We start from the raw sequence: 57,051 nt of genomic DNA, 5'->3' as shown, positions 1-57,051 counted from the left end.
GTGTGGGTGGCGGGGCGGTTCATGGGCGTGGGGCGGCGGCGGCGGCGGCGGCGGCGGGGGCAGCGGCAGTGGCAGGCACCGCCACCGGCTCGGCGGCCTCGGCCAGCGCCTGCGACAGCCCGCGGCAGGCGGCGGCAAATTCGGGCGTGTGGCGCCAGTCGGCCGGGCGCGGGTACGGTGCGTTGATCACCACCTCGGCCAGCACGCGGCCGGGGCGTGCGGCCATCACCAGCACGCGCTGGCTTAGGTACACCGCCTCGGCCACGCTGTGGGTGACGAACAGCGCCGCCAGCCGCTGCGCCTGCCACCACTGCAGCAGGTCGGCGTTCAGGCGCTGGCGGGTGATGTCGTCGAGCGCGGCAAAGGGCTCGTCCATCAGCAGCACGCGTGGCGCGGTGACCAGCGCGCGGGCGATGGAGGCCCGCATCTTCATGCCGCCCGACAGCTGGGCCGGGTAGGCGCCGGCAAAGTCGGCCAGGCCCACGCGGGCCAGCACCTCGGCCACGCGCGGCGTGGTCTGGCTGCGCCGCTGCCCCTGCAACTTCAGCGGCAGGGCCACGTTGTCGGCCACCGTGGCCCAGGGCATCAGCGTGGGCTCCTGGAACACGAAGGCCGTGGCCGCGTCGGCGCCGTGCTGGCGCGCCGGCGCGGCCACCGTGCCGGCATCGGCATCGTCCAGCCCGGCCACCAGGCGCAGCACCGTGCTCTTGCCGCAGCCCGAGGGCCCCAGCAGCGACACGAACTCGCCCGCGCGCACCGCCAGGCTCACCCCGGCCAGGGCCTGGGTGCCCTCGGTACGACCGCCGGCAAAGCGCTTGTGCACCTGGTGCAGGGCGATCAGCGGAGCGGGGTCGGGCGGCGCGGCGGCGGGAGAAGCATTCAGCACGGCGCGAGTTTGCCCGGTTTGCCGGCGGCGCCCGCGGCATGCGGTTTCAGTCGCTCGTCCGTCCTGCCGCGCGCCGGGCACGGGCGGGTGGTGTACGCGCAGAATGCGCGCATGTCCGAGCTGATCATTCGCCCCGTCGCCCCCACCGATTTCGCCGCCTGGAAGCCGCTGTGGGACGGCTACAACGCCTTCTATGGCCGCGAGGGCGCCACCGCCCTGCCCGACGAGGTGACGCAAGCCACCTGGGGTCATTTCTTCAACCCCGACGAGCCGGTGTTCGGCTGGGTGGCCGAGGTCGATGGTGAGCTGGTGGGTCTGTGCCACTGCCTGTATCACCGAAGCACCACGCGCCTGGCCCTCACCTGCTACCTGCAGGACCTGTTCACCGCGCCCACGCGGCGCCAGCAGGGCATTGGTCGCGCGCTGATCGAGGCGGTGTACGGCCAGGCCCGCGAGGCCGGCATCCAGCGCGTGTACTGGCAGACCCACGTGACCAACACCACCGGCCGGCGCCTGTATGACCAGGTGGCGCAGCACCACGGCTTCATCATCTACGCCCATGACGTCCGCTGACGCCACCGCCGCCGGCATCCTGCACTTCTGGTTCACCGACACCGCGCCCGCCCAGTGGTGGCGCGCCGATGCCGGCTTTGACGCACTGATCACCCAGCGCTACGGCGCCCTGCACCAGGCCGCCGCGGCCGGCGAGCTGGCCGCCTGGCGCGCCACGCCGCAAGGCCGGCTGGCCGAGGTGATCGTGCTCGACCAGTTCTCGCGCAACATCCACCGCGGCACGCCGCGCGCCTTTGCGCACGACGGCATGGCCCTGGTGCTGGCCCAGCATGCGCTGGCCGCCGCGGCCGATGCGGTGCTGGCGCCGGTGCAGCGTGCCTTCCTGTACCTGCCCTTCATGCACAGCGAGTCGCGCGCCATGCAGGCCGAGAGCGAGCGCCTGTACCGCGCGCTGGGCCTGGCGGGCAACCTCGATGCCGCGCTGCGCCACCGGGCCATCGTTGACCGCTTTGGCCGCTACCCGCACCGCAACGCCGCGCTGGGCCGCGAGTCCAGCGCCGACGAGCTGGCCTTTCTGCAGCAGCCCGGCTCGAGCTTCTGAACCCGCCGCCGGCCCCCATGCAAGCCCACATCGACTTCATCCTCGAGCTCGACCGCCTGAAGGGCGTGACGCGCAAGACCAAGCCCGCCGGGCTGGACCGCTACGAGAACTCGGCCGAGCACAGCTGGCAGATCGCGCTGATGGCGCAAGCGCTGGCCCACCTGGCCGCCGAGCCGGTGAACCTGGCCCGCGTGGTGGAGCTGCTGCTGGTGCACGACGTGGGCGAGATCGACACCGGCGACACGCTGGTCTACGTGCAAGACGGCTGGGCCGAACGCAAGGCCGCCGAGCGCGCCGCGGTGCAGCGCATCTTCGGCCTGCTGCCCGATGGCCAGGGCCAGCGCTTTCTCGACGCCTGGCAAGAATTCGAGGACGAGGCCACGCCCGAGGCGCGTTATGCCCATGCGGTCGACCGCGCCATGCCCGCGCTGCTGAACCTGGCCAACCGCGGCCAGAGCTGGCGCGAGAACGGCGTCAGCCATGCCCGGGTGGTGGCGCGCATCGGCCCGCCGATTGCGGCCGGCTGCCCGGCGCTGTGGGCCTACCTGCGCGAGCGGCTGGATGCCGCGCTGGCCGAGGGCTGGTTCGGCGCGGCCTGAGCGCGCCGGGCCCGGCGCCGGCTCAACCGCGCGCGTTGCGCTGGCGCTCGCGCAGCATGAACAGGTACAGGCTCTCGACCTTTTCGCGCGCCCACGGCGTGCGGCGCAGGAACTTCAGGCTCGACTTGACGCTGGGCTCGAAGGCAAAGCAGCGCAGCGGGATGCGTTCATCGAGCCCGCGCCAGCCGTACTCGGCGCGCAGCGCCTCGACGATGGCCTCCAGCGTCAACCCGTGCAGCGGGTTGCGGGGCTGGGCAGGCGGTGGCGCGGCGGGGTCGGTCATCGGGGCCGATTGTCGCTGCGCCGGCCTGGCGCCCGCGGCCGGCGTGTTGGCCGGGCCGCGGCAGCCGGTGGTGCCCCCACTGCCGGTGCTGGCCCGGCCGCGGGGTGGGGTGCGACAGCGGACAATCGGGCGGCCATGGAACCCAGCCAGAACCTCGAGCTCAGTGAGCGCCAGATCGAACGCATCGCGCGTGCGCTTGCCGAGCCACGCAGGGTTCGGCTGCTTCAGGAGATCGGCAGCGCGGCGGGGGCCTGCCCGTGCAGCGCGCTGCAGCAAAGCCATGACGTGAGCGCGGCGACGATCTCGCACCACCTGAAAGAACTCGAGACCGCCGGGCTGATCCTGATGGAGCGCGACGGCAAGTTCATGAATCTGGTGCTGCAGCGCGACGTGCTGCAGGCCTATCTCGCGCGACTCGCACAAATCTGATCCGGCAAGGATGACCCCAGCGCACCCAAGGGCTCCTCGATAGTTAGACACTTATCTAACTGTCGATTTGACAGCGCACTTCCCAGGAGAAGGTTCATGAGCGGTTCGTTGCAAGGAAAGGTGGCCGTCGTCACCGGTGCATCCAAGGGCATTGGCGCCAGCATCGCCAAGGCGTTTGCCGCGCAAGGCGCGTCGGTGGTCGTCAACTACGCGTCCAGCCGGGCGGGCGCCGAGACCGTGGTGGCCGAGATCGGGCGGGCGGGTGGCCGGGCCATTGCGGTGCAGGGCAGCGTGGCCAAGGAGGCCGACGTCAAGCGCCTGTTTGCCGAGGCCCACGAGGCCTTCGGCCGACTCGACATCCTGGTCAACAACGCCGGCATCTACCAGTTCGGTGCGCTGGAGGAAGTGACCGAGGCCGAGTTCCACCGGCAGTTCGACACCAATGTGCTCGGCCCCATCCTCGCCACGCGCGAAGCCGTGAAGCGGTTTCCGGCCGAAGGTGGCAGCGTCATCAACATCAGCTCGATCGCCAGCGAGAAGGGCCTGCCGGGGGCCACGATCTACGGCGCGACCAAGGGTGCGCTCGACCAGGTGACCCGCACCCACGCGGTCGAGCTGGCGCCAAGAAAGGTGCGCGTGAACACCATTGCGCCGGGCGGCGTCGAGACGGAGGGCACGCACACGGCCGGCATCATCGGCAGCGCGATGGAGCAGCAGATGATTGCCGGCACGCCGCTTGGCCGCATGGGTCAGCCGGACGACGTGGCCGATGTCGCCGTGTTCCTCGCCTCCGACGCCTCGCGCTGGATCACCGGTGACCGCATCCGGGTGGCCGGCGGCTTTCGCTGAGCCGCAGCGCCGGGCCCGCACCGCGCGCCGCCCAAGCCCTCAGGACAGGCGCGTCACCCCATCCAGCCGGCAGGCATACACCGCGTTGCGCAGTGCCGCGATGGCCTCGTAGCGCGGGAAGCTGCGGCGCCAGGCCAGCACCACGCGGCGGGTGGGCGCCGGGGCCTCGAAGGCGATGTAGCGCACATGCTCGGAGGGCGCTTTCGGCACGCTGAGCACGGGCACCACGGTGATGCCCATGCCCGAGGCCACCATGTGCTTGATGGTCTCGAGCGAGCTGCCCTCGAAGCTCTTGCGGATGCCCTCGGTCTGGCTGGAAAAGCGCGCGAACTCGGGGCACACCTCGAGCACCTGGTCGCGAAAGCAGTGGCCGGTGCCCAGCAGCAGCATGGTCTCCTGCTTCAGCTCTTCGGCGCTGATGGCGCTGCGCTGGGCCAGCGGGTGGGCCGCCGGCACGGCCACCACGAAGGGTTCGTCGTACAGCGGCGCGATGGCCAGGCCGGTGTCTGGGAAGGGCTCGGCCATGATGGCGCAGTCGAGCTCGCCGGTGCGCAGCATCTCCAGCAGCTTGACGGTGAAGTGCTCCTGCAGGATCAGCGGCATCTGCGGCGTGTGCGCGATGACATGCTTGACCAGCTCGGGCAGCAGGTAGGGGCCGATGGTGTAGATGATGCCCAGGCGCAGCGGACCGGCCAGCGGGTTCTTGCCGCGCTTGGCGATCTCCTTGATGGCCTGGGCCTGCTCCAGCACCTGCTGCGCCTGGCGCACGATCTCGTCGCCCAGCGGCGTCACGCTGACCTCGGCGCCACCGCGCTCGAACAGCTTGATGTCCAGCTCTTCCTCGAGCTTCTTGATGGCCACGCTGAGCGTGGGCTGGCTGACGAAGCAGGCCTCGGCGGCGCGGCCGAAATGCTTCTCGCGGGCAACGGCGACGATGTAGCGCAGCTCGGTGAGGGTCATGCACCCATTATGGGAGCGGCGCCTCGCGCGCAAGGCCTTGGGCAAAGGCCTCGGCCGGCAGCGGCCTGGCGTATAGGTAGCCCTGGTGCACCAGGCAGCCGTGGCGGCGCAGGAAGGCGGCCTGCTCGGCCGTCTCCACGCCTTCGGCCACCACGCGCAGGCCCAGGTCGCGGCCCAGGCCGATGATGGCCTTGGCCAGCGCGCTGTCGCGCCCGCCGCGGGCGGCATCGACGACGAAGCTGCGGTCGATCTTCAGCTCGTCGAGCGGAAAGCGCTTGAGGTAGCTGAGCGAGGAGTAGCCGGTGCCGAAGTCGTCCAGCGACAGCGCGAAGCCGCGCGCGCGCAGCGCCGCCATGCGCCCGGCGGTGGCCTCGGGCTCGCGCATCAGCAGGCTTTCGGTCACCTCCAGCACCAGGCTGGCCGGCGGCAGGCCATGGCGCTGCAGCAGCGCGCTCAGGCGGTCGGCCAGCGTGGCGTCGGCAAAGCTGGTGGCGGCCAGGTTCACGGCCAGCGGCACCAGGGCCAGGCCGGCAGCGCGCCAGGCCGCCAGCTGGCGGCAGGCATGGTCGAGCACCCAGTCGGTGAGCGGGCCGATCAGGCCGGCCTCCTCGGCCACGGCAATGAACTCGCCCGGCGGCACCAGGCCGCGCTCGGGGTGCTGCCAGCGCACCAGCGCCTCGGCACCGGCCAGGCGGCCGACCGGCAGCGGGCCGTGGCCGCCATCGTCGTCGAACACCAGCTTGGGCTGGTAGTGCAGGCGCAGCTCGCCGTGCTCGATGGCGTGGCGCAGCTCGGTTTCCACGCGCAGGCGGCGCGTGGCCTGGGCGTCGATGGTCTCGTCAAAAAAGCGCAGCTGGCCGCGCCCGCGCGCCTTGGCGGCGTAGGCGGCCTGCTCGGCGCAGCGGGTCAGGCCGGCGGGGTCGGGGGCGTCGCCGGGGTACAGCGCAATGCCGATGCCGGCGCTCAGCACCAGCGGCGGCTGCGCCTCGGGCCCGGGCAGGGTGATCGGCTGGTGCACCGCGCCCAGCAGGCGCTGGGCCACCGCGGCGGCCGAACCCTGGCCGGCCAGGTCGGCGATCAGCAGCGTGAAGGCATTGCCGCCCACGCGCGCCACCACGCCGGCGCTGCCGCTGGCGCCGCTGTCGTCGTCGGCATCACTGGCGGCGGGCACCAGGGACGGCACGCCGGCCAGATCGGTGCCGCGGATCCAGCCACGCAGGCGCTCGGCCACCACCTGCAGCACATGGTCGCCGCCACCCCGGCCATAGGCGTCGTTGACGGCCTTGAACTCGTCGAGGTCCACATGCAGCACCGCGCAGTGCAGGCCCTGGCGGCGCGCGCGGTCGAGCGCCGGCGCGGCCAGTTCGCCAAAGAACTGGCGGTTGGGCAGGCCGGTCACGGCGTCGTAGTGCGCCAGCTGGCGGATGCGCTGCGCGGCCTGCACGCGCTCGGTGATGTCTTGCGTGATGCCTTCGATGGCCACGCGGCGGCCGCTGTCGTCGAGCAGCGGCATGGCCTGCTCGTGCAGGGTGCGCAGCTGGCCGTCCAGGCGCTCGATGCGGAACTCGATCTGGTAGGCGCAGCCCTCGTCGCGCAGGCGCCGGCGGGCCAGCGCCACGGCGTCGCGGTCGGTGGGCAGCACGCGTTGCAGCAGGTGGCCGGCGGTGGTGATCCACGGGCGCTCGTCGGACACGGCGGCGCCGTACAGCCGCGCCAGCTCGGGCGAGCATTCCAGCCCGCCGGCCGCGGTGAAGGCCCAGCTGCCCATGCCGGCCAGGCGCTGCGCCCGCGCCAGGCGTTCGCGGCCCAGGCGCAGGGTGTCGGCCGAGTCGGCCGCGCGCAGGGCGTAGCGCACGCGGTGCGACAGCAGCGTCCAGTTGATCGGCTTGGTGATGAAGTCGGTGGCGCCCTGGCTGTAGGCCTGGTCGATGGAGCCGGTGTCGTTCAGGCCGGTGAGCATCAGCACCGGCACGCGCGCGCCGCGCGGCAGCACCCGCAGGCGCTGGCAGACCTCGAAACCGTCCAGCCCCGGCAGCATCACGTCCAGCAGCACCAGGTCGAAATCCTGCGCGGCAAAGGCCGCCAGGCCGGCCTCGCCGTCGGGCGCGTCCACCACCTCGAAGCCGGCGTGGCGCAGCGTGCGGGCGGCCATGTGGCGCAGCATGCTGTCATCGTCCACCAGCAGCAGGCGCGGCACGGGGTTCGGGGCCGCCGCGGTGGCGCGGTGGCGTGCCAGCTCGGGCTGCAGCTGCTGCCACGCGGCGCCCAGCTGCGCCGGCAGATCGGCCGCCACCGGCGTGCCGCGGCGCAGCGCCTCCTCGGCCTCGCCGGCCAGCACCGCCAGCGCCAGGGCGCCGACGCTGGCGCCGCTGGACTTGAGCGTGTGCACCAGGCGCTGCAGGCGCGGCGCATCGGCCGCCGCGCTGGCCTGGGCAATGTGCTGCAGGGCCTGCGTGGTGGCGGTCTCGAACATGGCCAGCAGCTCCAGCGCGTAGCCGGGGTCAGAGCCGTCGGCCACCATCGGCAGGGCGGCCAGCACGGCAGGGTCGAAGATCGGCGCCGACGCTGGCGCCGCTGGACTTGAGCGTGTGCACCAGGCGCTGCAGGCGCGGCGCATCGGCCGCCGCGCTGGCCTGGGCAATGTGCTGCAGGGCCTGCGTGGTGGCGGTCTCGAACATGGCCAGCAGCTCCAGCGCGTAGCCGGGGTCAGAGCCGTCGGCCACCATCGGCAGGGCGGCCAGCACGGCAGGGTCGAAGATCGGCGCCGGCGCGACCGGCGTGGGGGCCGGGGCGAGGGCCGGGGCGAGGGCCGGGGCACTGGCCGGCCCCGGGCCTGCCGCGTCGGCCGGCCCGCCCGGCGCCCGGGCGGGGGCCCAGCGCGCCACGGCGGCCAGCAGGCTGGCGGCCAGCACCGGCTTGCTGAGAAAGTCGTTCATGCCGGCGGCCAGGCAGGCCTGGCGGTCTTCGGCAAAGGCATTGGCGGTCAGTGCCACGATCGGCACCCGCCGGCCGGCCGGCCCGGCGGCGCCGGCACGCAGGCGGCGCGTGGCCTCCAGGCCGTCCATGCCGGGCATCTGCCAGTCCATCAGCACCAGGTCGATGCGGCCGGCCTCGGCCAGCCGGGCCATGGCCTGCAAGGCATCGGCGGCCTCGGTCACGCGGCAGCCGGCGTGCTGCAGCAGGCCGCTGACGATGGCGCGGTTGAGCGGGTCGTCCTCCACCACCAGCACATGGCTCAGGCGCTCGAACTCGCCCTGGCTCAACAGGGCCAGCGGGGCGGCGGGCCGCACCGGCGCGCCGAGCGGGCATGGCGCGCTGGACGCGCTGGACACGCGGGGCCCGGCGTGCGCGCCGATGCGGCTGACCAGCGCCGCGCGGGTGACCGGCTTGATGACCTCGCGCGCCAGGTGCAGGCGGTCGCGGGCCAGGTTCGACTCGAGGCAGAAGTCGGCCGTCATCGCGATCACGCGCTCGGGCGCCACCGCGTCGACGGCGGCTTCCAGCAGCTCGTCGGCCGCGGGTGCATCGGCGGCCAGCAGCAGCCAGGGCGCGGGCGCGCTGTCCGGCGCACTGCGCAGCCAGGCACCCAGCTCGGCAGCGCTGCGGCAATGCAGGGCCTGGCAACCCAGGCGCTGCAGCATGGCCTGCAGGCCTTCGGCAGCGGCCGCGTGCGGCTCGACATAGGCCACCCGGTGGCCCAGTGCCGCCGGCTCGGGTGGCGCCTGCTGCGCGGGCGGCAAGGGCAGCTCGAAGCTGAAGCAGCTGCCCTGGCCGGCCTGGCTGTGCACCTGGATCTGCCCGTGCATGGCCTGCACCAGCTGGCGCACGATGGCCAGACCCAGGCCGCTGCCGCCAAAGCGGCGGTCGGCCCCTTCGTCGCCCTGGCGGAAGGGCTCGAACACATGCGCCAGCGAATCGTCGGCAATGCCCACGCCGGTGTCGGACACGCTCAACCGCACCGTGTGGGCCGCGCTGCCCGGCGCCACGCGCAGCACCACCTCGCCGCGCAGCGTGAACTTGACCGCGTTGCCCAGCAGGTTGAGCAGCACCTGGCGCAGCCGCGCCTCGTCGCCATGGCGCCAGGCCGGCAGCGCGGGGTCGACCACGCAGGCCAGGGCCAGGCCCTTGGCGCGCGCCGACAGCGCCGCCGTGGACAGCGCCGCCTCCACGCACTCGACCAGATGGAAGTCGGCCGCATGCAGCGGCAGCTGGCCGGCCTCGATGCGCGACAGGTCGAGGATGTTCTCGATCAGGTCGAGCAGGTTGCGCCCGCCCTGCTGGATGGCATCGACCAGCTGCGCCTGGGCCTCGCGGGCCAGCGACTCGGCACGCAACAGCTGGGCGGCGCCGATCACGGCATTGAGCGGCGTGCGCAGCTCGTGGCTCATGTTGGCCAGGAAGCGGGTCTTGGCCAGCGAGGCGTTCTCGGCCTGCTTGCGCATGGCCTCGGCCTGGGCTGCGATCAGGCGCAGCTGGGCCTGCGACTGGTACAGCTCGGCCATGCCCCTGCTCACGCGCCGTGCCGACAGCATCAGCACCGTCAGGCCGAACAGCAGCAGCAGCGCCAGCACCGACGCGCCAACGCCGCCCTGGCCGGCGCCGGCGGCCACGGAGGGCGGCAGCAGCATGCCCAGCAGAAACAGCTGCAGCGCCAGCGGCTGGGCGGCCATGGCCGGCAGCGCGGCCGCGCACACGATCAGCAAGGTGGCCACCATCAGCGTGCTGCCCGGCGCCCAGGGCTGGGCCAGCACCAGCGCGGGCCCGTACGACCAGCACAGCGCCGACACCAGCGAGCCCAGCTCGAACAGCCAGCGCCAGCGCCGCGGCGCCAGCGTGTCGGCCGGCCAGCTGCGGTGGCGGAAGGCCAGCCAGCTGCCACCGCGCAGCAGCATGGCCAGCAGCATCAGCCCGGCCCAGTGGCCGTGGCCGATGGGCCCGAGATGCGGGCGCAGCGGGCCCATGAAGGCCAGCAGCGCCAGCAGCGACATGCCCAGGCTGAGCGGCAGGCGCTCGTAGGCGCGCCGCAGCAGCGCGTCGTCGGCGGGCGTGGGTGCGGTGGCGGTCTGCGGGTTCATGACACCAGGGGCAGGTCCGCGCCAAGCCGGCCGGCCGCCGGCGAGGCCAGGTAGGCCTCGATGGCCTGCAGGGTGTGCGCATGGGTCTGGCCCACGCGCTCGCGCCAGTCGGCGCCCGGCAGCTGGCCGCCGCGCAGGCGCAGCTCGCCCTCGGCAGCCAGCGCCGACAGCGCCAGTGCGCCCACCTGGGCGCAGGTCGACTTCAGCGTGTGGATGCCGCGCAGGGCGGTCTTGTGGTCACCGCCGTCGAGCGCCGCGCTCCAGTGCGCCAGGGTCTGGCGGCTGTCGATCAGGAACGAGGACAGCACATGGGCCATGAAGGCGGGATCGGAGCCATCGGCCACCATCGGCAGCGCGGCCAGCACCTGGGGGTCGAACAGCGGCGGCTGCGTGGCCTGCGGCGGCGCGGGCGGTAGGGTTGATGGTGGCTGGGCCGGCGCGGCCGGGGCGGACAGCGCGGCCACGGTGGCGGCCACGGCCGGCTGCGGCTGCGGCTGCGGCTGCGGCTGGGGCTGCGGCTGGGGCTGCGCGGGCGGTTGCAGGTGGCGCGCCAGCATCTCGGCCAGGCGGGCCGCGGTGATCGGCTTGGCCAGGTAGTCGTCCATGCCGGCGGCCAGACAGGCCTCGCGGTCGCCCGACAGCGCATTGGCGGTCAGCGCCACGATGTCCAGCGGCGCCGCGGTGCTGCCGGCGGCGCGCTCGGCGGCCTCGCGACTGCGGATGGCGCGGGCGGCCTCGTAGCCGTCCATCTCGGGCATCTGGCAGTCCATCAGCACCAGGTCGAAACGGCTGTCGCCGGCCAGCCGGGCCAGCGCCTGCAGGCCGTTGTCGGCGGTGGTGACGCGGCAGCCCAGGCCTTGCAGCAGCGCGGTGGCGATCTCGCGGTTGAGCGGGGCGTCCTCGACCAGCAGCACCCGGGCGTCAAAGCGCGGCGGCACCGCCGCGGCCGGCTGGGTGCCGCTGCGGCGCGGCCGGCGCGGCGCGAACAGGCGCTCGAGCAGCGCCGCCAGCGCGCTGCGCGTGACCGGGCGCAGCAGCACGCCGTCGGCCTCGCGCTCGTCGAGCGCCACGTCGCCGCCGGTGTGCATGGGCACCAGCGTGACCAGGCGGGTGGCCGTGCCGCAGCGCTGGCGCAGCGCGCGCAGGCGTTCGTCGGTGCCGGCGGCGGGCAGGCGGCTGTCGATGACCACCAGGCCGAAGGCATCGGGCGCGGCGATCAGCGCGGCGTCCAGCGCCACCTCGCCCGGCGCCTCGAGCACCTGGGCACCGGCGGCCGCCAGCAGCTCGGCCAGCGCGGCGCGGGTGGCGTCGTGGCGCACGCCCAGCAGCACGCGGGTGCCGGCCGGCACCCGGCCGCGCGGCGGGGCCACCTGGCCAGGCGGCGGCGCGCACTCGCGCTCGGCCAGCTCGACCCAGAAGCTGCTGCCCTGGCCGGCCGCGCTGGCCAGGCCCACCTGGCCGCCCATGCGGTCGGCCAGCTCGCGGCAGATCACCAGGCCCAGGCCGGTGCCGCCGTACAGGCGGGTGGTGGTGTTGTCGGCCTGCATGAAGCGCTGGAACAGCCGCGCCTGGGCGGCCGGCGCCACGCCAATGCCCGAATCGGTGACCGACAGGCGCAGGCGCCGCCCCGCAGGATCGGCGCTGGCCCAGGGGCCGGCGTCGGGCTCGGCCACCAGCGATTCAAGCGCGATGACGATCTGGCCGCTGTCGGTGAACTTGAGCGCGTTGTTCAGGAAGTTGGTGAGGATCTGGCGCACGCGGTGGCCGTCGCCACGCACGAAGTCGGGCACGCCCGGCCCCAGCCGGCACACCAGGGCCAGGCCCTTTTGCGCCGCCTGCGGCGCGAACAGCAGCGTGGCCTGCTCGAGCAGCTGGGCCGGGCTGTAGGGCTCGTCGACCAGCTCGAGCTTGTCGGCCTCGATCTTGGACAGGTCGAGCACATCGTTGAGCAGCGCCAGCAGCGACTCGGCCGACTGGCGCAGCGAATCAGCGTATCGGCGCTGGGTCTCGGTCAGCGAGGTGGCCTGCAGCAGATCGGCCATGCCGATCACGCCGTTCATCGGCGTGCGGATCTCGTGGCTCATGTTGGCCAGGAAGCGGCTCTTGGCCACGTTGGCGGCCTCGGCCTGCTCCTTGGCGGTGCGCAGCTGGGTGGTGCGCTGCTCGACCTGCTGCTCGAGGCGGTCGCGGTGCTGCTCGAGCTCGTTCTCGCGCGCCTCCAGCTCGCCCAGCATGGCGTTGAAGCGCGCGGCCAGCTCGCCCACCTCGTCGCGCTGGTCGAGCTGCACGCGGCGGCCGTGGTCGCCGTCGGCGGCCACCGCGTCGGCGGTCTGTGCCAGTTGCAGCAGCGGCTGCGAGATCGAGCGCTGCATGCGCACCGCCAGCGCCATGGCCACGGCAAAGGCCAGCAGCGAGCTCAGCGAGGCCATGCCCAGGCTGGCCAGCGTGTCGCGGCGGGCGCCGGCCAGATCGGCCACCAGCAGCACCTCGCCGATCACCTCGCCGTCCTGGCGCACCGGGTGGCGCAGATGCAGATGGTGGCCATCGTCGTCGGCATGCTGCGGCGCTGTGGTGATCGGTGCTGCCGAGGCGCCGCGCGCGGCCCGCGGCGCACGGCGCGGATGCAGCGCGAACACGCGGCCATCGGGCAGCGTGATGCGCGCCTCCAGGATCTCGGGCCGCGCGCTCAGCCCGGCCAGCGTGGCCTGGGCGGCCTCGGCGTCGTCAAAGCGGATCGGCGCGGCGCTGGTCTCGGCCACGATGGCGGCAATGCTGGCCAGCTGCGACTCCACCGCCGCGCGCCGCGAGCGCAGATCGGCGGCGGTGAACAGCAGCAGGTTCAGCACCAGGCCGATGGCCGCGGCCAGGCCGATGCACACCAGCAGCTTGGTGCGGATCGGCAGGTCCTTGAAGCGCATGCTCATCACGGCCTCACGGGCGCACATTGCGCGCCAGGCGCAGCAGGTTGGCGCTGGCGCGCAACTGCGCGGCGTCGAGCGCCGGGCGGCTGATGTCGAAGCGGATGCGGCCGTCCTCCAGCGTCACGCCGATGGCGCCACCGGCCTCGGTGAAGCCGGCGCCGTCGCCCACCGCCAGCACCGGCTCGCCGGCCACGGCGCGCAGCATCGGCGCCTGGCGGCGTTCTTCGGCCTCGGCGATGAACAGCACATGGCAGCCGCGCAGCTCTTCCACGCCCAGCACGCGGCGCAGCTGGGTGGGCCGGCCGTGCAGGCTGCGGCCGTCCAGCGTGGCCACCGCGGCGGCCAGGCTCTCGCGCCCGGCCAGGCAGAACACGAAGGGCGCCTCGCGGCTGGCGAACGCGCGCTCGGGCCACTCGACATAGCGCGCAAAGTTCACCAGTGCGGCAGCCTTGGCCTGGGCCTCGCCCAGCGCCGGCTGGGCCCGCGCACCGGCAAGGGCCAGCAGCAGCGCTGCCATCAGCAACGCCGGCGGCAGCGAACGCCACGCCATCGGTGCCATGTCCGGGCTGCGCTGCGGCTCAGAACTGCCAGAGCGCCTTCACATGGCCGCTGCGCGGCACCTGCAGCGTGGGCGAGGGCAGCAGCTCGGGCGCGCCCTCCACATGGCGGCGCTGCAGCAGGTTCTCGCCCATCAGCGACAGCGTGAGCCCCGGCCGGGCACGCCAGGCCAGGCGCAGGTCCAGCGTGGTGTAGGCCGGCACCGGCTTGACGCCGGTGGCGCTGATGGCCGAGGCATGGCGCAGCCGGGCGTCCACATCCACCTGGCTGCCCAGGGCCAGCGTGCTGCGCAACGAGGACAGGCGCTCGGGCGTGCCGCCGGCCTGGCTGAGCGCCGAGCCGATGGTGACCGGGTCGCTGCTGTTGCTGCCGACATGGGTGTTGACCAGCGAGACCATGGCCTGCACCCGCCAGCCGCGCAGCACGCGCCAGTCGAGCACCAGCTCGCCGCCACGGGTGCGGCCGTGCAGGTGGTTGCCCGGCGTGAGGTACTGCACCACATGCGGCACCGGCGTGAACTCGAAGCTCTGCGCCCCGGTGGCGCCGCCGGTGAGCTGGGTGTAGCGGTTGCTGAACAGCGCCAGGTCCAGCGCCAGGCTGGGGCCGAACTGCTGGCGAAAGCCCAGCTCGCAGGCCACCACGCGCTCGGCATCGAGCGCCTGGTCGGGATGGGTGGTGCTGCGCAGCAGCACCGGCGGCACCGGCGGGCTGGCCGGCGTGACGCGCAGGTCGACCTGGATGTCGCGCTCGGCGCGCGAGGGCGTGCGCACCGCACGCGAGGCGGCGCCCCACAGCGTCTGCGTGGGGTTGGGCGTCCAGGCCAGGCGCAGGTGCGGCTGCGGCTCCCAGCCGGTGAAGCTGTTGTGCTCGATGCGCGCGCCCACGGTGGCGCGCAGGGTCTGCGGCAGCAGCGTGATCTCGTCGTTGACGAACACGCTGGCCACGGTGAAGTTGCGCTTCGGGTTGCGGAAGCTGAACAGCCCCGGCCCTGAACCCACGCGGTCGCGCGACGTGCGCCAGGTGGCGCCCAGCACCAGATCGTGCGCGCCCAGCGGCCGCGGGCGGTGCTGCACGTCCACATCGACGGTGGCGCGGTGCTGGTCGAAGAACTGGCCACCGCTGATCCGGTCGGTGGCCAGATAGCTCTGCACCACGGTCTCGCTGCCATCGCTGCCCAGCAGATTGGCGCGCGCCAGCAGGTGGGCGGTGTTGGTGCGCTGCACGATGTGGTTGACATCGCTGCCGGTGGCCGACACCAGGTTGGCGGTGTACCAGCGGTCGCCGGCGCTGTTGTCCGACAGGCTGCCCGACAGGCTCAGCGCGGTGCCGCCGGCCAGCGTGAGATCGGCCCGGAAGCCGGCCCGCGTGGTGTGCCAGTCGTCATTGGCCGGCGCGCCGCTCAGGTCGTCGAAGTGGGTGGCGTCCTGGTGGCTGAACCAGGCGCGCCAGTGGCCGCTGGCGCCGGCCAGGCCGCTGCCGCCCGCGCCACCCAGCGTGCCGCCATGGCGCAGGGCCAGCGAGGATCGCTCCAGCGTGCCGGTGCCGGCCGCCAGCAGCGTGCCCTGGGTGTTGCGCGCGGGCCGGGTGAGGATGTTGATCACGCCGTTGACCGCATTGGCACCCCACAGCGCCGCGCCGGGGCCGCGGATGACCTCGATGCGCTCGATGTCCTCGATCAGCGTGCCCTCCATCTCCCACAGCACGCCCGAGAACAGCGGCGAGTAGATGCTGCGCCCGTCCATCAGCACCAGCAGCTTGTTGGCAAAGCGGCCCGAGAAGCCGCGCGTGCCCACCGCCCAGCGGCCGCTGGACAGGCGCTGCACCTCGACCCCCGGCGCCAGGGCCAGCGCGGCCGGCAGGCTGCTGGCGCCCGAGCGCTCGATGTCCTCGCGCGAGATCACGTACACCGCCGCGGCCACGTCCTGCACCGCCTGCGCCTTGCGCGACGCGGTCACCACATCGGCCTTGAGCAGGTCTTCCAGGCTCAGCTCGGCCGGCGCGGCCTCGGCGGCGGGTGGTGGCGCCGCCTGGGCACAGGCGGCCAGCACGGCGGCCATCAGGGCGGCCAGACGGGGGGTCAGGGATGGGCAGGCAGGCATGGGCGTCGCACCGGCAGGTGGTCGGAGTACGACGGGTCTTCGGCCGCGGCGCCCGCGAATTGAGCGCCCGGCCGATCTGGTCCGCTGCCGGTGGCCGGGCCGTGCCGGATCTGACAGTTCAGCCGGCCACGGCGACGCTGGCGGTGCGCGCGGTACCGGCGCTGCGCGCGGCGCGGGCCGGCCGCCTGGCCGCGGGTCCGCGCATCAAGCCATCCGGACAACCGGCCCGCTCAGCCCATGCAGAAGAAGTTGAGCTTGTTGCCGTCGGGATCGCGCAGGTAGCCGGCAAAAAAGCCGCTTTCGCCGCGCGGGCCGGGCGCGCCTTCATCGGTGGCGCCCAGGCCCAGCGCGCGGGCGTGGGCGGCCACCACCTTGTCGCGGCTGTCGAGGGCCAGCGCCACCATGGTGCCGTTGCCCCAGGTGGCCGGCAGCTTGTTGAAGGGCTTCATGATGCCCAGCGCCGGCTTGTCCATGCCGGAGCCCCAGGCGTAGCCGTTGCCGTCGAACTCCATGATCCGGTCGATGCCCAGCGGCTCGAGCAGGGCGTCGTAGAAGGCCTTGGCGCGCGGCAGGTCGTTGGTGCCGAGGGTGACGTAGCCGATCATCTGCAATCTCCAGGGGTTGGGGGAGCCGCCTTGTAGCGCGGCCGCCCCGGCCGGCGCCATCCCGATGATGGGGCCCCGGTGCGGCGCGGGCTCAGCGCCCCTCGAACCTGAACACCGCCACGCTGGCCATCAGGTTGGGCTGGCGGCGCACCACGCGGCCGGCGTGCAGGCCGAAGCTGTCGCGGATCTGCAGGCCGTTGCGCCGCGCCAGCACCTCGAAATCGGCAAAGGTGCCGACGCGGATGTTGGGTGTGTCGTACCACTCGTAGGGCAGCGCGCGTGTCACCGGCATGCGCCCGCGCAGCACGCTCATGCGGTTGGGCCAGTGCGCAAAGTTGGGAAAGCTCACCACGCCGCTGCGGCCCACGCGGGCGGTCTCGCGCAGCATCTTCTCGGTGTTGCGCAGGTGCTGCAGGGTCTGCAGCTGCAGCACCACGTCGAAGCTGCGGTCGTCAAACAGCGCCAGCCCTTCCTCGAGGTTGAGCTGGATGACCTCGACGCCGCGGCGCGCGCAGCCCAGCACGTTCTCGTCGTCGAGCTCCACGCCGTAGCCGGTGCAGCCCTTGGCGGCCTTCAGGTGGGCCAGCAGCGCGCCGTCGCCGCAGCCCAGATCGAGCACGCGGGCGCCCTGGGGCACCAGGTCGGCAATCACCTCCAGCTCGTGGTGCAGGCTGCTCATCGGGCGATCCCCCGTGCAATGCGCTCGAAGGTGGCGCGCAGCACGCCGTGGTAGCGCGGGTCTTCGAGCAGAAAGGCGTCGTGGCCGTGCGGTGCGTCGATCTCGCTGTAGCTCAGCGCGATGCGGTTGTCGACCAGGGCCTTGACGATCTCGCGGCTGCGCGCCGGCGAGAAGCGCCAGTCGGTGGTGAAGCTCACGATGGTGAAGCGGATGTCGCGCGCCGGCGCAAAGGCCGCGGCCAGGCTGCCGCCGTGCGCACGCGCGGGGTCGAAATAGTCGAGTGCGCGGGTGATCAGCAGGTAGGTGTTGGCGTCGAAGTACTCGCTGAACTTGTCGCCCTGGTAGCGCAGGTAGCTCTCGATCTGGAACTCGATGTCCTGCGTGCTGTAGGCCAGCTCGGCCTCGCGCAGGCTGCGGCCGAACTTGGCCTCCATCGAGTCGTCGCTGAGGTAGGTGATGTGGCCGATCATGCGCGCCACGCGCAGGCCGCGCTTGGGCACCACGCCGTGGGCGTAGAAGTGGCCGCCGTGGAAATCGGGGTCGGTGATGATGGCGCGGCGCGCCACCTCGTTGAAGGCGATGTTCTGGGCGCTCAGGTTGGGCGCGGTGGCCACGGCCACGCACTCGCCCACGCGCCCGGGGTGGCGCAGCGTCCAGCTCAGCGCCTGCATGCCGCCCAGGCTGCCGCCCAGCACCGCGGCCAGGCGCTCAATGCCCAGGCGGTCGAGCACGCGGGCCTGGGCGTCGACCCAGTCTTCCACAGTCATCACCGGAAAGTCGGCGCCCCAGGGCCTGCCGGTGGCGGGGTTGGCGTGCATCGGCCCGGTCGAGCCGAAACACGAGCCGGGGTTGTTGATGCCGATGACGAAGAAGCGGTTCGTGTCCAGCGGCTTGCCCGGGCCCACCAGGTTGTCCCACCAGCCCTCGCTCTTGTCCTTGCCGGCGTGCGTGCCGGCCACATGGTGGCTGGCATTGAGCGCGTGGCACACCAGCACCGCATTGCTGCGCGCGGCATTGAGGGTGCCGTAGGTCTCGATGACCACGTCGTAGGCCGGCAGCGTGGCACCGCTGCGCAGCGGCAGCGGCGTGTCGAAGTGCAGGGTCTGCGGTGTGACGTGCCCGACGGAGGCCATGTGTGCGTGTGTGCCCGAAAAGACAAAACCCGGCACCGCAAAGCGGACACCGGGCTGGGCGTCCCTCTTTAGCGGCATTTGATTAAGCGCCCGCAATCCGGAACAAATCGGCGCTGTGGGCGCGGAGTATAGCCAGCGGGGCCTGGCGCCGCCGGCTGCCGGCGCGGCAGCACAGCGCTCAGGCGCTCAGCCGAACTCGTCGCCCAGCTCGGCGGCGCGGCGCTGCGCGGCCTGCACCGCGCGGGCGATGGCCTCGGCCACGGCGTCGCCGCGCATCGATTCGAGCGCCGCGTAGGTGGTGCCGCCCTTGCTGGTGACACGCTCGCGCAGCAGCGCGGGCGGCTCGTCGCTGGCCGCGGCCAGGGCGGTGGCGCCGTCAAAGGTGGCCAGCGCCAGCTGCTGGCCCTGCTCGGGCGTCAGGCCCATCGCCTGGGCCGCGGCCACCATGGCCTCGACGAAGTAGAAGACATAGGCCGGGCCCGAGCCCGACAGCGCGGTCACGGCATCGAGATCGGCCTCGCGCGCCACCCACAGCACCTGGCCGGTGGGCGCCAGCACCTGCTCGACCTGCGCCCGCTCGGCGGCGGTGACGCCCGGCGTGGCATACAGCCCGGCGATGCCGCGGCCGATCAGCGCCGGCGTGTTGGGCATGCTGCGCACGATGCGCCGGGCACCGGTGGCGCGCGCGATCGCATCGCTGCGGATGCCGGCCATCACGCTGAGGTGCAGCGCCCCTTGCACCTGGGCGGCGCAGGGCGCGGCAGCATCCTTGAACAGCTGCGGCTTCACCGCCCACACCACCAGCGCGGCGCTGGCCAGCGTGGCATCGGCCGCGGCCAGCGTGCGCACGCCGAACCCGGCCTGCAGCCTGGCCCGCTGCGCCTCGCCGGGATCCACCACCAGGATGCTGGCCGGCGCGCGGCCGCTGTTCACCAGCCCGCCGATCAGCGCGCTGGCCATGTTGCCGCCGCCGATGAAGGCGATGCAGTCGGGGTCTGGCGAAGAAGTCATGGGCGGCAGTCTACCCAGCGGCATACCTCATCGCTTTGGCGCCGCGGCGGCCGCGCGGCATGTTGCGCCGCGTCATACCCGCACCGTCCGCAGGCAATGCATTCGGCGCATAACCTCCCCCAGGCCACGGTGCGGCGCCTACATTGCGCGCCCAGCGCCCCAGCGGCCGGCCCACAAGGCCACGCCCCTGCCGCGCCCAGGACTCCCAGTACCAACCGGACAAGAAGACCATGACCCTTTCCTACGTGCATCCCACCTCCGACAGCCCCTGGGGCACCTACCTGGCCCAGGTTGACCGCGTGCTGCCCTACCTGGGCCCGCTGGCCCACTGGGGCGAGACGCTCAAGCGGCCCAAGCGCTCGCTGATCGTGGACGTGCCGATCGAGCTCGACAACGGCACCGTGGCGCACTTCGAGGGCTACCGCGTGCAGCACAGCCTGACCCGCGGCCCCGGCAAGGGCGGCGTGCGCTACCACCCCGACGTGACGCTGGAAGAGGTGATGGCGCTGTCGGCCTGGATGAGCATCAAGAACGCCGCGGTCAACCTGCCCTATGGCGGCGCCAAGGGCGGCATCCGCGTCGACCCCAGGCAGCTCAGCCAGAAAGAGCTGGAGAAGCTGACCCGCCGCTACACCAGCGAGATCGGCCTGATCATCGGCCCGCACCAGGACATCCCGGCGCCCGATGTCAACACCAACGCCCAGATCATGGCCTGGATGATGGACACCTACTCGATGAACACCGGCGCCACCGCCACCGGCGTGGTCACCGGCAAGCCCATCCACCTGGGCGGCAGCCTGGGCCGGGTGAAGGCCACCGGCCGCGGCGTGTTCGTCACCGGCCGCGAGGCGGCCCGCCGCATCGGCCTGAACCTGGAAGGCGTGCGCGTGGCGGTGCAGGGCTTCGGCAACGTGGGCTCGTCGGCGGCCGAGCTGTTTGGCCAGGCCGGCGCCAAGATCGTGGCCGTGCAGGACCACACCGGCACCATCGCCAACGCCCAGGGCCTGGACCTGGCCACGCTGGTGCCGCATGCCCGCCACAGCGGCGGCGTGGCCGGCTTTGCCGAGGCCGAGAAGATCGACGACGAGGCCTTCTGGGACGTGGCCTGCGACATCGTGATCCCGGCCGCGCTGGAAAACCAGATCACCGCCACGCGCGCGGCGCGCCTGAAGGCCCGCCTGGTGCTGGAAGGCGCCAACGGCCCCACCGGCCAGGCCGCCGACGACGTGCTGGCCGACCGCGGCATCCTGGTGGTGCCCGACGTGATCTGCAATGCCGGCGGCGTGACGGTGAGCTACTTCGAGTGGGTGCAGGACTTCAGCAGCTTCTTCTGGACCGAGGACGAGATCAACGTCAAGCTCGACAAGATCATGGTCGGCGCGCTGAAGAACATCTGGGACACCGCCGACCGCCACCGCATCAGCCTGCGCACCGCCACCTTTGCGGTGGCCTGCGAGCGCATCCTGATGGCGCGCCAGGAGCGCGGGCTGTACCCCTGAGCCCAGGCCGCCGGCGGGCCGGGCCGGCGGCGGCGCCACAATCGTGGCTTCGCCGCTTTCGCCCCTGCCCTGCCATGCGCCGTCGTCCCCTGCTGCTTGCCCTGGCCTGCGCCCTGCCGCTGGCCGCCACCGCCCAGACCGCCGCCCCCGCCTGGCCCACGCAGCCGGTGAAGATCGTGGTGCCGGCGCCGGCCGGCTCCAGCCTCGACATCGTGGCGCGGCTGCTGGCCGACAAGCTCAAGGACAAGTGGGGCCAGCCGGTGCTGGTGGAACCCAGGCCCGGCGCCGGCGGCATGCTGGGCGTGGACATGGCGGCCAAGGCCACGCCCGACGGCCACACGCTGGCGCTGGGCTTCAACGGCCCGGTGGCCTTTGCGCCCTTTCTGTACAAGAAGATGCCCTACGACCCGGCGCGCGACCTGGCGCCGGTGGTCATGACCACCAGCCAGCCCAATGTGCTGGCGGTGAGCGCCGCGGTGCCGGCTAAGACGGTGAAGGAGTTCGTCGACTGGGCCAAGGCCCGTGCCGGCAAGGTGAACTACTCGTCGCTGGGCAATGGCAGCTCGGCGCACCTGACCATGGCGCTGTTCATGACCGAGGCCGGCTTCCAGGCCACCCACATCCCGTTCAACGGCTCGCCGCCGGCGGCCTTTGCGCTGGCCCAGGGCGAGGCCGATGCCAGCTTCATGACCGCGCCGGCCCTGCTGGCGCATGTGAAGTCGGGCAAGGTGCGCATGCTGGCGGTCAGCGCCGCGCAGCGCCCCGACAGCCTGCGCGACGTGCCCACGCTGGCCGAGGCCGGCTTCCCGCAGGTGGAATCGCTGGCCTGGAACGGCCTGTTCACCGCCGCCGCCACGCCGCCGGCCGTGATCGCGAAGATCAATGCCGATGTCAACGCCGTGCTGCGTGATCCGGCCGTGAAGCTGCAGTTCGACCTGCAGGGCCTGACGCCGGTGGGCGGCACGCCCGAGTCCTTCAAGCGCACGCTCGAGAGCGACGCCAGGCGCTGGGGCGCCATCATCCGCGCCACCGGCGTGACGCTGGATTGAACCGCCGCCGCAGCGGCAGCCCGGCGCCGAACCACCCCCAGCCCGAACCGCCCATGGCGACCGCCGACGACGACAGCGCCCCCGAGCGCCACCTCGACAAGATCGACCTGCGCATCCTGCGCCAGCTGCAGACCGATGGCCGCATCAGCAACCTCAAGCTGGCCGAGGCGGTGCACCTGTCGCCCACCGCGGTGCTCGAGCGGGTCAAGCGCCTCACGCGCGAGGGCTACATCCTGGGCTACGAGGCGCGGTTGAACCCGGCCAAGCTGGGCGCCGGGCTGCTGGTGTTCGTGGAGGTGCTGCTCGACCGCACGGTGCACGACGTGATGGACAACTTCCGCGCCGCGGTGCAGGTGCGCCCCGAGATCCTGGAATGCCACCTGGTGGCCGGTGGCTTCGACTACCTGCTCAAGACCCGCGTGGCCGACATGGCGCATTACCGCGAGTTCATCGGCACGGTGATCTGGACCCTGCCCGGCGTGCGCGAGACCCGCACCTATGCGGTGATGGAAGAGGTCAAGCACACCACGCTGCTGCCGATCTAGCCGCCGCCGCCGGCGGCGGCGCTGCCCGGCGGCGCGCCCCGCGCAGAGCCCGGCTATTGCAGGGTCGGGCGCGCGCCGGCGGCCTGTCCGCGCAGCCAGGCGGTGGTGGCCTCGGCGCCCAGCGGCCGCGCCAGGTGGAAGCCCTGGCCCAGGCCGCAGCCCAGCTGGCGCAGCTGCTCGGCCTGGTCCGGGGTCTCGATGCCCTCGGCCACCACGGTCTTGCGCAGCGCACTGCCCAGCTGCACCACGGCCGCCACCACCGCCGCCTCGTTGCTGCCCCGGGCCATGTCGCGCACGAAGGCGCGGTCGATCTTGAGGCTGTCGATCGGCAGCTGGGCCAGGCGGCTGAGCGAGGAGTAGCCGGTGCCGAAGTCGTCCACCGACAACTGCACGCCCAGCGCGCGCAGGGCCTGCAGGTTGGCCTGGGCGGCGTCCAGGTGGGCCATCACGGCGTCTTCGGTCAGCTCCAGCGTCAGCCGGCGCGGGTCGAGGCCGGTGTCGTCCAGCACCTGCTGCACCCGTGCCAGCAGGCTGCGGCTGACCACGTCCAGGCCCGACACGTTGACGCTGATGCCCAGCCCGGCGCAATCGGGCTGCTGGCGCTGCCACTGCACCAGCTGGCCGCAGGCCCGGCGCAGCACAAAGTCGGTGAGCGGCGCGATCAGGCCCGACTCCTCGGCCACCGGAATGAACTGCGCCGGGCCGATCGCACCGTCGACCGGGTGCTGCCAGCGCAGCAGCGCCTCGAAGCCGATGAGCGCCCCGCTGGCCAGGTTGAACTGCGGCTGGTAGACCAGCTGCAGCGCGCCGGCATCGAGCGCCTGGCGCAGCTCGAGCTCCATGCGCAGGCGCTGCGACACGCGCGCATGCTGGCCGTCGTTGAACAGCGCCCAGCGCCCGCGGCCGGCGGCCTTGGCGGCGTACATCGCGGTGTCGGCATCGCGCAGCGCCTGCTCGGCCGTGTCATAGCCCTGGCTGCTGAAGGTGATGCCGATGCTGGCGCCGGCGGCCAGGCGGTGGCCGGCCACCTCGAAGGGGCGGCGCAGCGCGTCGAGCAGGCGCTCGGCCAGCGGCAGCGCGTCATGCTCGGCCACTGCCGCATCGGCCGCATGCGGCAGTGGCAGCAGCAGCGCAAACTCGTCGCCGCCCAGGCGCGCCACCACGTCCGACGGCCGCAGATGGCCCTGGATGCGGCGCGCCAGCTGCACCAGCAGCTCGTCACCCGCGGTGTGGCCCAGGCTGTCGTTGACCAGCTTGAAGCGGTCGAAGTCGACGAACATCAGCGCAAAGCCGGCCCCCGCGTCGCGCCGCGCACGCGCCACCGCGGCGTCCAGCACCTCCAGAAACTGGCGCCGGTTGGGCAGGCCGGTCAGGCTGTCGTGAAAGGCCAGGCGCTGCAGGCCGGCCTCGGCCTGGCGGCGCGCGCTGACATCCTGCAGCTGCACGATCAGCCGCGGCGCGGCGGCGTCCGGCCCGGGCGCCGCCAAGCCGTTGACGCCGCCCGCGCCCTGGGCCGGCGGTTCGTCGTCCCCCCCGTCCGACCGGGCGCTGCTTTCGGCAAACGGTGCGCCGTGCACCAGCACCCACAGCGTGCGGCCATCGCGGTGGCGGCAGCGCAGCTCGACCTGGAAGCTGGGGCCCGCGCCGGCTGTGTCCGGTGCCACGGGCGTGCCAGGCGCGGCCGGGGTGGTGGCCTCCACCGGCTCGGCGGGCCCCGGCGCCGCGGTGGCCGCCAGGTGCCGCGCCAGGCGCTCGGCATCTTCGGGATGGGCCAGCTGCTGCAGGGTTTCGGGCAGTGGCTCCTGCTCGCCCAGGCCGAACAGGCTGCGCAAGGCCGGGTTGACCTGCTGCAGCCGGCCCTGGCCGTCCAGCAGCGCCATGCCGATGGCCGCCTGCGTGAAGGCGCTGTGAAAGCGCCGCTCGCTGGCGCGCAGTGCGCGCAGGTGGCCGGCGGCGTCGGCCGCGGCCCGCTCGGCCACGCCGCGCATGGCCTCGGCGGCCTCCTGCTGCAGAAAGTAGTAATGCAGCGCCAGCAGCAGCAGGCCCAGCACCGGCACGACGGCCATCAGCACGCCGATGCCCGACTGCCGGTAGGTGAGCAGCAGCAGCGCCGACACCGCCGCACTGCCGGCATAGGCCACGCCCACCCAGCGGAAGGCGGCCAGGTGGCTGCGCCACTGCAGCATGGGCTCGCCGCGCTTGAGCCGCGGCACCGCGGCCACCAGCTGCGTGCCCAGCACGAAGTAGGCGGCGGCCACGCCCAGCATCAGCAGCACCAGAGCGGCCGCACCGGGGCGCGGCCAGCGGGCCAGCGCCAGCTGCAGCAGCGTGCCGCTGGCGCTCATGGCCAGCATGCCGGCGGCGGGGCTGAGGATGCGGCTGGTCCAGCGCCGCGAGGTGCGCCACGAGCCCACCAGGGCCTCGGCGCCCGCCGCCAGCGCCGCCGCGGCCGGGCCCAGCGCCAGCAGCAGCAGGAACAGGCAGACCTCGCTGGCCACGAAGCTTTGCCGGGTGCCCGGGATGCGCACCGGAAACAGCCCCGCCAGCACCGCGCAGGCGGCGCCCAGGCCGATGGCCAGCCAGCTCAGCGCCGGCAGCGCCGCCAGCGCCACCAGGTTGAACACCAGCACGCCCGCGCCCGCCAGCACCACCGCCCACCAGTACGCCGTGGCGGCGCGGTTGTAGTCGGGCATCAGCGCCGCATGCAGGCGCGCCCAGGCGCTGGCCTGCGCCGGCCGGCCGCTCATGCGCGGCGACCGGGCGGCAACAGGATCCGGGGGCTCTGGATCGGCATCACGGGCATCAGGGCAAACGGCATGGGATCGGCGCGGCATCGGGCGGCCGGGGCCCGGCGGGCGTGCGCGGCCACACCGGGACTGTCCGCGTCGCGGCGAAGTTACCTTTGTTCACACCCGAGCGACTGTGACTTTGTGCGCTGCCTGCGCCGCAAATGCAGCGGGCGTGGGCTGGCAGCGACGCTTCGCCGTCCCCCGCCAGGGCCACCGGGGCAGCCCGCAGCGAAACGGATGCCAGCCACTCAGGCGCCGGCGCCGCCCCATTTGCAGGGCGAAGGCTCGCCACGCGGCGGTGCGCTGCGGCCGCCGAAGATGGCCGTGCCCACGCGCACCAGGGTGGCGCCCTCGGCAATCGCGGCCTCGAGGTCGGCGCTCATGCCCATGCTCAGCGTGTCGAGCCGGCTGGCGCGGCCGGCCTGCTGCAGCTGCGCATTCACCGCGGCCATCAGCTCGCGCAGCGCGCGGTGCGGCGCGCGCTGCGCCGCCGCATCGCCCGCCGGCTCGGGAATGGCCATCAGGCCGCGCAGCTGCACCCGTTCGGCCGGCAGCGCCGTCACGGCCAGCGCCAGGGCCGCGGCCTCGGCCGGCAACACGCCGCTCTTGCTGGCCTCGCCGCTGATGTTGACCTGCAGGCACAGCTGCAGCGGCCCCAGCGGCGGCGGGCGCTGCTCGGCCAGGCGCTGGGCGATCTTCAGGCGATCGACCGAATGCACCCAGTCGAAGGCCTCGGCCACCGGCCGCGTCTTGTTGCTCTGCAGCGGGCCGATCAGGTGCCACTGCAGCTGGCGGCGCAGATCGGCCAGCGTGGCGATCTTGTCGAGCGCCTCCTGCACGTAGTTTTCGCCGAAGCTGCGCGCGCCGGCGGCAAAGGCCTCGCTCACCGCCTCGGCCGGGAAGGTCTTGCTCACCGCCAGCAGTGTGACCTCGTCCACCGGACGGCCGGCCGCTGCGCAGGCCGCGGCGATTCGTTGTTGAACTTGCTGCAGGTTGCCGATAACGCTGGTCATAATCAATCAGAGGGGGCGGCGCGCGCTCCCGGGCAACCCATCCCGATCCAATCGACAGGGGCCGCGGGCGCGACGAAATCACCGCGAGCCTACCCCAGGCAACACCATGGACATCACCCAGCTGCTGGCCTTCTCGGTCAAGAACAAGGCCTCCGATCTTCACCTGTCGGCCGGGCTGCCGCCGATGATCCGCGTCAACGGCGATGTGCGGCGCATCAACGTGGAGCCGCTGGACCACAAGCAGGTCCACGCGATGGTTTACGACATCATGAACGACGCCCAGCGCAAGGCGTACGAAGACACGCTCGAGTGCGACTTCTCGTTCGAGATCCAGGGCCTGGCGCGGTTTCGCGTCAACGCCTTCAACCAGAACCGCGGCGCGGGTGCGGTGTTCCGCACCATTCCCAGCAAGATCCTCACGCTGGAGCAGCTGGGCGCGCCCAAGATCTTTGCCGACCTGGCGCTGCGCCCGCGCGGCCTGGTGCTGGTGACCGGCCCCACCGGCTCGGGCAAGAGCACCACGCTGGCGGCGATGGTCAACCACCTCAACGAGAACGAGTACGGCCATGTGCTGACGGTGGAAGACCCGATCGAGTTCGTGCACGAGAGCAAGAAGTGCCTGGTCAACCAGCGCGAGGTGGGGCCGCACACGATGAGCTTCAGCAACGCGCTGCGCAGCGCGCTGCGCGAAGACCCGGACGCCATCCTGGTGGGCGAAATGCGCGACCTCGAGACCATCCGCCTGGCGCTCACCGCGTCGGAGACCGGCCACCTGGTGTTCGGCACCCTGCACACCAGCAGCGCGGCCAAGACCATCGACCGCGTGGTCGACGTGTTTCCGGCCGCCGAGAAGGAGATGGTGCGCGCGATGCTGTCCGAATCGCTGATCGCGGTGATCTCGCAGACCCTGTGCAAGCTCAAGGACGGCACGGGCCGCGTGGCGGCGCACGAGATCATGATCGGCACGCCGGCCATCCGCAACCTGATCCGCGAGAACAAGATCGCGCAGATGTACTCGTCGATCCAGACCGGCCAGAACCTGGGCATGCAGACCCTGGACCAGAACCTGGCCGACCTGGTGCGCCGCAACATCATCAGCCCGGCAGAGGCCCGTGCCAAGGCCAAGATCCCTGAGAACTTCCCTGGGTGAATCTCGGCCATTCCCCGACAATCGCCCGAATTGAGCAGCCAGGGAGTCCGGCGCCGTGGAACGCGAACAAGCCTCGAAATTCGTCAACGACCTGCTGCGCCTGATGAGCACGCGCGGCGGTTCGGATCTGTTTCTCACCGCCGACTTTCCGCCCGCCATCAAGGTGGACGGCAAGGTCACCCGCGTGTCGCCGCAGCCGCTCACCGGCCAGCACACCCTGGTGCTGGCGCGCGCCGTGATGAACGAGCGCCAGGCCACCGAGTTCGAGCGCACCAAGGAGTGCAACTTCGCCATCGCGCCGCATGGCATCGGGCGCTTTCGCGTCAATGCCTTCATGCAGCAGGGCCATGTGGGCATGGTGATGCGCACCATCCCGCAGGTGCTGCCCACCATCGACAGCCTGAACCTGCCGCCGGTGCTCAAGGAGGTGGCCACCAGCAAGCGCGGCCTGGTGATCATGGTGGGGGCCACCGGCTCGGGCAAGAGCACCTCGCTGGCGGCCATGATCGACTGGCGCAACGAGAACAGCTACGGCCACATCATCACCGTGGAAGACCCGGTGGAGTTCGTGCATGCGCACAAGAACTGCATCGTCACCCAGCGCGAGGTGGGCATCGACACCGACGGCTGGGAGCAGGCGCTGAAGAACACGCTGCGCCAGGCGCCCGACGTGATCATGATGGGCGAGATCCGCGACCGCGAGACCATGGAGCATGCGGTGGCCTTTGCCGAGACCGGCCACCTGTGCCTGGCCACGCTGCACGCCAACTCGTCGAACCAGGCGCTCGACCGCATCATCAACTTCTTTCCCGAAGAGCGGCGCCAGCAGCTGCTGATGGATCTGTCGCTGAACCTCAAGGCCCTGGTGTCGCAACGCCTGCTGCCGCGCGAGGAAGGCAAGGGCCGCATCGCGGCGGTGGAGATCCTGCTGAACACGCCGCTGATCGGCGACCTGATCTTCAAGGGCGAGGTGGCCGAGATCAAGGATCTGATGAAGCGCAGCCGCGAACTGGGCATGCAGACCTTCGACCAGGCGCTGTTCGATCTGTACGAGGCCGGTGAGGTGAGCTACGAAGACGCGCTGCGCAACGCCGACTCGGTGAACGACCTGCGCCTGCAGGTCAAGCTGCACAGCAACCGGGCGCGCAGCCGCGACCTCTCGGCGGGCACGGAGCATTTCACGATCGTTTGAGCCCCCCGGCGCCTGGCGCCGGCCCCCCGAGGGGGCTACCGGACGAGGCCGGGCAACCCGTCCTCGCCCGGCCCTTCCGACACCGGCGCGCTCCCCTGGCTGCCTTTGGCAGCCTGTCCCCTCCGGGGGGAATGCGCCGGCACCGCACCATGCGTTCCCCTGGCTGCCTTTGGCAGCCTGTCCCCTCCGGGGGCAAGCGCCACACCGCGTCATGCGTTTGCCTGGCTGCCTTTGGCAGCCTGTCCCGCCGGGGACGGGTCGTGGCCTGCGTTGGTCTGCGTGCTTTGGCGGGCCGATGGCGTTTGTGCAGGCTGGTGAGGGGCGGGCCGGCGTGACAATGCGCCGCGTTGCCAACTCGCTCGCTGATCGCCATGACCAAGACCTACGAACCGATTGCTTCGCGCCGGGTGGCGTTTCTGGGCCTGGGCGTGATGGGCGGGCCGATGGCCGGGCACCTGGCGCGCGCCGGGCATCAGGTCACGGTCTACAACCGCACCGCCGCCAAGGCCCGGGCCTGGGTGGCCGAACACGGTGGCGCCTGCGCCGCCACGCCGCGCGAGGCGGTGGCCGGCGCCGACTTCGTGTTCGCCTGCGTCGGCAACGACGACGACCTGCGCTCGGTGCTGCTGGGGCCGGACGGCGCCCTGGCCGGCATGGCGCCGGCTGCGGTGTTCGTCGACCACACCACCGCCTCGGCCGAGGTGGCGCGCGAGCTGGCCGCCGCCGCGCTGGCGGCCGGGCTGCAGTTCATCGACGCACCGGTGTCGGGCGGCCAGGCCGGCGCGGTGAACGGCCTGCTCACCGTGATGTGCGGCGGCGATGCCACGGCCTTTGCGGCCATGCAGCCGGTGGCCATGGCGTTTTCGCGTGCCGTCACCCGGGTGGGCGACAGCGGCGCCGGCCAGCTGGCCAAGATGGTCAACCAGATCTGCATTGCCGGCCTGGTGCAGGGCCTGGCCGAGGCCATCGCCTTTGGCCAGAAGGCCGGGCTCGACATGCACCAGGTGCTCGAGGTCATCGGCAAGGGTGCGGCCCAGAGCTGGCAGATGGACAACCGCGGCAAGACCATGGTCAACGACCAGTTCGACTTCGGCTTTGCCGTCGACTGGATGCGCAAGGACCTCGGCCTGGTGCTCGACGAGGCCCGCCGCAACGGCGCACGCGTGCCGGTGACCGCCCTGGTCGACCAGTTCTACGGCGACGTGCAGGGCCTGGGCGGCCACCGCTGGGACACCAGCAGCCTGATCAAGCGGTTGAAGTAGGCCCCCCCCCCGAAGCGGCCTCGCCACCTCCCCGTCAAGGGGGCGGTCGATGGCGGACCGGCCATGCCGGGTCCGCGGCGAGCACTGGGCTGGACCGCTGTCTGCTTACTTTTTTGCGGGTGGCTGCAGCTGGGCCAGCTCGGCCTCGCTGATCACCTCGAACACGCGCACCACCTTGGTCACGCCGCCCACCGAGCGGGCCAGCTCGGTGGCGCGGGCGGCCTCGCGCTCGGTGACGATGCCCATCAGGTAGGCCGTGCCGCGCTCGGTGGTCACCTTGATGGCGTTGGACTGCAGGTCCTTGGCGTCGATGAAGGTGGCCTTCACCTTGCTGGTCAGCACGCCGTCGTTGGTGCGCGAGCCCAGCGAGCTGTTGCCCGCCAGGGCCAGCTCGTTGACCGTGCTGCGCACGTTCTCGATGCGGGCGATGGCCTGCTCCACCGCCTGGCGGTCGGCCTCGCTGGGCACCTCGCCGGTGATCAGCACGCTGCGGTTGTAGCTGGTGGTGTTGACGTGGCCGCGGTCGGCGACGGCCTCGCGCACCCGGCTGATGGTCTTCAGCTCGATGGCCTGGTCTTCCAGTTGCGCGCCGGTGGTGCGGCGGTCGGTCACCGACAGCGCGGTGCCCACCATGGCGCCGCCCACCACCAGCGGCGCGGCGCAGCCGCCGGCCAGCAAGGCGCCCACCAGGGCGGCCAGCACGGCAGGGGAGCGCAGGCTGCGCGGAAGGGGCGAAAAACGACGGGTCATGCGGAATCCTGTTCACCCAACAATTGCAGATCGATCGCGTCGCACAGGCAGTGCAGCAGCAGCAGCTGCACCTCGAGCACGCGCGCGCGGCGCTCGTGCGGCACGGCCACCAGCACATCGGTTTCGCCCAGCAGGCCACGCAGCGCGCCGCCGGTGCGCCCGGTGAGCGCGATCACGGTCATGTCCTTGCCCTGGGCAGCGGCGGCGGCGGCCAGCAGGGCCGGCGCGTCGCCCTCGGGGTCGATCAGCAGCAGCAGATCGCCGGGCTGGCCCAGGGTGTCGATCTGGCGCGCCAGCACGCCATCCAACCCGCCGTCGGCCGCCAGGCTGGCCAGGGCCACGGCATCGGCGCCCAGCGCCAGCGCGGCCAGGCCCGGGCGGTCGCGCTCGAAGCGGCCGGTGAGGGCCGCCGCGCCCATCTGGGCCAGTGCGGCGCAAGGCCCCAGGCCGGCCAGCAGCACGCGGCCGCCAGCGGTGAGGCCGGCCACCAGGGCCTGCGCGGCCTCGGCGATCGGCCGGCCCAGCGCCTCGGCGGCCTGGTATTGCAGGTCGGCACTCTCGAAGAAATGCTGCTGGATTCGCTGCTCAAGCATGGTGCGCGATGATAAGTGCCCGGGGTGTCGCGGCCGTTGCCGCCCGGTCAAGCCGCGCCGCGCGCGCACCGAACTGGTTCAGGCCTCGAAGGCGCCGCGCAGCCAGGCGATCTCGCCGCCGTCGATGGCCACCACATCAAAGCGGCACGGCGGCAGGCGGTCAAAGCGCAGCAGGTAGTGCTGGGCGGCCCGCACGATGCGCTGCTGCTTGCCATGGCCCACGCTGGCCGCCGCGCCGCCGTGGCCAGCGCTGCGCCGCGCGCGCACCTCCACGAACACCAGGGTGCCGTCGCGCTCGCGGCAGATCAGGTCGATCTCGGCGCCGCGCTGGCGCGGGCCACCGGCCAGCCGATAATTGCGCGCCAGCAGCGTCAGGCCCTGGGCCTGCAGATGGGCCAGAGCCCGCGCCTCGGCATCGTCGCCCACCGCCTTGGTGGTGCGCCCCTCGCTTCCGCCCCGATCGCCCGACCCGCCGCCCCGGCCCCACGCCTTGAACATCGACGCCACCCTGCTTCGCCAGGCCGCCGCCGCCGCGGCCGGCGGCCAGCAATACCCCGCCGGGGCACTGTACGTGGTGGCCACGCCAATCGGCAACCTGGCCGACATCACCCTGCGTGCGCTGCATGTGCTGGGCCTGGTGGACGCCGTGGCCTGCGAGGACACGCGGGTCACCGGCGGCCTGCTGCGCCACCTGGGGCTCGACAAGCCCCTGCTGCCGCTGCACCAGCACAACGAGCGTGCCGCCGCGCAGGGCGTGATCGCGCGCCTGGCCGCCGGCGAGCGCGTGGCCTATGCCAGCGATGCCGGCACGCCGGCGGTCAGCGACCCTGGCGCGGTGCTGGTGGCCGCGGTGGCCGAGGCCGGCTACCGCGTCTTGCCGCTGCCCGGCGCCAGCAGCGCCACCACGGCGCTCAGCGCGGCCGGTGATGCGCTGGCCCAGGGCTACCGCTTTGTGGGTTTTCTGCCGGCCAAGGGCGGCGAGCGCCGCACCGCGCTGCAGGCGCTGCTGGCCGATGCCGGCTGCCAGGTGCTGTTCGAGGCGCCGCACCGCATCACCACGCTGGCGCGCGAGCTGGCCGAGGCCGCACCGGCGCGCCCCGTGACGCTGGCGCGCGAGCTGACCAAGCAGTTCGAGACCATCGTCACCCGCCCGGCCGCGGCCCTGCCCGGCTGGCTGGCCGACGACGCCAACCGCGAGCGCGGCGAGTTCGTGCTGGTGCTGCACGCCCAGCCACCGGCCGACGACGGTGCCGCGGGCACGGTGCCCGCGGCGGTGGAACGCCTGCTGGTGCCGCTGCTGCAGCAACTGCCGCTGAAACAGGCCGTGGCCCTGACCGCCGAGGCCACCGGCGTGGCGCGCAATGCGCTGTACCCGCGTGCGCTGGCGCTGCGGGATGCGGCGCGGGCGGCCGATGACACGGATGACGCCGCCACAGACGGCGACGGCGACGGCGACGGCGACGGCGACGGCGACGGCGACAGCGACAGCGGCGGCGGCGGCGGCGGCGGCGGCGGCGGCGGCGGCGGCGGCGGCGGCGATGTTGGCGACGGCGGCCACGACGAAGGCGCAGCGCCCACCAGCTGCTGAGCGGGCACTCACCTCAGAGGCTGAGTGGGTTTCGTCGCGAGCAGGCTCGGGGCGGTCAGGCAGCGCGGCCACACCCACCTGTACACGCATCCACCGGTGCGGCGCGTCGCGCCAAACCGCCAGGGGCCCGCGCAGCCCACAACCGCTCAGGCCAGGGCCAGGCGCCAGGTTTCGGCCACCTGCGGCGTGCCGTAGTCGCTGTGCGGCTCGCTGGCCACGCAGACAAAACCGCGGCTGGCGTAGATGGCGCGCGCCGCCTCGAGGCTGCGCTGGGTGCCCAGCACCATCTCGCGGTAGCCGGCCTGGCGGGCGAAGGCGATGCAGGCGTCGGTGAGCCGCCCGCCCAGGCCCAGGCCACGGGCCTCGGGGCGCAGCAGCAGCAGGCGCAGCTGGGCCGTGTGCGCCGACTGCCGCACCACGAACACCGAGCCCGCGCGCTGGCCGTCCAGCTCGGCCATCCAGCAGCGCTCGAAGCCGGGCTGGAACTGGCGCACATGGTCGGCCACGATGCCGGCCACCAGGCCCTCGAAGCGGCTGTCGAAGCCGTGTTCCCGGGCGTACAGCTCGGCGTGCTGCTGCACCACCCAGCCCAGGTCGCCCGGCACCGGCTCGCGCAGCAGCGCGGTGCGGGTGAGGGCGCGGCCGTTGCCGGCGGCGGCCGGCTGCAGCAAGGCCTCGATCCGGCCCATGGCCGCCACCACGGCCTGGCGGTCGGCCACCGGCAGCGGGGCCAGCAGGGCCGCGGCCTCGTCGCAGGATTTCTGCTGCAGCGGCGCCAGCACCGCCTGCCCGGCGGCGGTGAGGCTCAGCAGGCTTTGCCGCGCATCGCGGGTGCTGCTGGCACGCTGCAGCCAGCCGGCCTGCTCGAAGCGCTTGAGGATGCGGCTGAGGTAGCCGCCATCCAGCCCCAGCGCCCGGGCCAGCTGGCTGGCCACCGGCGCCGGCTGGTGCGCCAGCTCGTACAGCACACGCACCTCGGTGAGCGTGAGCGGGCTGCCCAGGTACGGCGCCAGCACGCCGGCGTGCCGGGTGTAGAAGCGGTTGAAGCGCCGCACCGCGGCAATGGCGGCGGCATCGGGGGCGTCAACGGCATCGGCGGCACGGGCGGTCGCCGGGTCGGGCGGCGGCGGGGGTTCAGGCCAGGTCATGCTTGCCATCGTCAATCAAATGATTGCCTTGGTCAAGCAATTGCCGGCCGCCAGCCCTGCGCCGAGGGCCTTGGCGGCCCGGCCATCCGGCCGCTGTTGCGCGCCATTTCGGCCCAGCGCCAAAACACCCCGGCTCCTACAATGGCCCGATGATTTCGCGCGAACCCACCCTCGAGCGGCTAGCCACCGCGCAGCAACTGCTGATCGATCCCTTCGGCCTCGACGAGGCCAAGATCGCGAATGCGCTTGCAGTGATCGGCCAGCACCGTGTCGACGACGCGGATCTCTACTTCCAGATCACCCGCCACGAGGGCTGGAGCCTGGAAGAAGGCATCGTCAAGAGCGGCAGCTTCGGCATCGACCAGGGCGTGGGCGTGCGCGCCGTGGCCGGCGAAAAAACCGCCTTCGCCTACAGCGACGACATCTCCGAAGCCAGCCTGCTCGACGCCGCGCGCACCGTGCGCTCGATCGCCGCGGCCGGCCAGAGCAAGCGCATCCAGGTGGGCCGCGCCGCCAAGGTGGCCGCCAGCCGCGCGCTGTACCCCAGCACCGACCCGATCGGCACCCTCGACAGCGCGCAGAAGGTGGCCCTGCTCGAGAAGGTCGAGCGCATGGCCCGCGCGCGTGACCCGCGTGTGGTGCAGGTGATGGCTGGCGTGGCCGCCGAATACGACGTGGTGCTGGTGGCCCGCGCCGACGGCACCCGCGCCGCCGATGTGCGCCCGCTGGTGCGCCTGTCGGTCACGGTGATCGCCGAGAGCAACGGCCGCCGCGAGATCGGCTCGGGCGGCGGCGGTGGCCGCTACGGCCTGGGCTACTTCCAGGACGAGCTGCTGACCCAGTACGTCGACCAGGCCGTCAACGCCGCGCTCACCAACCTCGAGTCGCGCCCGGTGCCGGCCGGCCAGATGACCGTGGTGCTGGGCCCGGGCTGGCCCGGCGTGCTGCTGCACGAGGCCGTGGGCCATGGCCTGGAAGGCGACTTCAACCGCAAGGGCAGCAGCGCCTTCAGCGGCAAGATCGGCCAGCGCGTGGCGGCCAAGGGCGTGACGGTGCTCGACGACGGCACCATCCCCGACCGCCGCGGCAGCCTCAATGTGGATGACGAAGGCCATGCCAGCCAGCGCAATGTGCTGATCGAGGACGGCATCCTCAAGGGCTACATCCAGGACAGCATGAACGCCCGCCTGATGGGCGTGAAGCCCACCGGCAACGGCCGCCGCGAGAGCTACGCCCATGTGCCGATGCCGCGCATGACCAACACCTACATGCTGGCCGGCGACAAGACCAGGGACGAGATCGTCGCCAGCATCAAGCGCGGCGTCTACGCCACCAACTTCGGCGGCGGCCAGGTCGACATCACCAGCGGCAAGTTCGTGTTCTCGGCCAGCGAGGCCTACTGGGTGGAGAACGGCAAGATCCTCTACCCCGTGAAGGGCGCGACCATCATCGGCAACGGCCCCGACGCGCTCACGCGCGTGAGCATGATCGGCAACGACCTGCAGCTCGACACCGGCGTGGGCGTGTGCGGCAAAGAGGGCCAGAGCGTGCCGGTGGGCGTGGGCCAGCCGACGCTGCGCATCGACGGCCTCACCGTGGGCGGCACAGCGTGACCTGGCGCGTCCGGCAGCGCGGTGCCGCCGCCACCCAGCGGGCGGCTTGGCCGGCCGGCTTTGGGTGGCCGGGCGCTCGGCCGGCGCCGCTGCGCCCGCGTCATGCGCCTGTCAGCCCGCCCGTGCTACATTCGCCGCCCATGCGCGCCCCGCGATTTTTCTTTGCCTACTTTTGGTTCTCGCCCCTGACCGGCGGCTGGAGAGGCAAGCGCGCGTAAGCACCGCAAACCGAACACCCAGAAAACCGCCGGTTCACCCCGGCGGTTTTTTTTCGTCTGTTCGGATCGCAAACACCCCCACGACACGGCAATCCGTCCACAGGAGTACCCCATGGCCCCGAAATCCCCCAGCAGCCACACCAGCACGGACGCGGGCTATGGCTACACGCTCAGCGAGAAGACCAGCCAGACCGACGACCAGCGCATCCAGGAGGTGACCCCCTTGCCGCCGCCCGAGCACCTGATCCGCTTCTTCCCGATTGCCGGCACGCCGGTGGAGACGCTGATCGCCGACACCCGCCGCAGCATCCGCAAGCAGCTCGAGGGCAAGGACGACCGCCTGCTGGTGGTCATCGGCCCCTGCTCGATCCACGACCCGGCCGCGGCGCTGGAGTACGCGCGCAAGCTCAAGACCGAGCGCGAGAAGTACAGCGACACGCTGGAGATCGTGATGCGCGTGTACTTCGAGAAGCCGCGCACCACGGTGGGCTGGAAGGGCCTGATCAATGACCCCTACCTCGACGAGAGCTACCGCATCCACGAAGGCCTGCGCATCGCGCGCCAGCTGCTGGTGGACATCAACCGCCTGGGCGTGCCGGCCGGCAGCGAGTTTCTCGACGTGATCAGCCCGCAGTACATCGGCGACCTGATCAGCTGGGGCGCGATCGGCGCGCGCACCACCGAAAGCCAGGTGCACCGCGAGCTGGCCTCGGGCCTCTCCGCCCCCATCGGCTTCAAGAACGGCACCGACGGCAACCTGAAGATCGCCACCGACGCGATCCAGGCCGCCAGCCGCCCGCACCACTTCATGAGCGTGCACAAGAACGGCCAGGTGGCCATCGTGCAGACCAAGGGCAACAAGGATTGCCACGTGATCCTGCGCGGCGGCAAGAAGCCCAACTACGACGCCGACAGCGTGGCCGCGGCCGGCGCCGAACTGGCCGCCGCCAAGCTGCCCGAGAAGCTGATGGTCGACTGCAGCCATGCCAACAGCAGCAAGCAGCATGAGCGGCAGGTGGATGTGGCGCGCGACATCGCCACGCAGATGGCCGCCGGCAACCGCAGCATCTTCGGCGTGATGGTGGAAAGCCACCTGCAGGCCGGCGCGCAGAAGTTCAGCCCGGGCAAGGACGACGTGGCCAAGCTGGCCTATGGCCAGAGCATCACCGACGCGTGCATCGGCTGGGACGACTCGCTGACCGTGCTGCAGGTGCTGAGCGACGCCGTCAAGGGCCGCCGCAAGGCCGGCAAGTAACTGCCGGCCCGCACCGGCCCGGCCGGCATGGCATCAGCCGCGCGGGCCGCGGCGCCGCGCCAGCCAGGCCAGCGCGCCCAGGCCGCTGGCCAGCAGCGCGGCGTGGCCGGGCTCGGGCACCGCACTGAGCGGCGTGCCCAGCACCTCCATCTCGTCCAGCGCCGCCCAGTGGCTGCCGCCCACCACGCGGTACTCCAGCGCCCGCAGCAGCGGCTGGCTGCCGGCGGCCCATTGGTGGGTATCGGTCAGCGCGTCGGCGTTGCCGGTGATGTCGACCAGCGTGCCGCTGCCCAGCAGCTGCCAGGCCTGGCCGTCGGCACTGCCACGCAGCTCGTACACGTTGGTGTAGCCGTTCCAGCCGCCCCGGTTGTCGGTGAAGCGCAGGCTCACGCGCTCGATCAGCGCCTGGCGGCCCAGATCCACCCGCACCCAGGCTGGCGCGCTGGCGCTGGCCCAGGTGCCAGCGTTCCAGGCGTTGCCGCCGACGCCGGGCGCATAGGCCAGGTGGTCGAACACATTGACGGCCGACCAGCGGCCGGGCGCGCAATCGCTCGACTGGTAGCAGCTGCTGGCCGTGGCGCTGACGCCGGGCAGCTCGGTCAGCGTGACGGGGCCGCTGGCCACGGCGTGCGCCAGGCCGGGCAGCAGGCAGGCGGCCAGCGCGGCGGCGCGCAGGGTGGGGGTGAACATGGCGAGGTCCTTTCCGGGATCCGAGGGTGGGGGGCGTACCCGGTCGTCAAGACAGTGCCGGGCTTGCTGAGCAGCGCCACATCGGCACGCGGCAGGGATCACGCGGCCAGGGCCGCCCCCCGCAACCCGGGGGCAGCGGGGCCTCAGCAAGGCCTCAGCAAGGCCTCAACGGGGCCTCAGCGGGGTGTGGCGGGGTGTGGCGGGGTGTGGCGGGCGCGCCGCGCGATGGCACGCGACAGCGCCGTGACGCTTTGCGCGCGCACCGGCTCTGTGACCTGGACGCAACTGTCAGCCACAGACCCTCGCCAGCCGTTAACGTGCAGGCACTGACAACGATTGCCGCCATGACCGTACTCACTCCCGCCCAGGCCAAGGGCCTGCCGCTGGTCGACATCATCGACTTCAAGTGGTTGATGGCAGGCGCCGGGCTCGATGTGCATGTCGAACGCATGCAGGCCGACCGCCTGTACGCCGGTGAATGCCTGGCGCGCGGCGCCTGCTCGCGCGTGCGCCTGCTGCGCGACACCTCGCAGCGCCTGGCCGACGCGCTGGGCATCGCCCTGCCCCCGGCCTGAGGCTCAGGGCGCCGGCATGGCCGGCAGCGCCTGGCGGGCGGCCCGCAGCGCCGGCGGCACCTCGTGCGCCGGCCCCCAGCTGGCCTGGGCCTGGCGCGCCGCGGCGGCGGCTTCGTCGCTGCGGCCCAAGGCGGCCAGCGCCGCCGCCACCTCAGCCTGGGCCTGGGCCAGCCACCAGCGGCGCACCGCATTGGCATCGCTCGCCTCAGACCCGCCAGCCGGGCTGGCCGCGGTGGCCGGCCGCAGCAAGGCCTCGGCCTCGCGCGCCCAGGCCAGGGCGCGCGCCGGGTCGGCCGCACGCCACAGCCGGGCGGCCCACACCCGCGCCTCGGCGCGCGGGCGTTGCTCGGCAAAAACCGGCGGCTCGTGCTGCGTGCCGGCCGCGGGGGCCGAGGCCACCCTGGCCGATTTGGCGGCGCTGGCCGCGGCGGCAGCACCCGCAACACCCGCAACACCCGCAACACCCGCAACACCCGCTGCACCCGCTGCACCCGCTGCACCCGCTGCACTCGCTGGCCCTGACCCCGGCCGTGTTCCTGTCTCAGAACCCGGCAGCGGCCAGCGCGCCAGCGCCTGCAGCACCGCCTGCCGCGCCGCGTCGGCCTGGCCGGCGGCGGCCAGCAGCCGGGCGTGCAACAGCTCCAGGGCATCGCGGCGCTGCTGGCCGGCCACGTTGCTGCGGTCGGCCGCCACCGCCGCGCCGGCCAGCTGCCGCGCCTGGGTCAGGCCGGCCAGCGCCTGCGCGTGCTGGCCCAGCGCCGACTGCAGCTCGGCCTGGTGGGCGCGCACCAGGGCCTGCTGCCAGCGAAAGTCGAGGTCGTCGGGAAACTTCTGCGCCATCTGGTCGCGCAACGCCCGCTGCTGCTGCACCAGGGCCAGCGCCTCGGCGCTGCGGCCGTCGAGCTGGCGGCACTGCGCCTGCTCGCGCAGTGCAAAGGCCAGGCTGTCGGGCAGGTAGATGTTGACCGGGTCGGCCGCCAGCGTGGCCTCGGCCGCGGCGCGCGAGCGGTCGGCGCTGTCGCAGGCGGCCTGCCAGCGGCCCAGCGCGGCCTGGCCGACCTGGTTGCCCAGGATGCGCGCATGCACGCCGTGCAGGCGGATGGCGCTGGTCAGCGCCCGCGTGTCGCGCGCGTCGCGCGCCAGCGCACGCTCGAGCAGGGCCAGGCCCTCGCGCAGCGCGGCATCGGCCTCGGCCACCTGACCGGTGCGCTGCAGCAGCTCACTGCGGCTGACATGCATGTTCACCGCGTCGGTGAGCGCCTGCATGGTGATGCCGGCCTGCCCGGCATAGGCGCGGGCCAGCGTCAGCGCCTTGGCCAGGTTGGCCTCGGCGGCATCGTGGCGGCCGGTGTGGATGGACGGGTCGATGCCCTGCAGCTTGCTGATGCGGTAGTAGGTGCCGGCCAGCTCGACCGCCAGCGCGGTGTCGGTGGCGGCGTCCTGGCGCAGCTTGTCGAGAAAGTCGGCGGCATCGGTCAGCAAGGCCTCGCGCACCGGCGTGGCACCGGGCAGGAAGGCGATCTGGTCGTGGTACTTGAACACCAGCTGGTTGGCCAGCTGCCGCACCTGCGCCATGCGCGCCTGGGCCAGCGCGCGCTGGGCCTCGGCACGGCCGGCCTGGTGCCAGGCCAGCACGGTGGAGGCCAGCACCGCGCCCACCGCCAGCGCCGCCGCGGCGCTGGTGGCGCGGTGGCGGGCCACCCAGCGCATGGCGCGCCGGCCCCAGCCCAGCGGCCGCGCCGCCACCGGAAACCCGGCCAGCCAGGCGCGCAGGTCGGCGGCAAAGGCGTCGACGCTGGCGTAGCGGCGGGCCGGCGCCTTGTCGAGCGCCTTGAGCAGGATGTTGTCGAGATCGCCCTGCAGCTGGCGACGCAGTGCGCGCAGCGGCGGCGCGTCGCCCGGCAGCGCGCTGCTGGGCCGTGGCACGGCCTCGTCGAGCACCGCGCGGGCGGCCGCGGCGGCGGTGGTGGCGCCGCGGCCATAGGGGCGCTGGCCGGTGAGCATCACGTACAGCAGCACGCCCAGGCTGTAGATGTCGGTGGCCGTGCCCACCGGCTCGCCGCGCACCTGCTCGGGGCTGGCGTAGTGCGGCGTGAAGGCACGCCCGCCCAGCACGGTGGCGCCGCCGGCATCAGCGGCATCGCCGTCCAGCGGATCGAGCGCTTTGGCGATGCCGAAGTCGAGCAGCTTGACCTCGCCGCCGCCGCCACGGGCCGCCGCGCGCGTGACCAGCACGTTGCTGGGCTTGAGATCGCGGTGCAGCAGCAGCTGGCGGTGGGCATGGCTCACCGCATCGGCCAGCTGCAGAAACAGCGCCAGACGCTCGGCCAGCGGCCGGCCGGCGCAGGCGCGGTCGATCGGCTCGCCGTCCACCGCCTCCATCACGAAGTAGGGCAGGCCGTCGGGCGTGCGGCCGGCATCGAGCAGGCGCGCGATGTGCGGGTGATCCAGCCGCGCCAGCGCGCGCTGCTCCCGCGCAAAGCGCGCCAGCACGGCCTGCGAATCCATGCCGCGGCGCAGCACCTTGATGGCCGCCGTGCCGTCCCAGGCGCCGTCGGCGCGGTGAGCGCGCCAGACATCGCCCATGCCGCCGTGGCCCAGCAGGCCCGCCACCTGCCAGGCGCCCAGGCGCTGGCCGCTGCGGTCGATGGACGCCGCATCGTCGGCAGGGCCCGGCCCGCCGGCGCCGGCCGGGTCGCCGTGGCTGCCAGCGTGAGTGCCGCCCTCGGTGCCGGTGTGCCAGGCGGTGGCGCCGGCAAGGCCGGCATCCAGCCGACCATCCAGCCGACCATCCAGCGGGCCGGCCAGCGCGGCGGCCGGCGTGGCCAGAAAGCCGGCGGGGCGGGCGCCGGGCGCGGCGGCTTGGCCATCGCCATCGGCCTCGTCCTGCACATGGGCCAGCAGCGACAGCACCTCGGCGCACACCGCCGCGCCCGCGCCGCTGGCCGCCAGCGCGGCCATGCGCGCGGCGGCGGGCAGATCCTGCAGCTGCTCGAACAGCGCGCGCACGGCGGCCCAGTCGGCGCCCGTGGGGCCGGCGGGGGAGGTGGGCGGGGCTGATCGGCCATGTCAGGCAGGCACGGGGCGGCGGGCGGGTGTGCAGGCAGGTTCGGACAGCTTCGGGCGGGTGTGGGCAGCGGCCGGCGATCGGCCAGGCCGGGGCCGTGACAACGCGCATGGTCGCCGATGGCGGGGCGTGGTGACAATCCGGCCCAAGGATCGGGCACCCCTGCCGTCACGCCCGCAGCAGACATGTCGTTGGAAGCAGCACCTGAATTCGAGGCCGGCGAGGTCACCCGCTGGCTCAGCGGGCTGGCCTCGGCCACCGACCGCGCCACCGGCGACCAGCTGTTCGCGCTGCTGTACGGCGAATTGCGGCGCATTGCGCGCAACCACCTGCGGCGCGAGGCGCCCGGCCACACGCTGAGCGCCACCGCGCTGGCGCACGAGGCCTGGTTCCGCATGGCCGAGCAGACCCGCACGCAGTGGAAGAACCGCAGCCACTTCCTGGCCGTGGCCTCGACGATGATGCGGCGCATCCTGGTCAACCACGAGACGGCGCGGCGCGCCGCCAAGCGCGATGCCGAGCTGGTGGCCATCACGCTGTCGGGGCTGGCGCAGATCGGCGTGGCGCCCGACCGCGACATGCTGGCCGTGCACGAGGCCCTGCTGGCCTTCGAGGCCATCGACCCGCGCGCGGCCCGGGTGGTGGAGCTGCGCTTTTTTGGCGGCCTCGAGAACGAGGAGGTGGCCACGGTGCTGGGCATCTCGCTGGCCACCGTCAAGCGCGACTGGACGCTGGCCCGCGCCTGGCTGCACCGCGAGCTGGGCGGCAGCACGGCCTGACGGTGTTCAAGCCGGCCGCAAGCGCCCCCACCCGTTCAGACGCGGCTGCGGCGCGCCAGCCCGGACACCAGCAGCAGGCCGGCGACCATCATCGCCCAGGTCTGCGGCTCGGGCACGGCCGGGGCCACGTCAGGGGTCAGCAGGACGGCATGCGTGGCCTGGCGCACAGCGCCATTCGGGTACACGTAGTTGAAGACGGCCGACGCCACGATCTGCCCGGCATCGTTGACGGCATAGGCGTCCTCGATACGCAAGCCCGGCAGCGGTGCATAGACATCGCTGCGCGCCAAGAACGGATCGCCGGCAGCCACCAGGCTGTTGAGATCGCGCATGCCCACACCGGGCAGGTACAGGAAGCCCGGGGCCTGGCCATCGGCGCGCAGGGCCTCGCCCACGATCCAGCCGGCGCGGTTGATGTCGCGCGCCACGCTCAGGTTGACCACCGTGCCCAGGTGGGCATGGCCCTGCCAGCCATCCAGCGCCCCCAGGCCGGTCATCACGCCATCGGCCCAGCGGAAGGCCTCGTACCTGCCCTGGGCATTGACCGAGCGGCCCACCACCGTGCCTGCGTCGTTCAAGGCATAGGCTTCGGAATGGTTGCGCTGGGCGTCGAGCACGCCCAGGTCGCGCACGCTGCCATCGGCCTGCCAGCGCACGGCATGGGTGGCGCCCAGCAGAACCCCCAGGTTGGAGCTGCCGGCGATCTGGCCGGCGGTGTTGATGTCGCGCGCGATGCCGCCGCCGCCCAGGCCGCCCAGCGCCTGCACCGTGTAGCCGCCCTGGCCGTCGGGCAGCCAGCGCAGCGGAAAGCCGTAGTTGTCGGGCTGGTGCTGGCCGACCACCACGCCGGCATCGTTGATGCCGAAGGCCTGCTCGCCGGTGGAGCGCGCCGACGCCTTGGGCAGCAGCAGCGTGCTGCCGGGTGAGCTGCGCAGCACGGCGCGCAGGCCCGTGCCGTTGCCACTGATCGCGCCAACGGCCTGGCCGCTCTCGTTGACGGCCTGCAGCAGGCCGTTGCTGCCCCCGGCGGGTGGCGCCTGGTAGACCGCCGTGCGGCCCGTGCCCTCGACCGCCGGTGCCAGCCACCAGGCGGCCTGGGCATTGATGCCATCGCCACCGATGTGGCCGACCGCCAGGCCCTGCTCGTTGAGCCCGCGACCGGCCGAGAACTGCGGGTTGAATCCGGCCGTGGGGCCCAGGTCGGTGAGGCGGAAGCTGAGCGCCTGGGCGGCGGGCGCAGTCAGGGTCAGCGCGGCGGTGAGCAGCGCCGCAGACGAGGTCAGTGAGCGCAATGACGGCAGTGAGGGCATGGCAGTTTCCGTGGCTGGGAGGTGCGGGATGCACCCACATCGGGGCATCGACCTCCACCTACGCCGCGCCATGCCGGCCCACGGCTCATTCGCCACCCCCCCGCAGTTGCAGGGGTGGAACGCGCCCGCTTCAGTCGGCTTGCTGCCGGCTCAGACGCTCGCTCTTCCAGTACACGTCGTCACCGCCCAGGCCGTCGAGGTTGGCGCGGTTGAGCACGCGCGCCAGCACGAACATCAGGTCGGAGAGGCGGTTGAGGTACTGGCGCGGTGCGTCGTTGAGGGTCTCCTGCGCGCCCAGCGCCACCACCGCACGCTCGGCGCGGCGGGCGATGCTGCGGCTCACGTGCGCCAGCGCGGCGCTGCGCGTGCCGGCCGGCAGGATGAACTCGGCCAGCCGCGGCAGCGCGGCGTTGTGCGTCTCCAGCGCGTTGTCCAGCGTCAGCAGGGCCTCGGGCTTGAGCAGCTGGTAGCCGGGGATCGACAGCTCGCCGCCCAGGTTGAACAGCTCGTGCTGGATCACCACCAGCAGCTCGCGCACGTCGGCCGGCAGCGGCTCGGCCAGCAGCACGCCCAGGCTGGAATTGAGCTCGTCCACATCGCCCATGGCCATCACGCGCAGGTGGTCCTTGGGCACGCGGCTGCCGTCACCCAGGCCGGTGCTGCCGTCGTCTCCGGTGCGGGTGGCGATCTGGGTCAGGCGATTGGCCATGGCGGTGCATTCAGGCGGTTGCGACAGCCGCGCATCTTGCCCGATCCGGCGGCCGGGGCCGGCGTTCGTGGCGGGCCGGCTCTGCAGGCTTGCAGCGCAGCCGCGGCGCCGATCGTCATACCATTGATGCCCCCCGCCGGAGACACACCCATGAACGCGCCGCTGACCGATGCCCACCTGCTGAACGCCCCGCGCCGCCCGCTGCCCGAGGCCGCGCTGGCCGCGCTGCGCGCGCGTTTTGCCGAGCGCTGCAGCACCGTGGCCGCGGTGCGCGAGCAGCATGGCCGCGACGAATCGCCGTTTCCGGTGACGCCGCCCGACGCGGTGGTGTTCTGCGACAGCACCGACGAGGTGGCCGCCGCGGTGGCCATTGCCGCCGCGCACCGCGTGCCGGTGATCGCGTTCGGCACCGGCAGCTCGCTCGAGGGCCACCTGCTGGCGGTGCAGGGCGGCATCAGCGTGGATGTGTCGCGCATGACCCAGATCGTGCGCCTGAACCCCGAAGACCTGACGGTCACCGTGCAGGCCGGCGTCACGCGCGAGCAGCTCAACCGCGAGATCCGCGATTCGGGCCTGTTCTTCCCGATCGACCCCGGCGCCAACGCCAGCCTGGGTGGCATGGCCGCCACCCGCGCCAGCGGCACCAACGCCGTGCGCTACGGCACCATGCGCGAGAACGTGCTGGGCCTGACCGTGGTCACGGCCAGCGGCGAGGTGGTGCGCACCGGCACGCGCGCCAAGAAAAGCAGCGCCGGCTACGACCTCACCCGCCTGTTCGTGGGCAGCGAGGGCACGCTGGGCGTGATCACCGAGGTGACGCTGCGCCTGTACCCGCTGCCCGAGGCGGTGAGCGCGGCGATCTGCCACTTCGCCAGCATCGACGCGGCGGTCAACACCACCATCCAGCTCACCCAGATGGGTGTGCCCATCGCGCGCTGCGAGCTGCTGGACGTGAACGCGGTGCGCTTCGTCAATGCGCAAAGCAAGCTGGGCCTGCGCGAGCAGCCGATGCTGCTGATGGAGTTTCACGGCAGCCAGCACGGCGTGAAGGAGCAGGCTGAAGTTGTGCAGGCCATCGCCAGCGAGCTGGGCGGCGAAGACTTTGAGTGGGCCAGCACGCCCGAAGAGCGCACCCGGCTGTGGACGGCGCGGCACAAGGCCTACTTTGCCGGCATGCAGGCCCACCCCGGCTGCCGCACCGTGACCACCGACACCTGCGTGCCGATCTCGCGCCTGGCCGAGCTGTTGAACGTCTCGGTGGCCGAGGCCGACGCCAGCGGCCTGCCGTACTACATCGTGGGCCATGTCGGCGACGGCAACTTCCACCTGGCCTATCTGGTGAAGGAAGGCGATGCCGCGCAGCGCGCGCTGGCCGAGCGCCTGAGCCACCAGATGGTGCAGCGCGCCATCGCGCTGGAAGGCACCTGCACCGGCGAGCACGGCATCGGCCTGCACAAGATGGGCTTTCTGGTCGACGAGGCCGGCGCCGGCGCGGTGGCCCTGATGCGCAGCGTGAAGCTGGCGCTCGACCCGCACAACATCATGAACCCCGGCAAGATCTTTTCGCTGAGCTGAGCGATCTTCTGCTGCGCGGGCACATGGCGGCCCTGCGCTACTCGCCGTACGGGTGTACGGCTGCGTTGCTCGCACCACCCTGAGCCCGCTCGCGACGAAGCGCGCTCAGCTCAGCCGTGCTCAGGCTGCCTGGGCCACCGGCGCAGCGCGCTGCAGGCACCACTCGGCCAGCGCCTGCGACTCCAGCGGCCGGGCGTACAGGTAGCCCTGGCCGCGGTCGCAGTGCAGGGCCTGCATCAGCGCCGCCTGGCTGGTGGTCTCGATGCCCTCGGCCACGGTGTCCATGCCCAGGGTCTGGGCCACGCGGATGGTGGCCTCGATCAGGGCGCGGTGGTAGGCGCTGGTCTCGGCATGCACGACGAAGGAGCGGTCGACCTTCACCGTGTCCACCGGCAGCTGGTGCAGGCAGGCCAGCGATGAGTAGCCGGTGCCAAAGTCGTCGAGCGCGATGCGCACGCCCAGGGCCTTGAGCTCGCGCAGGCGTTCGCGCGCCGCGTCGTCCTGCGCGGCCAGGCTTTCGGTCACCTCGAGCTGCAGCGTGGCCGGGGCAATGCCGCTGTCGGCCAGGCAGGCCTGCACGCCGGCAATCAGCCCGGCGGTGCGCAGCTGCAGCGGCGACAGGTTCACCGCCAGCGAGCCCGGCGCCGCAGCGCCCAGCGTGCGCTGCCAGTCGGCAAACTGCAGGCAGGCGGCGCGCAGCACAAACAGGCCCAGCTCGACGATCAGCCCCGACTCCTCGGCCACCGGCACGAACTCGGCCGGCGACACCAGGCCGCGCTGCGGATGGCGCCAGCGCACCAGCGCCTCCACGCCCAGCGGGCTGGGTGCCGCGCCGCGTGCGCCGCCCGGCAGCGGCTGCAGGCCCACCACCGGCTGGTAGACCACGAACAGCTCGTTGCGCGCCAGCGCCTGGCGCAGCTCGCCCTCGATGGCCAGGGTGCGCGCCACGCGCTCGTGCATGTCGGGATCGAACACGGCATAGCGCCCGCGGCCGTTGCGCTTGGCCTCGTACATCGCGGTGTCGGCGTCGCGCATCACGGTGTGCGCGTCATTGGCCGGATGTTCGGAGGTGACGATGCCGATGCTGGCCGTGGAGTGCACGCTGTGCGTGCCGATGCGGTAGGGCGCGGCCAGCACGTCCATCAGGCGCTGGGCAATGGCGCAGGCCTCGTCGCGGCCGGCCACGCCCTCGAGCACCACCACGAACTCGTCACCGCCGATGCGCCCGGCGGTGTGGCTGCGGTCGGCGGCCGGGCCCGGCTGGTGGGCGGCGCCAGGGCGCACCGCGTCGCCGGTGCGCAGCGCGCTGCGCAGGCGCTGGGCAATCTGGCGCAGCAGCTCGTCGCCGGCGCCGTGGCCCAGCGTGTCGTTCACCTGCTTGAAGCGGTCGAAGTCCATGAACAGCACCGCGTAGCCCTCCTCGGGGCGCTGCGCGGCGCGGTCGATCACCTGCTGCACATGGTCGAACACCGCCGCGCGGTTGGGCATCTGGGTCAGGCCGTCGGTGCGCGCGGCATGGCGCAGCATGGCCTGCATCTGCACCTGCTCGGTCAGGTCGATGTGGATGCCGGCCATGCGCCGCGCCCGGCCCGAGCTGCTGCGCTCGATCACCACGCCGCAGCTCTGGCCCACGGCCCAGTGGCCATCGGGGCGGCGCAGGCGCAGCTCCATGCGGCAGGGCATGCTGGGGTCTTGCAGGTGGATGTCGAGCGCGGCGCGCCAGGCCTTGCGGTCGTCGGGGTGCAGCAGGCCCAGCCAGGTGTTGAGCGAGTTGTCGAGCTCGCCGCGGCGATAGCCCAGCATGGCCAGGAAACGGTCGTTGCACTGCAGGCGGCCGTCGCGCAGATCCCACTGCCAGGTGCCCACGCCGGCGGCGTCCACCGTGTGCGCCAGCAGCGCGGCGGTTTCTTCGCGCTGCAGCTGCTCGGTGCGGTCGATCAGCACCGCGATGAAGCCGCCCGAGGGGCAGATCTCGCCCGCGGCGCCGGCCTGCGCCTCGCCGGGCAGGGCATCACCCGGCACGGCATCACCCGGCGTGGCGGCGGCTCCGCCCAGCGGTTGCAGATCGAGCTCGAGGCCGCGCTGCGTGCCGTCGGGCAGGGTCTGGCGCAGCTCGGCGCGCAGCCGGGCGCCCGAGGCCAGCGCCGCCAGCAGCGTGGCCGGCGCGCTGGCGCTGATGCCGGCGCGCTGCAGCACATCAACAAACTCCTGCCCGGGCGCCTGGTGCGCGGGCTGCAGGCACAGCGCGCCGAAGGCGGCGTTGGCCCATTCCACCCGGCCATCGGACTGGATGATGGCCGTGCCATGGGCATTGCGCTGGGCCACGCGGGCCAGCCGCGCCATCTGGCGCTGCTGCTCGCGCAGGCGCCGGTGCTGGCGCTGCACGGCCCGCGCGGTGGGCTCGCCCAGCAACAGGATCAGCAGCACCAGCAGGCCCACGATCACCGCGCTCCAGACCCGCCAGTGCGACAGCTCGGCCTGGCGCAGCAGCTCACTGACCGCGGCGGCACGCCCCGCCAGCAGCACGCCGGCATGGCTGGCCGGCTCGGCCTGGGCCTGCAGGGCCTGGGCGGCGGCTGTCAGGCGGGCGGGCTGCTGCGCCTCGATGGCCACCAGCAGGGCTTCGGCCCGGTACCACAGGCGCTCGCGCAGCCGATGCCACTGCTCCAGCGCCTCGCCCAGGCTGCTGGCCTCGTTGCCATCGCCGGCGGCCAGCAGGCGGCGCTGCTGGCCCTGCACCAGGGCATCGAGCTGCAGCGCCTCGCTGCGCGAATGGTCCAGCGCTTGCTGCAAACGGGCCAGCGATTCGCCCGGCAAGGCGCCGGCCTGCTGCGTGCGCGCGGCCGACCAGGCCATGGCCTGGGCCGTGCTGTTGACCGCCAGCGCCAGGCTGTGCAGGCGCAGGTCGCTCAGGCGCTGGCGCTCCAGCCCGTCGAAACGCCAGGCCTGGATGCCCGAGGCCAGGGCCACCAGGCACAGCAGCACCAGCATGCCCAGGCGGATGCGCTGGTGCGGGCCCATTGGCGCACGGCGCCACTGGAGCCAGGCCAGGCGGCGCGGCGGATGCGGATCGACGGTGGACGCAGGGGATGGGGGCAACGCGCAGATCTCCACAGCAAGACAGCACCCGACCCGACAGCGTGGGCGTGCATGCTCGTGGAGGTATCGGCGCCGCGGCCGCGGACTTGACCCCGTGTGTTCCCGCTCAGGCGTGCACGGGGGCCGGCGCGCTGAAGCGCTTGGTCACGTCGCCGCGGCCGTTGGCGCTTTCGAGGTGAACGCCAAAGCCCCACAGCCGCGCCACGTGCTTGAGCACCTCGGCGGCGCTGTCATCGAGCGGGCGGTCCTTGTGCTGGAAGTGGCGCAGCGTGAGCGAGCGGTCGCCGCGCAGGTTGACGTTCCAGACCTGGATGTTGGGCTCGCGCGAGCCCAGGTCGTACTGGTGCGACAGCATCTCGCGCACCTGGCGGTAGCCCGAGTCGTCGTGGATGGCGCTCACCTCGAGCTCGGGCGCCTTCTCGTCGTCGGTGATCGCGAACAGGCGGAAGTCACGCATCAGCTTGGGGCTCAGGAACTGGCCGACGAAGCTCTCGTCCTTGTAGTTGCGCATCGCGTGGTCGAGCGTGGGCACCCAGTCGGCGCCGGCGATGTCGGGGAACCAGGCGCGGTCCTCGTCGGTGGGCTTCTCGCAGATGCGCTTGATGTCGGTGTACATCGCGAAGCCCAGCGCATAGGGGTTCAGGCCCGAGTAGCCGCGGTCGCCCACGCGCGGCTGGTACACCACGTTGGTGTGGCTCTTGAGCCATTCGATCATCACGCCGTCGGTCAGGTAGCCGTCGTCGTACATGGTGTTGAGCAGCTTGTGGTGCCAGAAGGTGGCCCAGCCCTCGTTCATGACCTGGCTTTGCCGCTGCGGATAGAAGTACTGCGCGATCTTGCGCACGATGCGCACGATCTCGCGCTGCCAGGGCTCGAGCAGCGGCGCGTTCTTCTCGATGAAGTACAGCAGGTTCTCCTGCGGCTCGGCCGGAAAGCGCCGCGCCTCGGCGGGCTCGTCGGCCTTGTCGGCCTTGCGCGGCAGCGTGCGCCACAGGTCGTTGATCTGCTGCTGGGCATAGGCCTCGCGGTCGCGGCGTTCGCTCAGCTCCTGCGCCAGGCTCTTGCGGCTGGGGCGGCGGTAGCGGTCGACACCGTGGTTCTGCAGCGCGTGGCAGGAGTCGAGAAACTCCTCCACCGTGTCGAGGCCGTGGCGCTCCTCGCACTCGGCGATGTAGTTCTTGGCATAGACCAGGTAGTCGACGATCGAGGCCGCATCGGTCCACATGCGGAACAGGTAGTTGCCCTTGAAGAAGCTGTTGTGGCCGTAGGCGGCGTGCGCAATCACCAGGGCCTGCATGGCCATGGTGTTCTCCTCCATCAGGTAGCTGATGCAGGGGTTGCTGTTGATCACGATCTCGTAGGCCAGGCCCATGTGGCCACGCTTGTAGTTCTTCTCGGTGGCGATGAACTCCTTGCCATAGCTCCAGTGGCGGTAGCCCACCGGCATGCCCACGCTGGCATAGGCGTCCATCATCTGCTCGGCGGTGATGATCTCGAGCTGGTTCGGGTAGGTGTCGATCCCGTAGCGCTCGGCCGTGTGGCGGATCACCTCGTGGTACTCGTGCACCAGCTCGAACGACCAGTCGCTGGGCCCGGCCAGCTTGTGCACCGCGCGCTTGAGCGGCAGCGGGCCGCGCAGCGGCCGCTCGGGTGCGGCGGCCACGGCCGCGGGGGTGATGGCGCCCAGGTCGGGCAGCGATTCGTGCGAGGTGCTCATCGTGCTCACGCCGCCTGCGCGACGCCCTCCTTCTTGAACAGGTCGCGGAACACCGGGTAGATCTGCGAGGCCTCGACCGCCTTGCGCATGGCAAAGTGCGGCTGGCTCTGCGCGAGCTGGCAGTATTCTTCCCAGAGGTTCTGCTCCTCCTCGGCCACCTGCACATAAGCGAAGTAGCGGCACAAGGGCAGGATCTTGTCGGCCAGCAGCTCGCGGCAGCGGCCCGAGTCGTGGTGCCAGTTGTCGCCGTCGCTGGCCTGGGCGCCGTAGATGTTCCACTCGGTCGGGTTGAAGCGGGCCTTGATGATCTCTTCCATCAGCACCAGGGCCGAGCTCACCACGGTGCCGCCCGTCTCGCGGGCATGGAAGAAGTTCTGCTCGTCCACCTCCTGCGCCTGGGTGTGGTGGCGGATGAAGACGATCTCGATCTTCTCGTAGTGCCGCGTGAGAAACAGGTACAGCAGGATGAAGAAGCGCTTGGACAGCTCCTTGCGCGCCTCGTCCATCGAGCCCGACACGTCCATCAGGCAGAACATCACCGCCTTGCTGGTGGGCACCGGCGTCTTCACGCGGCTGCGGAACTTCAGGTCGATCGGGTCGAGAAAGGGAATGCGCTGGATGCGCGCGCGCAGCGCCTCGATCTGGGCCAGCAGCTCGGGCAGCTCGCGCTCGGCGGCCACATCACCGGCGGCCGCGGCGGCCTGGGCGATGGCCAGGCGCGCCTCCAGCTCGTGCAGCTCGCGGCGCGAGCCCATGCCCAGCGCGATGCGCCGGCCGAGTGCGCCGCGCATCGAGCGCACCACGTGCAGGTTGTTGGGCGTGCCGTCGCTGGTGTAGCCGGCGCGGTGGGTCTTGAACTCGGGCGTCTCGGCGAGCTGGGTGCGCACCAGGTGCGGCAGCGCCAGGTCTTCAAAGAAGACCTCCATGAACTCTTCCTTGCTGAGCGCGAAGCTGAAGTCGTCGTCGCCCTCGCCCTGGTCAGAGGCCTGGCCCTTGCCGCTGCCGCCGCCGCCGCCGCCCTGCGGCCGCTTGATGCGGTCGCCCTTGACGTAATCTTGATTGCCCGGGTGCACCATTTCGCGCACGCCGCCCTGGCCGTGGTGGAACACCGGTTCGGACAAGTCCTTCTTCGGGATGCGAACTTCCTCGCCGCGCTCGAGGTCGCGGATGCCCCGGCCATCCACCGCGCGGCGCACGGCCTCGCGGATCTGGGTCTTGTAGCGCCGCATGAAGCGCTCGCGGTTGCCGATGGACTTGTTCTTGCCCGCCAACCGCCTGTCGATGATTTGCTGAAGCATGTGGAACCTCAAATGACCGCACGCGTGAGTCGTGCAGAGGCCGTAGCGAGCGGCCCGAGGTTGCGGCGAGCAGCACAGCCGTACTTCCGTACGGCGAGCAGCGCAGGCGCAAGATCGGGTCGCGCAGTAGGCCTATGCATGGCTCACGAGCTCTTGCGTACGCGCAGGTACCACTCGCACAGCAGGCGCACCTGCTTGGGCGTGTAGCCCTTGGCCACCATGCGGTTGACGAAGTCCTCGTGCTTCTTGGCCTCGTCGGCGCTGGCCTTGGCGTTGAAGCTGATGACCGGCAGCAGCTCCTCGGTGTTGGAGAACATCTTCTTCTCGATCACCGTGCGCAGCTTCTCGTAGCTGGTCCACACCGGGTTGTTGCCCTGGTTGTTGGCCCGTGCGCGCAGCACGAAGTTGACGATCTCGTTGCGGAAGTCCTTGGGGTTGGCAATGCCCGCCGGTTTCTCGATCTTCTCGAGCTCGGCGTTCAGCGCGCCGCGGTCGAACACCTCGCCGGTGTCGGTGTCGCGGTACTCCTGATCCTGGATCCAGTAGTCGGCGTAGGTGACGTAGCGGTCGAAGATGTTCTGGCCGTACTCCGAATAGCTCTCCAGGTACGCGGTCTGGATCTCCTTGCCGATGAACTCGGCATAACGCGGGCTCAGCTGCTCCTTGATGAAGGCGACGTACTTCTCTTCCAGCTCCTTCGGGAACTGCTCGCGCTCGATCTGCTGCTCCAGCACATACATCAGGTGCACCGGGTTGGCGGCCACTTCCTGGCTGTCGAAGTTGAACACCTTGGAGAGGATCTTGTAGGCGAAGCGGGTGCTGATGCCGCTCATGCCTTCATCCACGCCGGCGTAGTCGCGGTACTCCTGGAAGCTCTTGGCGCGCGGGTCGGTGTCCTTGAGGTTGTCACCGTCGTAGACCAGCATCTTGCTGAACAGCGACGAGTTCTCGGGCTCCTTCAGCCGCGTGAGGATGGCGAACTGGCTCATCATCTTCAGCGTGCCGGGGGCGCACTTGGCCTCGCCGAGGCTGCTGCCCTTGACCAGCTTCTCGTAGATCTTGATCTCTTCGCTCACCCGCAGGCAGTACGGCACCTTGACGATGTAGATGCGGTCGAGGAAGGCCTCGTTGTTCTTGTTGTTGCGAAAGGCCTTCCACTCGCTCTCGTTGCTGTGGGCCAGCACCACGCCGTCGAACGGGATGGCGCCGAAGCCCTCGGTGCCCTTGAAGTTGCCTTCCTGCGTGGCCGTGAGCAGCGGATGCAGCACCTTGATCGGCGCCTTGAACATCTCCACGAACTCCAGCAGGCCCTGGTTGGCCAGGCACAGGCCGCCCGAGTAGCTGTAGGCGTCGGGGTCGTCCTGGGCAAAGGTTTCGAGCTTGCGGATGTCGACCTTGCCCACCAGGCTGGAGATGTCCTGGTTGTTCTCGTCGCCTGGTTCCGTCTTGGCGATGCCCACCTGCTTGAGGATGCTGGGGTAGCGCTTGACGACCTTGAACTTGCGGATGTCACCGCCAAACTCTTCCAGCCGCTTCACGGCCCAGGGGCTCATGACACGTTGCAGATAGCGACGCGGGATGCCGAACTCCTGCTCCAGGATGGGACCATCCTCGGCCGCATCGAACAGGCCCAGCGGCGACTCGTTCACCGGCGAATCCTTGATCGCGTAGAACGGCACCTCCTGCATCAGCGCCTTCAGGCGCTCGGCGATCGAGCTCTTGCCGCCGCCCACCGGGCCCAGCAGGTACAGGATCTGCTTTTTTTCCTCCAGGCCCTGGGCGGCATGGCGGAAGTACGACACCACCTGTTCGATGGCGTCTTCCATGCCATAGAACTCGGCAAACGCCGGGTAGATCTTGATCAGCTTGTTGGCGAACAGCCGTGACATGCGCGGATCGTTGCGCGTGTCCACCATCTGCGGCTCGCCGATGGCGCGCAGCATGCGCTCGGCGGCAGTGGCAAAGGCCAGCGGATTGCGCTTGCACTCGGCGAGGTAGTCCTCAAGGGACATCTCTTCTTCACGGGTGCGCTCGTAGCGCGCGGCGAAACTGCTGATGACGTCCATGCGACCTCCTTGAAGGGACCTGTGGCGAGCCGAAGGCGGGCGAAATTGCCCTCGGTATCGGGGAAGTTCTGATGACGTCCCGGCTTCACGGGCCCGGGCGCCATCAGAGCTTTCCGGTCTGCATGCGTTGTCTGTCTATGGCAGTTCGATGTCTCCAGCTTCGTCGATCCTGAAGGGTGGCAATGCCGTGATCAAGCCAGCCTTCCCGGTCCATTTTCAAATCGTTTGCAGTTCTTCAGCAAGGCCCGGGCCAAGCCGCCGCCCTGTTCAGGCAACGCGCGACACCGCCTGACGGACGACAAGCATGGGCTCTCGCGGTGCATGATGCGCCGAAAGCGGGCAGCCCGCATGCCGTTGCGGGCATGCGGGCTGCGGCAGAACAAGAACCGGGCCGGCGGCGCCGGCCGCGGCGGATCAGGCGCTCACTCGATGCCCAGCGCGGTGCGCAAGGCCTGCGAGGCCGTGCCGTTGAGCCGGATCGACCAGTTGGGCGTGGTGCCGGCCGAGTCCTTGAACGCGTACCAGACGGCGCCGTCGCGCTCGGCGTAGCGCCGCGCAAAGCGGAAGCTGCTCTCGAAGCCCTCGGGCATCGCGGCAAACTTCAGCAGGCGCACGCCGCCCATGGTCTCGACGCTGTAGGTGGTGTCGAGCAGGGTGCTGTAGTTGGTCGACTGGCCGTTGCTCACCAGCCGGTTGTTGCGCGTGAAGCGGGCCTTGGCGCCCTCGGCATCGAAGGCCACGCGGATCTCCACCCGGTTGGTGTGGGCCGGATCGGCGGGCGTCTCGGTGGTCGACCAGACGAACAGCGTGGTGTTGCCGTTGAGCACGCTGCCCTTCAGGCTGCCGGGATAGGCGGCGATCACTGCCTCCAGCGTGCCGGCCAGTGGCCAGTCGGCAAAAGCCAGGCTGCTGGTGGCGCTGGGCGCGATGCGCACGCGGTCGCTGGCGGGGTCGGTGGCGATGGCTTCGGGCAGGGTCAGCGGCAGGTAGCCGCGGTAGGTGAGCTCCGCGCCGGCCGGGAAGCGCGTGCTGGCCAGCGCCGGCACGCGCGACACCACCGGCCCCCAGCCGGCGTAGCTGTAGGCGCCATCGGTGCTGGCGTAGCTGCGAATCTCGTTGACCACCTCACTCATCAGCCGGCCGCCCAGGCTGATCGGCTGATCGCCCACCCGCTCGTCGACATAGGCGCCGCAGTACACCGAGCGGAACGGCGCCGCGGCCTGCACCCGCACCACCGGCCCGTCGTTCGGGCAGTCGAACCAGGTGCTGCCGGTCCAGTAGGCGCGGTGGCGGGCAAAGGCCTGGTCAAGGCCGTTGGCCACGGTCTTGCGCTGCTCCACGGCCTCGTAATAGCCGTCGGCGTCGCGCACACGCTGGTCGCCGGTGAAGCGGCGCCAGTTGTAGTTGCGCGCGTCGGTGAAGCTGAAGTTGCGCAGGGTCTCGAACACACCCGGCTCGGCAGGCGCCTGCGGCTCGGTGTGCGCGCTCAGGCCCAGCGCGCTGCGCAAGGCGTCCCAGGCCACGGCGTTCAGGCGCTGGTCGTGGTAGCTGCGCTGCAGGTCGGTGGTGCCGCGAAACACCGTGCCCACATGCTCGACCCAGAAGCGCTGGCGCGACACCCGCTGCTTGAGCGCCGGCGGGTAGCCGCCGGCCACGCGCAGCAGGCGCAGGCCGCCCTGCGTGGCGATGGACAGCGTGCCGTCACCCATGGCCACGCAGTTGATGCTGACCTGGTCGCTCTTGCGCAGGTCGCAGCGGTAGAAGCGCGCCTTCAGGCCGGCCACGTCGACGGCGATGCGCCAGCGCTTGAAGGCCTCCAGCGTGTCGTCGGTCTGCACGCCCGGCGGCTCGTCGTCGAGGTAGGCGGTGTTGCTGGAGCTGATCGTCACGGCGCCGGCCAGGTCGCCGCCCATGCCGCTGTAGTGCTCCAGCGTGGTGGCCTGGCGGAACACGCCGTCGGGCCAGCGCACGGTGGGCTTGACCGCCAGCTCGATGCGGTCGGTGCCGCCCAGATCGCTGGTGGCGCTGCGGTGCGAGTAGCGCGCGCCGGCGGGAAACACGGCGTCGGCCGGCAGCAGCGCCGGATCGGGGCCCCACTTCACCGGCAGGCCGCTGTTGTCGGTGGTGCTGCCCACGGTGTCGCGCAGCGGAAAGGCCCGCATGCGCGTGATCACGGCCCGCAGGGTCTGGCCGCCGATGTCTTCCCAGACCGGCCAGGACTCGGTTCTGGAGGCGCCGCAGTAAAGGCTCTTCTGCGGCCGGGTGCCGGTGGCCGCCACGGTGCTGACCACGGCGTAGCCGTTGTCGCAGCGGTTCCAGGCGCTGCCGGTCCAGTACAGCTGGTTGCGGCTGTAGGCGATGGCCTCGCCCGCCACCATGCTGGCGCGCGGCTCATGGGCCACCCAGGCCCCGGTGCTGTCGGTCTTGCTGCTGTCGCCGGTGAAGATCTGGTAGCTGTAGTTGGCGGCGTCGGTGTAGCTGAATCGGCGCACGCTGACGAAGGGGCCGGCCGCATCGCTGGTGCCCGCGGGCTTGGCCAGCGTCGCGGCCACCACGGCCACGGTGCCGGGGCTCAGGTTCAGCGCCTCGGTCACCGCGACGGCGGCGGCCTGGCTGCGCTCGGCGGCGCTGGCCTCGGCCGGCACGGCGGCCAGCGCCGTGGCCAGCACCGGCAGCTGCCGGGTGACGGCCTCGCGCACCAGGGTGGCGGCTGCCGCTGCCGGCACGCTGGCATCGGCCGCCAGCCTGGCGGTGTCCAGCATCAGCCGGCCAACGGCCCGCGCCGCCTGGCCCAGACCGGCATCGGCCCCGCTGGCGGTGAAGTCGCTGAGCGGCGAGGCTGCCAGCCCCAGTTGCGCCTGCACCGAGGCCGCGGCCTCGGCCACGCTGATGCCGTTGAGGGCCGCGGTATCGGCCACCACGGTGCTCAAGGGGCTGACAAACACCGACTGCGCGCCGGGGGTGCCGCTGGGTGGGGCCTTCAGCAGCAGCGCCGTGCCGATGGCGGCGCCGGTCTCCTTGTCGATGGCGCCGGGCGGCGCCATGGCCACGATGGCATGCAGGCCGGCCTCGCCGGCCGCCACGTCGAGGCGGTAGCGGCCATCGGCATCGGTGATCGACTGCGGCTCGCCACTGTCGCACTGGCCGTTGTCGTTGAGGTCCAGGCAGACCACGGCGCCCTGCAGCGGACCATCGACCACCTGGCCGCTGAGCGCCACCGGGGCTTCGGCCGCATCATCGCCTGAGCCCAGGCAGGCACTCAGCAGCGCCGCCGCGGCCACCAGACCGAGGCGCAGCCCGC

45 protein-coding genes (2 of these 45 cut by a window edge) are annotated in these 57,051 nt (G+C 72.1%); 17 read left to right on the top strand and 28 right to left on the bottom strand.

Features of this window, described 5'->3' with window-relative positions; translation table 11 throughout:
* Together N4G63_RS01380 and N4G63_RS01375 are read right to left on the bottom strand one after the other, a co-directional pair.
* Positions 1-23, bottom strand: the 5' end (the start) of a protein-coding gene (locus N4G63_RS01380) for an ABC transporter permease (RefSeq protein ID WP_260789158.1). Its footprint begins 763 nt before the window's first position; only the first 23 of its 786 coding nucleotides appear in the window; its start codon is at positions 21-23; its stop codon lies off the left edge, out of view.
* A complete protein-coding gene (locus N4G63_RS01375) occupies positions 20-886 on the bottom strand; it encodes an ABC transporter ATP-binding protein (protein WP_260789160.1) in 867 nt (288 codons plus the stop codon). The genes N4G63_RS01380 and N4G63_RS01375 overlap by 4 nt, the downstream gene beginning before the upstream one ends.
* A 111-nt stretch (positions 887-997) precedes the next feature.
* Here N4G63_RS01375 and N4G63_RS01370 point away from each other — a divergent pair, with 111 nt between their 5' ends.
* From N4G63_RS01370 to N4G63_RS01360, 3 genes are read left to right on the top strand one after another with little or no spacing between them, the layout of a single operon-like run.
* Positions 998-1,459 (top strand): GNAT family N-acetyltransferase, encoded by a 462-nt coding sequence (locus tag N4G63_RS01370; RefSeq protein WP_314599256.1) that lies wholly within the window; start codon positions 998-1,000, stop codon positions 1,457-1,459.
* On the top strand, positions 1,446-2,000 hold the full coding sequence (locus N4G63_RS01365) for a DUF924 family protein (protein WP_260789161.1): 555 nt from the start codon (positions 1,446-1,448) through the stop codon (positions 1,998-2,000). Before N4G63_RS01370 ends, N4G63_RS01365 begins: the two co-directional genes overlap by 14 nt.
* Before the next feature lie 17 nt (positions 2,001-2,017).
* Positions 2,018-2,599, top strand: a complete 582-nt coding sequence (locus N4G63_RS01360; RefSeq protein ID WP_260789162.1) for an HD domain-containing protein — start codon at positions 2,018-2,020, stop codon at positions 2,597-2,599.
* Between the two features lie 22 nt (positions 2,600-2,621).
* Here N4G63_RS01360 and N4G63_RS01355 read toward each other — a convergent pair whose 3' ends face one another.
* The gene (locus tag N4G63_RS01355; protein ID WP_260789164.1) at positions 2,622-2,882 is read right to left on the bottom strand and encodes a VF530 family protein; all 261 of its coding nucleotides are present in this window, start codon (positions 2,880-2,882) and stop codon (positions 2,622-2,624) included.
* A gap of 135 nt (positions 2,883-3,017) precedes the next feature.
* Between N4G63_RS01355 and N4G63_RS01350 the strand changes: the two genes are divergently transcribed.
* Both N4G63_RS01350 and N4G63_RS01345 read left to right on the top strand, forming a co-directional pair.
* On the top strand, positions 3,018-3,311 hold the full coding sequence (locus tag N4G63_RS01350; RefSeq protein ID WP_260789165.1) for an ArsR/SmtB family transcription factor: 294 nt from the start codon (positions 3,018-3,020) through the stop codon (positions 3,309-3,311).
* Positions 3,312-3,407: 96 nt separating this feature from the next.
* Positions 3,408-4,160, top strand: a complete 753-nt coding sequence (locus N4G63_RS01345) for an SDR family NAD(P)-dependent oxidoreductase (protein WP_260789167.1) — start codon at positions 3,408-3,410, stop codon at positions 4,158-4,160.
* 39 nt (positions 4,161-4,199) lie between these two features.
* On the opposite strand, the gene N4G63_RS01340 is transcribed toward N4G63_RS01345, so the two are convergent.
* From N4G63_RS01340 to proC, 10 genes are all read right to left on the bottom strand, one after another.
* Positions 4,200-5,120, bottom strand: a complete 921-nt coding sequence (locus N4G63_RS01340) for a LysR substrate-binding domain-containing protein (RefSeq protein ID WP_260789169.1) — start codon at positions 5,118-5,120, stop codon at positions 4,200-4,202.
* A 7-nt stretch (positions 5,121-5,127) separates the two neighbouring features.
* Positions 5,128-7,659, bottom strand: a complete 2,532-nt coding sequence (locus N4G63_RS01335) for an EAL domain-containing protein (protein WP_314599255.1) — start codon at positions 7,657-7,659, stop codon at positions 5,128-5,130.
* On the bottom strand, positions 7,622-10,195 hold the full coding sequence (locus tag N4G63_RS01330; protein ID WP_314599254.1) for an ATP-binding protein: 2,574 nt from the start codon (positions 10,193-10,195) through the stop codon (positions 7,622-7,624). Before N4G63_RS01330 ends, N4G63_RS01335 begins: the two co-directional genes overlap by 38 nt.
* Positions 10,192-13,119 (bottom strand): response regulator, encoded by a 2,928-nt coding sequence (locus N4G63_RS01325; protein ID WP_260789172.1) that lies wholly within the window; start codon positions 13,117-13,119, stop codon positions 10,192-10,194. Before N4G63_RS01325 ends, N4G63_RS01330 begins: the two co-directional genes overlap by 4 nt.
* Before the next feature lie 7 nt (positions 13,120-13,126).
* Positions 13,127-13,666, bottom strand: coding sequence for a TOL_0243 family YfiR-like periplasmic protein (locus N4G63_RS01320; protein ID WP_260789174.1), 540 nt, complete (start codon positions 13,664-13,666; stop codon positions 13,127-13,129).
* A 28-nt stretch (positions 13,667-13,694) separates the two neighbouring features.
* Positions 13,695-15,731: a TonB-dependent receptor plug domain-containing protein gene (locus N4G63_RS01315; RefSeq protein WP_260789175.1), complete on the bottom strand. Its 2,037-nt coding sequence runs from the start codon at positions 15,729-15,731 to the stop codon at positions 13,695-13,697.
* Between the two features lie 272 nt (positions 15,732-16,003).
* Positions 16,004-16,378, bottom strand: a complete 375-nt coding sequence (locus N4G63_RS01310) for a VOC family protein (protein WP_260789176.1) — start codon at positions 16,376-16,378, stop codon at positions 16,004-16,006.
* 91 nt (positions 16,379-16,469) lie between these two features.
* Positions 16,470-17,057 carry a methionine biosynthesis protein MetW gene (gene metW, locus N4G63_RS01305; protein ID WP_260789178.1) on the bottom strand — a complete coding sequence of 196 codons (588 nt, stop codon included), beginning with the start codon at positions 17,055-17,057 and terminating at the stop codon, positions 16,470-16,472.
* Entirely contained in the window at positions 17,054-18,190 is a 1,137-nt protein-coding gene (metX, locus tag N4G63_RS01300; protein WP_260789179.1) for a homoserine O-succinyltransferase MetX, read from the bottom strand. The genes metW and metX overlap by 4 nt, the downstream gene beginning before the upstream one ends.
* A 186-nt stretch (positions 18,191-18,376) precedes the next feature.
* Complete coding sequence (gene proC / locus N4G63_RS01295) at positions 18,377-19,201, bottom strand: pyrroline-5-carboxylate reductase (protein ID WP_260789181.1); 825 nt, start codon at positions 19,199-19,201, stop codon at positions 18,377-18,379.
* Between the two features lie 230 nt (positions 19,202-19,431).
* Between proC and N4G63_RS01290 the strand changes: the two genes are divergently transcribed.
* The 3 genes from N4G63_RS01290 to N4G63_RS01280 all read left to right on the top strand — a co-directional run bounded on the left by N4G63_RS01290 (position 19,432) and on the right by N4G63_RS01280 (position 22,294).
* Positions 19,432-20,700 carry a Glu/Leu/Phe/Val family dehydrogenase gene (locus tag N4G63_RS01290; protein ID WP_314599253.1) on the top strand — a complete coding sequence of 423 codons (1,269 nt, stop codon included), beginning with the start codon at positions 19,432-19,434 and terminating at the stop codon, positions 20,698-20,700.
* A gap of 74 nt (positions 20,701-20,774) precedes the next feature.
* On the top strand, positions 20,775-21,749 hold the full coding sequence (locus N4G63_RS01285; RefSeq protein ID WP_260789183.1) for a Bug family tripartite tricarboxylate transporter substrate binding protein: 975 nt from the start codon (positions 20,775-20,777) through the stop codon (positions 21,747-21,749).
* Positions 21,750-21,802: 53 nt separating this feature from the next.
* Positions 21,803-22,294, top strand: a complete 492-nt coding sequence (locus tag N4G63_RS01280) for an Lrp/AsnC ligand binding domain-containing protein (RefSeq protein WP_314599252.1) — start codon at positions 21,803-21,805, stop codon at positions 22,292-22,294.
* Between the two features lie 53 nt (positions 22,295-22,347).
* Here the strand turns inward: N4G63_RS01280 and N4G63_RS01275 are convergent, their stop codons facing one another.
* Positions 22,348-25,041 carry a putative bifunctional diguanylate cyclase/phosphodiesterase gene (locus N4G63_RS01275; protein WP_314599251.1) on the bottom strand — a complete coding sequence of 898 codons (2,694 nt, stop codon included), beginning with the start codon at positions 25,039-25,041 and terminating at the stop codon, positions 22,348-22,350.
* A 290-nt stretch (positions 25,042-25,331) separates the two neighbouring features.
* Complete coding sequence (locus tag N4G63_RS01270) at positions 25,332-26,096, bottom strand: YggS family pyridoxal phosphate-dependent enzyme (RefSeq protein ID WP_260789188.1); 765 nt, start codon at positions 26,094-26,096, stop codon at positions 25,332-25,334.
* Positions 26,097-26,202: 106 nt separating this feature from the next.
* Here N4G63_RS01270 and N4G63_RS01265 point away from each other — a divergent pair, with 106 nt between their 5' ends.
* From N4G63_RS01265 to N4G63_RS01255, 3 genes are all read left to right on the top strand, one after another.
* Positions 26,203-27,246, top strand: coding sequence for a type IV pilus twitching motility protein PilT (locus N4G63_RS01265; RefSeq protein WP_260789189.1), 1,044 nt, complete (start codon positions 26,203-26,205; stop codon positions 27,244-27,246).
* 55 nt (positions 27,247-27,301) lie between these two features.
* Complete coding sequence (locus N4G63_RS01260; protein ID WP_260789190.1) at positions 27,302-28,438, top strand: PilT/PilU family type 4a pilus ATPase; 1,137 nt, start codon at positions 27,302-27,304, stop codon at positions 28,436-28,438.
* Positions 28,439-28,809: 371 nt separating this feature from the next.
* On the top strand, positions 28,810-29,700 hold the full coding sequence (locus N4G63_RS01255) for an NAD(P)-dependent oxidoreductase (protein WP_260789192.1): 891 nt from the start codon (positions 28,810-28,812) through the stop codon (positions 29,698-29,700).
* A gap of 105 nt (positions 29,701-29,805) precedes the next feature.
* On the opposite strand, the gene N4G63_RS01250 is transcribed toward N4G63_RS01255, so the two are convergent.
* From N4G63_RS01250 to N4G63_RS01240, 3 genes are all read right to left on the bottom strand, one after another.
* On the bottom strand, positions 29,806-30,450 hold the full coding sequence (locus N4G63_RS01250; protein ID WP_314599250.1) for a BON domain-containing protein: 645 nt from the start codon (positions 30,448-30,450) through the stop codon (positions 29,806-29,808).
* The gene (locus N4G63_RS01245) at positions 30,447-31,043 is read right to left on the bottom strand and encodes an SIS domain-containing protein (protein ID WP_260789195.1); all 597 of its coding nucleotides are present in this window, start codon (positions 31,041-31,043) and stop codon (positions 30,447-30,449) included. Before N4G63_RS01245 ends, N4G63_RS01250 begins: the two co-directional genes overlap by 4 nt.
* 78 nt (positions 31,044-31,121) lie before the next feature.
* Entirely contained in the window at positions 31,122-31,541 is a 420-nt protein-coding gene (locus tag N4G63_RS01240) for a YraN family protein (RefSeq protein ID WP_260789197.1), read from the bottom strand.
* Here N4G63_RS01240 and rsmI point away from each other — a divergent pair.
* Positions 31,534-32,631: a 16S rRNA (cytidine(1402)-2'-O)-methyltransferase gene (gene rsmI / locus N4G63_RS01235; protein ID WP_314599249.1), complete on the top strand. Its 1,098-nt coding sequence runs from the start codon at positions 31,534-31,536 to the stop codon at positions 32,629-32,631. The two genes, N4G63_RS01240 and rsmI, sit on opposite strands and share 8 nt — an antisense overlap.
* A gap of 146 nt (positions 32,632-32,777) precedes the next feature.
* On the opposite strand, the gene N4G63_RS01230 is transcribed toward rsmI, so the two are convergent.
* Positions 32,778-33,788 (bottom strand): bifunctional helix-turn-helix transcriptional regulator/GNAT family N-acetyltransferase, encoded by a 1,011-nt coding sequence (locus N4G63_RS01230; protein ID WP_443111991.1) that lies wholly within the window; start codon positions 33,786-33,788, stop codon positions 32,778-32,780.
* A gap of 140 nt (positions 33,789-33,928) precedes the next feature.
* Between N4G63_RS01230 and tldD the strand changes: the two genes are divergently transcribed.
* Positions 33,929-35,392 carry a metalloprotease TldD gene (gene tldD, locus N4G63_RS01225; RefSeq protein WP_260789200.1) on the top strand — a complete coding sequence of 488 codons (1,464 nt, stop codon included), beginning with the start codon at positions 33,929-33,931 and terminating at the stop codon, positions 35,390-35,392.
* Positions 35,393-35,722: 330 nt separating this feature from the next.
* Complete coding sequence (locus N4G63_RS01220) at positions 35,723-36,865, top strand: 3-deoxy-7-phosphoheptulonate synthase (protein WP_260789201.1); 1,143 nt, start codon at positions 35,723-35,725, stop codon at positions 36,863-36,865.
* A 33-nt stretch (positions 36,866-36,898) separates the two neighbouring features.
* Here the strand turns inward: N4G63_RS01220 and N4G63_RS01215 are convergent, their stop codons facing one another.
* On the bottom strand, positions 36,899-37,555 hold the full coding sequence (locus tag N4G63_RS01215) for a discoidin domain-containing protein (RefSeq protein WP_260789203.1): 657 nt from the start codon (positions 37,553-37,555) through the stop codon (positions 36,899-36,901).
* 344 nt (positions 37,556-37,899) lie between these two features.
* Between N4G63_RS01215 and N4G63_RS01210 the strand changes: the two genes are divergently transcribed.
* A complete protein-coding gene (locus tag N4G63_RS01210; protein WP_260789204.1) occupies positions 37,900-38,130 on the top strand; it encodes a hypothetical protein in 231 nt (76 codons plus the stop codon).
* Between the two features lie 3 nt (positions 38,131-38,133).
* Here the strand turns inward: N4G63_RS01210 and N4G63_RS01205 are convergent, their stop codons facing one another.
* The gene (locus tag N4G63_RS01205; RefSeq protein WP_260789205.1) at positions 38,134-41,139 is read right to left on the bottom strand and encodes a protein kinase domain-containing protein; all 3,006 of its coding nucleotides are present in this window, start codon (positions 41,137-41,139) and stop codon (positions 38,134-38,136) included.
* A 243-nt stretch (positions 41,140-41,382) separates the two neighbouring features.
* Here N4G63_RS01205 and N4G63_RS01200 point away from each other — a divergent pair, with 243 nt between their 5' ends.
* Entirely contained in the window at positions 41,383-41,976 is a 594-nt protein-coding gene (locus N4G63_RS01200) for an ECF-type sigma factor (RefSeq protein WP_260789206.1), read from the top strand.
* A 35-nt stretch (positions 41,977-42,011) separates the two neighbouring features.
* On the opposite strand, the gene N4G63_RS01195 is transcribed toward N4G63_RS01200, so the two are convergent.
* Positions 42,012-43,286 carry a hypothetical protein gene (locus N4G63_RS01195; protein WP_260789208.1) on the bottom strand — a complete coding sequence of 425 codons (1,275 nt, stop codon included), beginning with the start codon at positions 43,284-43,286 and terminating at the stop codon, positions 42,012-42,014.
* A 130-nt stretch (positions 43,287-43,416) separates the two neighbouring features.
* Positions 43,417-43,995 (bottom strand): cob(I)yrinic acid a,c-diamide adenosyltransferase, encoded by a 579-nt coding sequence (locus tag N4G63_RS01190; RefSeq protein WP_260789209.1) that lies wholly within the window; start codon positions 43,993-43,995, stop codon positions 43,417-43,419.
* A gap of 150 nt (positions 43,996-44,145) precedes the next feature.
* Here N4G63_RS01190 and N4G63_RS01185 point away from each other — a divergent pair, with 150 nt between their 5' ends.
* Positions 44,146-45,570, top strand: a complete 1,425-nt coding sequence (locus N4G63_RS01185; protein WP_260789211.1) for an FAD-binding oxidoreductase — start codon at positions 44,146-44,148, stop codon at positions 45,568-45,570.
* A 120-nt stretch (positions 45,571-45,690) separates the two neighbouring features.
* On the opposite strand, the gene N4G63_RS01180 is transcribed toward N4G63_RS01185, so the two are convergent.
* The 5 genes from N4G63_RS01180 to N4G63_RS01160 form a co-directional block, all read right to left on the bottom strand.
* Complete coding sequence (locus N4G63_RS01180) at positions 45,691-48,669, bottom strand: EAL domain-containing protein (protein ID WP_260789212.1); 2,979 nt, start codon at positions 48,667-48,669, stop codon at positions 45,691-45,693.
* 106 nt (positions 48,670-48,775) lie between these two features.
* Complete coding sequence (locus N4G63_RS01175; protein ID WP_260789213.1) at positions 48,776-50,386, bottom strand: SpoVR family protein; 1,611 nt, start codon at positions 50,384-50,386, stop codon at positions 48,776-48,778.
* A gap of 5 nt (positions 50,387-50,391) precedes the next feature.
* On the bottom strand, positions 50,392-51,684 hold the full coding sequence (locus N4G63_RS01170; protein WP_260789215.1) for a YeaH/YhbH family protein: 1,293 nt from the start codon (positions 51,682-51,684) through the stop codon (positions 50,392-50,394).
* Positions 51,685-51,827: 143 nt separating this feature from the next.
* Positions 51,828-53,750, bottom strand: a complete 1,923-nt coding sequence (locus N4G63_RS01165; RefSeq protein ID WP_314599248.1) for a PrkA family serine protein kinase — start codon at positions 53,748-53,750, stop codon at positions 51,828-51,830.
* A gap of 422 nt (positions 53,751-54,172) precedes the next feature.
* Positions 54,173-57,051, bottom strand: the 3' portion of a protein-coding gene (locus tag N4G63_RS01160; RefSeq protein WP_260789219.1) for an RHS repeat domain-containing protein. It continues 43 nt past the right edge of the window; only the last 2,879 of its 2,922 coding nucleotides appear in the window; its start codon lies off the right edge, out of view; its stop codon occupies positions 54,173-54,175.

The sequence above is a fragment of the Aquabacterium sp. OR-4 genome, from assembly GCF_025290835.2.
GTDB lineage: Bacteria > Pseudomonadota > Gammaproteobacteria > Burkholderiales > Burkholderiaceae_C > Pseudaquabacterium.
This window is presented reverse-complemented; position numbering and strand designations above follow the sequence as displayed.

What these genes read in the sequence shown, in the direction of transcription:
- N4G63_RS01365 (WP_260789161.1), top strand. Translation starts at nt 1,446, where the DNA reads ATGACGTCCGCTGACGCCACCGCCGCCGGCATCCTGCACTTCTGGTTC.
- N4G63_RS01370 (WP_314599256.1), top strand. Translation starts at nt 998, where the DNA reads ATGTCCGAGCTGATCATTCGCCCCGTCGCCCCCACCGATTTCGCCGCC.
- proC (WP_260789181.1), bottom strand. Translation starts at nt 19,201, where the DNA reads ATGACTTCTTCGCCAGACCCCGACTGCATCGCCTTCATCGGCGGCGGC.
- N4G63_RS01360 (WP_260789162.1), top strand. Translation starts at nt 2,018, where the DNA reads ATGCAAGCCCACATCGACTTCATCCTCGAGCTCGACCGCCTGAAGGGC.
- N4G63_RS01270 (WP_260789188.1), bottom strand. Translation starts at nt 26,096, where the DNA reads ATGACCAGCGTTATCGGCAACCTGCAGCAAGTTCAACAACGAATCGCC.
- N4G63_RS01285 (WP_260789183.1), top strand. Translation starts at nt 20,775, where the DNA reads ATGCGCCGTCGTCCCCTGCTGCTTGCCCTGGCCTGCGCCCTGCCGCTG.
- N4G63_RS01175 (WP_260789213.1), bottom strand. Translation starts at nt 50,386, where the DNA reads ATGAGCACCTCGCACGAATCGCTGCCCGACCTGGGCGCCATCACCCCC.
- metW (WP_260789178.1), bottom strand. Translation starts at nt 17,057, where the DNA reads ATGAGCAGCCTGCACCACGAGCTGGAGGTGATTGCCGACCTGGTGCCC.
- N4G63_RS01185 (WP_260789211.1), top strand. Translation starts at nt 44,146, where the DNA reads ATGAACGCGCCGCTGACCGATGCCCACCTGCTGAACGCCCCGCGCCGC.
- N4G63_RS01250 (WP_314599250.1), bottom strand. Translation starts at nt 30,450, where the DNA reads ATGACCCGTCGTTTTTCGCCCCTTCCGCGCAGCCTGCGCTCCCCTGCC.
- N4G63_RS01215 (WP_260789203.1), bottom strand. Translation starts at nt 37,555, where the DNA reads ATGTTCACCCCCACCCTGCGCGCCGCCGCGCTGGCCGCCTGCCTGCTG.
- N4G63_RS01345 (WP_260789167.1), top strand. Translation starts at nt 3,408, where the DNA reads ATGAGCGGTTCGTTGCAAGGAAAGGTGGCCGTCGTCACCGGTGCATCC.
- N4G63_RS01170 (WP_260789215.1), bottom strand. Translation starts at nt 51,684, where the DNA reads ATGCTTCAGCAAATCATCGACAGGCGGTTGGCGGGCAAGAACAAGTCC.
- N4G63_RS01195 (WP_260789208.1), bottom strand. Translation starts at nt 43,286, where the DNA reads ATGCCCTCACTGCCGTCATTGCGCTCACTGACCTCGTCTGCGGCGCTG.
- tldD (WP_260789200.1), top strand. Translation starts at nt 33,929, where the DNA reads ATGATTTCGCGCGAACCCACCCTCGAGCGGCTAGCCACCGCGCAGCAA.
- N4G63_RS01230 (WP_443111991.1), bottom strand. Translation starts at nt 33,788, where the DNA reads ATGGCAAGCATGACCTGGCCTGAACCCCCGCCGCCGCCCGACCCGGCG.
- N4G63_RS01315 (WP_260789175.1), bottom strand. Translation starts at nt 15,731, where the DNA reads ATGGCCGCCGTGCTGGCCGCCTGTGCCCAGGCGGCGCCACCACCCGCC.
- N4G63_RS01290 (WP_314599253.1), top strand. Translation starts at nt 19,432, where the DNA reads ATGACCCTTTCCTACGTGCATCCCACCTCCGACAGCCCCTGGGGCACC.
- N4G63_RS01340 (WP_260789169.1), bottom strand. Translation starts at nt 5,120, where the DNA reads ATGACCCTCACCGAGCTGCGCTACATCGTCGCCGTTGCCCGCGAGAAG.
- N4G63_RS01355 (WP_260789164.1), bottom strand. Translation starts at nt 2,882, where the DNA reads ATGACCGACCCCGCCGCGCCACCGCCTGCCCAGCCCCGCAACCCGCTG.
- N4G63_RS01325 (WP_260789172.1), bottom strand. Translation starts at nt 13,119, where the DNA reads ATGAGCATGCGCTTCAAGGACCTGCCGATCCGCACCAAGCTGCTGGTG.
- N4G63_RS01165 (WP_314599248.1), bottom strand. Translation starts at nt 53,750, where the DNA reads ATGGACGTCATCAGCAGTTTCGCCGCGCGCTACGAGCGCACCCGTGAA.
- metX (WP_260789179.1), bottom strand. Translation starts at nt 18,190, where the DNA reads ATGGCCTCCGTCGGGCACGTCACACCGCAGACCCTGCACTTCGACACG.
- N4G63_RS01275 (WP_314599251.1), bottom strand. Translation starts at nt 25,041, where the DNA reads ATGAGCGGCCGGCCGGCGCAGGCCAGCGCCTGGGCGCGCCTGCATGCG.
- N4G63_RS01265 (WP_260789189.1), top strand. Translation starts at nt 26,203, where the DNA reads ATGGACATCACCCAGCTGCTGGCCTTCTCGGTCAAGAACAAGGCCTCC.
- N4G63_RS01350 (WP_260789165.1), top strand. Translation starts at nt 3,018, where the DNA reads ATGGAACCCAGCCAGAACCTCGAGCTCAGTGAGCGCCAGATCGAACGC.
- N4G63_RS01210 (WP_260789204.1), top strand. Translation starts at nt 37,900, where the DNA reads ATGACCGTACTCACTCCCGCCCAGGCCAAGGGCCTGCCGCTGGTCGAC.
- N4G63_RS01280 (WP_314599252.1), top strand. Translation starts at nt 21,803, where the DNA reads ATGGCGACCGCCGACGACGACAGCGCCCCCGAGCGCCACCTCGACAAG.
- N4G63_RS01310 (WP_260789176.1), bottom strand. Translation starts at nt 16,378, where the DNA reads ATGATCGGCTACGTCACCCTCGGCACCAACGACCTGCCGCGCGCCAAG.
- N4G63_RS01255 (WP_260789192.1), top strand. Translation starts at nt 28,810, where the DNA reads ATGACCAAGACCTACGAACCGATTGCTTCGCGCCGGGTGGCGTTTCTG.
- N4G63_RS01320 (WP_260789174.1), bottom strand. Translation starts at nt 13,666, where the DNA reads ATGGCGTGGCGTTCGCTGCCGCCGGCGTTGCTGATGGCAGCGCTGCTG.
- N4G63_RS01240 (WP_260789197.1), bottom strand. Translation starts at nt 31,541, where the DNA reads ATGTTCAAGGCGTGGGGCCGGGGCGGCGGGTCGGGCGATCGGGGCGGA.
- N4G63_RS01200 (WP_260789206.1), top strand. Translation starts at nt 41,383, where the DNA reads ATGTCGTTGGAAGCAGCACCTGAATTCGAGGCCGGCGAGGTCACCCGC.
- N4G63_RS01220 (WP_260789201.1), top strand. Translation starts at nt 35,723, where the DNA reads ATGGCCCCGAAATCCCCCAGCAGCCACACCAGCACGGACGCGGGCTAT.
- N4G63_RS01190 (WP_260789209.1), bottom strand. Translation starts at nt 43,995, where the DNA reads ATGGCCAATCGCCTGACCCAGATCGCCACCCGCACCGGAGACGACGGC.
- N4G63_RS01330 (WP_314599254.1), bottom strand. Translation starts at nt 10,195, where the DNA reads ATGAACCCGCAGACCGCCACCGCACCCACGCCCGCCGACGACGCGCTG.
- N4G63_RS01245 (WP_260789195.1), bottom strand. Translation starts at nt 31,043, where the DNA reads ATGCTTGAGCAGCGAATCCAGCAGCATTTCTTCGAGAGTGCCGACCTG.